Source organism: Anoxybacteroides voinovskiense, assembly GCF_014196205.1.
GTDB lineage: Bacteria > Bacillota > Bacilli > Bacillales > Anoxybacillaceae > Anoxybacteroides > Anoxybacteroides voinovskiense.
Map to the genome: position 1 here is coordinate 1 of NZ_JACIDE010000025.1, position 44,916 is coordinate 44,916.

Annotated in this window: 56 protein-coding genes, 14 tRNA genes, 1 rRNA gene and 1 pseudogene; 24 read left to right on the forward strand and 48 right to left on the reverse strand. The window is 43.2% G+C overall.

What is annotated here, in order from left to right; all coding sequences use genetic code 11:
- Positions 1-207: 207 nt before the first annotated feature.
- Positions 208-423, reverse strand: coding sequence for a YqaI family protein (locus tag GGR02_RS14000; protein WP_183185620.1), 216 nt, complete (start codon positions 421-423; stop codon positions 208-210).
- A gap of 73 nt (positions 424-496) precedes the next feature.
- Between GGR02_RS14000 and GGR02_RS14005 the strand changes: the two genes are divergently transcribed.
- Complete coding sequence (locus GGR02_RS14005; protein WP_183185621.1) at positions 497-772, forward strand: hypothetical protein; 276 nt, start codon at positions 497-499, stop codon at positions 770-772.
- Here GGR02_RS14005 and GGR02_RS14010 read toward each other — a convergent pair.
- Positions 753-989, reverse strand: coding sequence for a hypothetical protein (locus tag GGR02_RS14010; RefSeq protein ID WP_183185667.1), 237 nt, complete (start codon positions 987-989; stop codon positions 753-755). The two genes, GGR02_RS14005 and GGR02_RS14010, sit on opposite strands and share 20 nt — an antisense overlap.
- Positions 990-1,061: 72 nt before the next feature.
- Here GGR02_RS14010 and GGR02_RS14015 point away from each other — a divergent pair, with 72 nt between their 5' ends.
- Complete coding sequence (locus tag GGR02_RS14015) at positions 1,062-1,298, forward strand: hypothetical protein (RefSeq protein WP_183185622.1); 237 nt, start codon at positions 1,062-1,064, stop codon at positions 1,296-1,298.
- A gap of 2 nt (positions 1,299-1,300) precedes the next feature.
- Here GGR02_RS14015 and GGR02_RS14020 read toward each other — a convergent pair whose 3' ends face one another.
- The 5 genes from GGR02_RS14020 to GGR02_RS14040 form a co-directional block, all read right to left on the reverse strand.
- Complete coding sequence (locus tag GGR02_RS14020; RefSeq protein WP_183185623.1) at positions 1,301-1,507, reverse strand: hypothetical protein; 207 nt, start codon at positions 1,505-1,507, stop codon at positions 1,301-1,303.
- A 157-nt stretch (positions 1,508-1,664) separates the two neighbouring features.
- Positions 1,665-1,829, reverse strand: a complete 165-nt coding sequence (locus GGR02_RS14025; RefSeq protein ID WP_180271054.1) for a hypothetical protein — start codon at positions 1,827-1,829, stop codon at positions 1,665-1,667.
- Positions 1,829-2,092, reverse strand: coding sequence for a hypothetical protein (locus GGR02_RS14030; protein ID WP_183185624.1), 264 nt, complete (start codon positions 2,090-2,092; stop codon positions 1,829-1,831). Before GGR02_RS14030 ends, GGR02_RS14025 begins: the two co-directional genes overlap by 1 nt.
- The gene (locus GGR02_RS14035; RefSeq protein WP_033018278.1) at positions 2,089-2,385 is read right to left on the reverse strand and encodes a hypothetical protein; all 297 of its coding nucleotides are present in this window, start codon (positions 2,383-2,385) and stop codon (positions 2,089-2,091) included. Before GGR02_RS14035 ends, GGR02_RS14030 begins: the two co-directional genes overlap by 4 nt.
- Positions 2,375-2,629 (reverse strand): hypothetical protein, encoded by a 255-nt coding sequence (locus GGR02_RS14040; protein ID WP_229706228.1) that lies wholly within the window; start codon positions 2,627-2,629, stop codon positions 2,375-2,377. Before GGR02_RS14040 ends, GGR02_RS14035 begins: the two co-directional genes overlap by 11 nt.
- 77 nt (positions 2,630-2,706) lie before the next feature.
- Between GGR02_RS14040 and GGR02_RS14045 the strand changes: the two genes are divergently transcribed.
- Entirely contained in the window at positions 2,707-2,922 is a 216-nt protein-coding gene (locus GGR02_RS14045; RefSeq protein WP_183185625.1) for a hypothetical protein, read from the forward strand.
- Positions 2,923-3,108: 186 nt separating this feature from the next.
- Here the strand turns inward: GGR02_RS14045 and GGR02_RS17650 are convergent, their stop codons facing one another.
- A complete protein-coding gene (locus GGR02_RS17650) occupies positions 3,109-3,243 on the reverse strand; it encodes a hypothetical protein (RefSeq protein ID WP_260175148.1) in 135 nt (44 codons plus the stop codon).
- Between the two features lie 71 nt (positions 3,244-3,314).
- Here GGR02_RS17650 and GGR02_RS14050 point away from each other — a divergent pair, with 71 nt between their 5' ends.
- A complete protein-coding gene (locus GGR02_RS14050) occupies positions 3,315-3,533 on the forward strand; it encodes a hypothetical protein (RefSeq protein ID WP_183185626.1) in 219 nt (72 codons plus the stop codon).
- Positions 3,534-3,801: 268 nt separating this feature from the next.
- On the opposite strand, the gene GGR02_RS14055 is transcribed toward GGR02_RS14050, so the two are convergent.
- Positions 3,802-3,957, reverse strand: coding sequence for a hypothetical protein (locus GGR02_RS14055; RefSeq protein WP_183185627.1), 156 nt, complete (start codon positions 3,955-3,957; stop codon positions 3,802-3,804).
- A 72-nt stretch (positions 3,958-4,029) separates the two neighbouring features.
- Between GGR02_RS14055 and GGR02_RS14060 the strand changes: the two genes are divergently transcribed.
- Positions 4,030-4,500, forward strand: a complete 471-nt coding sequence (locus GGR02_RS14060; protein ID WP_183185628.1) for a hypothetical protein — start codon at positions 4,030-4,032, stop codon at positions 4,498-4,500.
- A gap of 164 nt (positions 4,501-4,664) precedes the next feature.
- Positions 4,665-4,892 carry a hypothetical protein gene (locus tag GGR02_RS14065; RefSeq protein ID WP_183185629.1) on the forward strand — a complete coding sequence of 76 codons (228 nt, stop codon included), beginning with the start codon at positions 4,665-4,667 and terminating at the stop codon, positions 4,890-4,892.
- Here the strand turns inward: GGR02_RS14065 and GGR02_RS17655 are convergent.
- From GGR02_RS17655 to GGR02_RS14080, 4 genes are all read right to left on the reverse strand, one after another.
- A complete protein-coding gene (locus tag GGR02_RS17655; RefSeq protein ID WP_260175149.1) occupies positions 4,885-5,013 on the reverse strand; it encodes a hypothetical protein in 129 nt (42 codons plus the stop codon). The genes GGR02_RS14065 and GGR02_RS17655 overlap by 8 nt on opposite strands.
- Before the next feature lie 311 nt (positions 5,014-5,324).
- Entirely contained in the window at positions 5,325-5,531 is a 207-nt protein-coding gene (locus GGR02_RS14070) for a hypothetical protein (protein WP_183185630.1), read from the reverse strand.
- 15 nt (positions 5,532-5,546) lie between these two features.
- The gene (locus GGR02_RS14075; protein WP_183185631.1) at positions 5,547-6,332 is read right to left on the reverse strand and encodes a Rha family transcriptional regulator; all 786 of its coding nucleotides are present in this window, start codon (positions 6,330-6,332) and stop codon (positions 5,547-5,549) included.
- Between the two features lie 12 nt (positions 6,333-6,344).
- Positions 6,345-6,563 (reverse strand): helix-turn-helix transcriptional regulator, encoded by a 219-nt coding sequence (locus GGR02_RS14080; RefSeq protein WP_171699985.1) that lies wholly within the window; start codon positions 6,561-6,563, stop codon positions 6,345-6,347.
- 142 nt (positions 6,564-6,705) lie between these two features.
- On the opposite strand from GGR02_RS14080, the gene lexA reads away from it, so the two are divergent.
- The 8 genes and pseudogenes from lexA to GGR02_RS14120 all read left to right on the forward strand — a co-directional run bounded on the left by lexA (position 6,706) and on the right by GGR02_RS14120 (position 12,105).
- Complete coding sequence (lexA, locus tag GGR02_RS14085) at positions 6,706-7,326, forward strand: transcriptional repressor LexA (RefSeq protein WP_229706226.1); 621 nt, start codon at positions 6,706-6,708, stop codon at positions 7,324-7,326.
- A gap of 126 nt (positions 7,327-7,452) precedes the next feature.
- Positions 7,453-7,737 (forward strand): DUF3467 domain-containing protein, encoded by a 285-nt coding sequence (locus GGR02_RS14090; protein WP_035047892.1) that lies wholly within the window; start codon positions 7,453-7,455, stop codon positions 7,735-7,737.
- A complete protein-coding gene (locus GGR02_RS14095; protein WP_183185632.1) occupies positions 7,737-8,123 on the forward strand; it encodes a hypothetical protein in 387 nt (128 codons plus the stop codon). The genes GGR02_RS14090 and GGR02_RS14095 overlap by 1 nt, the downstream gene beginning before the upstream one ends.
- Entirely contained in the window at positions 8,092-8,334 is a 243-nt protein-coding gene (locus GGR02_RS14100) for a DUF2283 domain-containing protein (protein WP_183185633.1), read from the forward strand. The genes GGR02_RS14095 and GGR02_RS14100 overlap by 32 nt, the downstream gene beginning before the upstream one ends.
- Before the next feature lie 90 nt (positions 8,335-8,424).
- Entirely contained in the window at positions 8,425-9,816 is a 1,392-nt protein-coding gene (locus tag GGR02_RS14105; protein WP_183185634.1) for a recombinase family protein, read from the forward strand.
- A 17-nt stretch (positions 9,817-9,833) separates the two neighbouring features.
- A pseudogene (locus GGR02_RS14110) lies at positions 9,834-10,520 on the forward strand (ABC transporter substrate-binding protein); the annotation flags it as partial.
- An 18-nt stretch (positions 10,521-10,538) separates the two neighbouring features.
- The gene (locus GGR02_RS14115; RefSeq protein WP_183185635.1) at positions 10,539-11,312 is read left to right on the forward strand and encodes an ABC transporter ATP-binding protein; all 774 of its coding nucleotides are present in this window, start codon (positions 10,539-10,541) and stop codon (positions 11,310-11,312) included.
- Entirely contained in the window at positions 11,305-12,105 is an 801-nt protein-coding gene (locus GGR02_RS14120) for an ABC transporter permease (protein WP_373286636.1), read from the forward strand. Before GGR02_RS14115 ends, GGR02_RS14120 begins: the two co-directional genes overlap by 8 nt.
- On the opposite strand, the gene ytkD is transcribed toward GGR02_RS14120, so the two are convergent.
- The 5 genes from ytkD to GGR02_RS14145 all read right to left on the reverse strand — a co-directional run bounded on the left by ytkD (position 12,089) and on the right by GGR02_RS14145 (position 15,193).
- A complete protein-coding gene (ytkD, locus tag GGR02_RS14125) occupies positions 12,089-12,577 on the reverse strand; it encodes an RNA deprotection pyrophosphohydrolase (protein WP_183185637.1) in 489 nt (162 codons plus the stop codon). The two genes, GGR02_RS14120 and ytkD, sit on opposite strands and share 17 nt — an antisense overlap.
- 91 nt (positions 12,578-12,668) lie before the next feature.
- On the reverse strand, positions 12,669-13,664 hold the full coding sequence (locus GGR02_RS14130) for a sodium-dependent bicarbonate transport family permease (RefSeq protein ID WP_183185638.1): 996 nt from the start codon (positions 13,662-13,664) through the stop codon (positions 12,669-12,671).
- Between the two features lie 134 nt (positions 13,665-13,798).
- Positions 13,799-14,164 carry a Na-translocating system protein MpsC family protein gene (locus tag GGR02_RS14135; RefSeq protein ID WP_183185639.1) on the reverse strand — a complete coding sequence of 122 codons (366 nt, stop codon included), beginning with the start codon at positions 14,162-14,164 and terminating at the stop codon, positions 13,799-13,801.
- Positions 14,165-14,425: 261 nt separating this feature from the next.
- Entirely contained in the window at positions 14,426-14,710 is a 285-nt protein-coding gene (locus tag GGR02_RS14140) for a hydrolase (RefSeq protein WP_183185664.1), read from the reverse strand.
- Positions 14,711-14,797: 87 nt separating this feature from the next.
- Positions 14,798-15,193, reverse strand: coding sequence for a phage holin family protein (locus GGR02_RS14145; protein ID WP_183185640.1), 396 nt, complete (start codon positions 15,191-15,193; stop codon positions 14,798-14,800).
- 131 nt (positions 15,194-15,324) lie between these two features.
- Between GGR02_RS14145 and ytzI the strand changes: the two genes are divergently transcribed.
- Complete coding sequence (gene ytzI / locus GGR02_RS14150; RefSeq protein WP_183185641.1) at positions 15,325-15,480, forward strand: YtzI protein; 156 nt, start codon at positions 15,325-15,327, stop codon at positions 15,478-15,480.
- Positions 15,481-15,635: 155 nt separating this feature from the next.
- Here ytzI and GGR02_RS14155 read toward each other — a convergent pair whose 3' ends face one another.
- A complete protein-coding gene (locus GGR02_RS14155; RefSeq protein WP_183185642.1) occupies positions 15,636-16,109 on the reverse strand; it encodes an S-ribosylhomocysteine lyase in 474 nt (157 codons plus the stop codon).
- A gap of 226 nt (positions 16,110-16,335) precedes the next feature.
- On the opposite strand from GGR02_RS14155, the gene GGR02_RS17660 reads away from it, so the two are divergent.
- The 3 genes from GGR02_RS17660 to GGR02_RS14165 all read left to right on the forward strand — a co-directional run bounded on the left by GGR02_RS17660 (position 16,336) and on the right by GGR02_RS14165 (position 17,844).
- Complete coding sequence (locus tag GGR02_RS17660) at positions 16,336-16,470, forward strand: hypothetical protein (protein WP_260175150.1); 135 nt, start codon at positions 16,336-16,338, stop codon at positions 16,468-16,470.
- 61 nt (positions 16,471-16,531) lie between these two features.
- Positions 16,532-16,741: a membrane protein insertion efficiency factor YidD gene (gene yidD, locus GGR02_RS14160; RefSeq protein ID WP_221210874.1), complete on the forward strand. Its 210-nt coding sequence runs from the start codon at positions 16,532-16,534 to the stop codon at positions 16,739-16,741.
- A 176-nt stretch (positions 16,742-16,917) separates the two neighbouring features.
- Complete coding sequence (locus tag GGR02_RS14165) at positions 16,918-17,844, forward strand: metal ABC transporter substrate-binding protein (RefSeq protein ID WP_183185644.1); 927 nt, start codon at positions 16,918-16,920, stop codon at positions 17,842-17,844.
- Positions 17,845-17,971: 127 nt separating this feature from the next.
- Here the strand turns inward: GGR02_RS14165 and GGR02_RS14170 are convergent, their stop codons facing one another.
- The 4 genes from GGR02_RS14170 to GGR02_RS14185 all read right to left on the reverse strand — a co-directional run bounded on the left by GGR02_RS14170 (position 17,972) and on the right by GGR02_RS14185 (position 22,943).
- Positions 17,972-19,927: a beta-propeller fold lactonase family protein gene (locus GGR02_RS14170; RefSeq protein WP_183185645.1), complete on the reverse strand. Its 1,956-nt coding sequence runs from the start codon at positions 19,925-19,927 to the stop codon at positions 17,972-17,974.
- Between the two features lie 82 nt (positions 19,928-20,009).
- The gene (locus GGR02_RS14175; protein WP_183185646.1) at positions 20,010-22,070 is read right to left on the reverse strand and encodes a hypothetical protein; all 2,061 of its coding nucleotides are present in this window, start codon (positions 22,068-22,070) and stop codon (positions 20,010-20,012) included.
- A gap of 43 nt (positions 22,071-22,113) precedes the next feature.
- Positions 22,114-22,626: a hypothetical protein gene (locus GGR02_RS14180; protein ID WP_183185647.1), complete on the reverse strand. Its 513-nt coding sequence runs from the start codon at positions 22,624-22,626 to the stop codon at positions 22,114-22,116.
- A 20-nt stretch (positions 22,627-22,646) separates the two neighbouring features.
- Entirely contained in the window at positions 22,647-22,943 is a 297-nt protein-coding gene (locus tag GGR02_RS14185; RefSeq protein WP_183185648.1) for a DUF2325 domain-containing protein, read from the reverse strand.
- A gap of 175 nt (positions 22,944-23,118) precedes the next feature.
- Here GGR02_RS14185 and GGR02_RS14190 point away from each other — a divergent pair, with 175 nt between their 5' ends.
- Together GGR02_RS14190 and GGR02_RS14195 are read left to right on the forward strand one after the other, a co-directional pair.
- Positions 23,119-23,280 (forward strand): DUF1540 domain-containing protein, encoded by a 162-nt coding sequence (locus GGR02_RS14190; protein ID WP_183185649.1) that lies wholly within the window; start codon positions 23,119-23,121, stop codon positions 23,278-23,280.
- 227 nt (positions 23,281-23,507) lie between these two features.
- On the forward strand, positions 23,508-23,699 hold the full coding sequence (locus tag GGR02_RS14195) for a hypothetical protein (protein WP_183185650.1): 192 nt from the start codon (positions 23,508-23,510) through the stop codon (positions 23,697-23,699).
- 130 nt (positions 23,700-23,829) lie between these two features.
- Here the strand turns inward: GGR02_RS14195 and GGR02_RS14200 are convergent, their stop codons facing one another.
- The 5 genes from GGR02_RS14200 to GGR02_RS14220 are packed head-to-tail and all read right to left on the reverse strand — an operon-like array spanning position 23,830 to position 30,099.
- Entirely contained in the window at positions 23,830-25,293 is a 1,464-nt protein-coding gene (locus GGR02_RS14200) for an o-succinylbenzoate--CoA ligase (RefSeq protein WP_183185651.1), read from the reverse strand.
- 56 nt (positions 25,294-25,349) lie between these two features.
- Positions 25,350-26,168: a 1,4-dihydroxy-2-naphthoyl-CoA synthase gene (gene menB, locus GGR02_RS14205; protein WP_183185652.1), complete on the reverse strand. Its 819-nt coding sequence runs from the start codon at positions 26,166-26,168 to the stop codon at positions 25,350-25,352.
- Positions 26,158-26,982, reverse strand: coding sequence for a 2-succinyl-6-hydroxy-2,4-cyclohexadiene-1-carboxylate synthase (gene menH / locus GGR02_RS14210; RefSeq protein WP_183185653.1), 825 nt, complete (start codon positions 26,980-26,982; stop codon positions 26,158-26,160). Before menH ends, menB begins: the two co-directional genes overlap by 11 nt.
- Positions 26,982-28,730, reverse strand: a complete 1,749-nt coding sequence (menD, locus tag GGR02_RS14215) for a 2-succinyl-5-enolpyruvyl-6-hydroxy-3-cyclohexene-1-carboxylic-acid synthase (protein WP_183185654.1) — start codon at positions 28,728-28,730, stop codon at positions 26,982-26,984. Before menD ends, menH begins: the two co-directional genes overlap by 1 nt.
- Positions 28,720-30,099 carry an isochorismate synthase gene (locus GGR02_RS14220; RefSeq protein ID WP_183185655.1) on the reverse strand — a complete coding sequence of 460 codons (1,380 nt, stop codon included), beginning with the start codon at positions 30,097-30,099 and terminating at the stop codon, positions 28,720-28,722. Before GGR02_RS14220 ends, menD begins: the two co-directional genes overlap by 11 nt.
- A 178-nt stretch (positions 30,100-30,277) precedes the next feature.
- On the opposite strand from GGR02_RS14220, the gene GGR02_RS14225 reads away from it, so the two are divergent.
- The 3 genes from GGR02_RS14225 to GGR02_RS14235 all read left to right on the forward strand — a co-directional run bounded on the left by GGR02_RS14225 (position 30,278) and on the right by GGR02_RS14235 (position 32,929).
- Positions 30,278-31,207, forward strand: a complete 930-nt coding sequence (locus GGR02_RS14225) for a 1,4-dihydroxy-2-naphthoate polyprenyltransferase (protein ID WP_183185656.1) — start codon at positions 30,278-30,280, stop codon at positions 31,205-31,207.
- A gap of 73 nt (positions 31,208-31,280) precedes the next feature.
- Positions 31,281-32,051, forward strand: a complete 771-nt coding sequence (locus GGR02_RS14230) for a yteA family sporulation protein (RefSeq protein WP_183185657.1) — start codon at positions 31,281-31,283, stop codon at positions 32,049-32,051.
- 83 nt (positions 32,052-32,134) lie between these two features.
- Positions 32,135-32,929 carry a TIGR00266 family protein gene (locus GGR02_RS14235; RefSeq protein ID WP_183185658.1) on the forward strand — a complete coding sequence of 265 codons (795 nt, stop codon included), beginning with the start codon at positions 32,135-32,137 and terminating at the stop codon, positions 32,927-32,929.
- 36 nt (positions 32,930-32,965) lie between these two features.
- On the opposite strand, the gene GGR02_RS14240 is transcribed toward GGR02_RS14235, so the two are convergent.
- The 5 genes from GGR02_RS14240 to glgB are packed head-to-tail and all read right to left on the reverse strand — an operon-like array spanning position 32,966 to position 40,877.
- Positions 32,966-35,365 (reverse strand): glycogen/starch/alpha-glucan phosphorylase, encoded by a 2,400-nt coding sequence (locus GGR02_RS14240; RefSeq protein ID WP_183185659.1) that lies wholly within the window; start codon positions 35,363-35,365, stop codon positions 32,966-32,968.
- A complete protein-coding gene (gene glgA / locus GGR02_RS14245) occupies positions 35,355-36,806 on the reverse strand; it encodes a glycogen synthase GlgA (protein WP_183185660.1) in 1,452 nt (483 codons plus the stop codon). Before glgA ends, GGR02_RS14240 begins: the two co-directional genes overlap by 11 nt.
- The gene (locus GGR02_RS14250) at positions 36,803-37,831 is read right to left on the reverse strand and encodes a GlgC family sugar phosphate nucleotidyltransferase (protein WP_183185665.1); all 1,029 of its coding nucleotides are present in this window, start codon (positions 37,829-37,831) and stop codon (positions 36,803-36,805) included. Before GGR02_RS14250 ends, glgA begins: the two co-directional genes overlap by 4 nt.
- A 3-nt stretch (positions 37,832-37,834) precedes the next feature.
- Positions 37,835-38,995, reverse strand: a complete 1,161-nt coding sequence (locus GGR02_RS14255; protein WP_183185661.1) for a glucose-1-phosphate adenylyltransferase — start codon at positions 38,993-38,995, stop codon at positions 37,835-37,837.
- Positions 38,946-40,877 (reverse strand): 1,4-alpha-glucan branching enzyme, encoded by a 1,932-nt coding sequence (gene glgB, locus GGR02_RS14260; RefSeq protein ID WP_183185662.1) that lies wholly within the window; start codon positions 40,875-40,877, stop codon positions 38,946-38,948. The genes GGR02_RS14255 and glgB overlap by 50 nt, the downstream gene beginning before the upstream one ends.
- A gap of 271 nt (positions 40,878-41,148) precedes the next feature.
- Between glgB and GGR02_RS14265 the strand changes: the two genes are divergently transcribed.
- The gene (locus GGR02_RS14265; protein WP_183185666.1) at positions 41,149-42,099 is read left to right on the forward strand and encodes a cation diffusion facilitator family transporter; all 951 of its coding nucleotides are present in this window, start codon (positions 41,149-41,151) and stop codon (positions 42,097-42,099) included.
- A 68-nt stretch (positions 42,100-42,167) separates the two neighbouring features.
- On the opposite strand, the gene GGR02_RS14270 is transcribed toward GGR02_RS14265, so the two are convergent.
- From GGR02_RS14270 to rrf, 15 genes are all read right to left on the reverse strand, one after another.
- Positions 42,168-42,239, reverse strand: a tRNA-Glu gene (locus tag GGR02_RS14270).
- A gap of 13 nt (positions 42,240-42,252) precedes the next feature.
- Positions 42,253-42,345, reverse strand: a tRNA-Ser gene (locus tag GGR02_RS14275).
- Positions 42,346-42,348: 3 nt separating this feature from the next.
- Positions 42,349-42,423 (reverse strand) — tRNA-Asn (locus GGR02_RS14280).
- Positions 42,424-42,571: 148 nt separating this feature from the next.
- Positions 42,572-42,645 (reverse strand) — tRNA-Ile (locus GGR02_RS14285).
- 6 nt (positions 42,646-42,651) lie between these two features.
- Positions 42,652-42,722, reverse strand: a tRNA-Gly gene (locus GGR02_RS14290).
- A gap of 168 nt (positions 42,723-42,890) precedes the next feature.
- Positions 42,891-42,966, reverse strand: a tRNA-His gene (locus GGR02_RS14295).
- 8 nt (positions 42,967-42,974) lie between these two features.
- Positions 42,975-43,050: transfer RNA gene (locus GGR02_RS14300), tRNA-Thr, on the reverse strand.
- A 466-nt stretch (positions 43,051-43,516) separates the two neighbouring features.
- Positions 43,517-43,592: transfer RNA gene (locus tag GGR02_RS14305), tRNA-Phe, on the reverse strand.
- A gap of 168 nt (positions 43,593-43,760) precedes the next feature.
- Positions 43,761-43,836: transfer RNA gene (locus GGR02_RS14310), tRNA-Asp, on the reverse strand.
- Positions 43,837-43,841: 5 nt separating this feature from the next.
- A tRNA-Met gene (locus GGR02_RS14315) sits at positions 43,842-43,918 on the reverse strand.
- Between the two features lie 435 nt (positions 43,919-44,353).
- Positions 44,354-44,429, reverse strand: a tRNA-Val gene (locus GGR02_RS14320).
- A gap of 7 nt (positions 44,430-44,436) precedes the next feature.
- A tRNA-Glu gene (locus tag GGR02_RS14325) sits at positions 44,437-44,508 on the reverse strand.
- A 13-nt stretch (positions 44,509-44,521) separates the two neighbouring features.
- Positions 44,522-44,612 (reverse strand) — tRNA-Ser (locus tag GGR02_RS14330).
- 4 nt (positions 44,613-44,616) lie between these two features.
- Positions 44,617-44,691 (reverse strand) — tRNA-Asn (locus GGR02_RS14335).
- Between the two features lie 130 nt (positions 44,692-44,821).
- Positions 44,822-44,916: ribosomal RNA gene (rrf, locus tag GGR02_RS14340) — 5S ribosomal RNA — on the reverse strand; the annotation flags it as partial.

The window sequence follows — 44,916 nt, forward strand, 5'->3', positions numbered from 1 at the left end:
AGAAAACGCTTACAAACACTGGGTTATTTAAACCAAATATATCCAGAGAATCGAAATATCAAAAAAAATCTCCCACAAACTCTTGACTCAATCATTTTCATCCCTCCATTTGATTTTTCGCGGCGACTCCTGTACTATGTAAGTAACTGCTCGAAGTAAGGAATCACCTTTTTCTGAAACGTCTCACTCCGTCAAGTGAGGCGTTTTTCATTCCGCAATTTTTCGTACTACACCAAGATTTTCAATAAGATACTGCCAAATGTTTTCTTCAAGAACGACTTCCCCGTCTGGAAACTCGTAGATTGTATCGCCATACAAAATTTCATCTCCGCACGCATCTACTCCCCAATGTTCTGATTCAATCTGATATGGGTAGCCTGTCCGCAACATTCTCGTGATTGCTGGATGCTCTAAGTCTTGCACGTCTTTTCACCTCCTTTTTTGTAGGAATTCCCTCCCTTCGTGTCTAATAGTGGCGGAGAAGGGAGGTGAAAGCATGAAAGAAAAGTTTCAGAAAATCGAAGAAATATTCAAAATTCTTGATGAATCTTTAATCAAAGAGATTATTGAACCTAAGATAAGCAATCGTATTCGAAACCATTACGATACCCTTATTCAACTCGGACTCAAAGATGATGAATTGATATCTGCGCTAGTTTCCGTTAGTGTCGCTGAATCCATTAGACTAAGCGCGTTCATTACGGTTTTATTAACAAACCTTGATCCAAACGAGCCATTCGACCCTCGCGATTTTATTCATGTCGTGAAATGAATGGTTTTGCTAGTTCTTGAATACGCTCTTTGCTTAATGGCTCTGGAAGCTTTATTACCGCATCGCTGGGTTTCAAACGTTCTGTATACACTTCACATTTCGGTTCAAACTCATTGATCCGCTGAAGGGTTTCCTGTAGTTGCTCTACAAGAGTTTCGGCTCTCTCAAGCAAATGCTGGAATTCTTCAGCATTCTTGAATTGAATGGATGCTTTCATATTTCCTCACCTCCTTTTGCAGGATTCCCCTTTCTTTTGTCGAATGGTGACAATGAAAGGGGGTGAGTAGCCTTGAAGAAGATATACGCCAATCTTCTTGGTGAATGGGTCGATCTCTCATCCGATGATACATGCTTAATGGGACCACGTATGGTCAAACCTTCCGTTTGGTGGGAAGAAAACGCTGAGATTTGGAGTCCCAATAAAAAAGATGAACATACCATGTATCAATTGGACTATGTGAATATTCACTACAAAGGGAAAGACTATCGAATCAGCCCTATTTTTATCCAAGTTGTTAGCGAATAACGTCACTCAGTTTTGGCAATGACATCCGAATAACGTCGAAGGTTAAACTCAACTTCAAGGTTTCTTTTCAATTCTTCAGAGTCGTCAAGCTCCAGCTTGGCGGCTTTTAACGCGAAATATAGATTGACTTGTTGCGCAATTCTTTCCCACTCGTATTTTTTAAGACCTTGGAGTTGCTCAACTAAAGACGCGATTTGCTCTTTTGTCATTCCCTTCACCTCCTTTGCGTGTAGTCAATGCGCCAGTGCGCATCGTCATGACCAGGAACAAACGTGACGGGCGGGGGAGAACCCGATAGTTCCTAGCCATGACGACAGGCACTAGACCTGTCGGGTATGCGTGTAGTACAATGGTGGTGTGTGGGGGCTAGCGTTGCCGCGCTGGCCGTTTTTCTTGTTGTAGCTCACGCAACCTTTGTTTCATTCGGTACTCAAACACCATGATGTGGAACGGATTGTTCCGCATCACCTCACAAACTCTCCGAATCTCTGAAACTTTCATTAAACGAGTAGTGAAGAAACGTACACTCATCACTCATTCCCCTTTCTTGCTACAACTGCAATATCAATCCCTTTCTCACGCAGCGTTTCCACGATTTTCACCAACTCATCGTGCCGTTCTTTCCGCCTAATAAGCTCGTCCAAATCTCGCTTGCAGCGAAGGAATTCCTCCGCCCATTTCTCTGCTTCGTCAAAGTGATCGTGTATTAATTCCAGGCGCGCTTGGAGTAAGCATAACGCCCCGAAGTTGACCAGCTTCTCCGCCAAGTGACGGTCTTTTTCTAATACGTTCATTGCTTCATCTCCTCTCGGAGTCGAAGCCCGAACCGTTCAGGATACTTCTTGATTGCTTCAAGCACCGTTCCTAACGTCACAACGTTTTCGTGCAGTAACCCTTTATCGTCATCGAATGTTACTTCCGTAATAATGTTGCGATCCAAATCCAACACACTCACAACGTATAGTGGTGGTACAGCGTCAAATTCCAAAATGGACGATTGAATGATTTGCGGTTGTTTATAGAGCGCATTTACATGGTTACGTACAAACACCGGAAGCTCATCGAACGAGATACGTTTAATTTTCATTGTTATCCCCCTTCATTTCTTGCTCTTTCTGCTTTCTGCGCTTTTCATTTTCCTTGACCATCCGAATATAAATTTCGATAAAGTTATCTAGCGCTTCTTTTGACGGTTCTTTCCGTTCACCTACGCACCGAACGACTACTTCTGGCGGCTTCATCGTTCTTTTTCGTTTTTTCACGTTCACCATCTCCTTTTTAGGAGATGTATGCGACGAATCATCGTGTACAACATTCTGAATTTCCGACATTTTATTTCCCTCCTGTCAGTTTGTAGGAATTTCCTCCCTTCGTGTCGAATAGTGGCGGAGAAGGGAGGTGATAAAAAATGGCAAAGTTTTATTACTACAACAAACATGTTGATAATAAAGGAAACCACGAAGTTCACAGCGAAGATTGTTCTTATTTGCCTAACTATGACAACCGCATAATGATCGGGTACGAAAACGACTGTAAATCTGCAATCGAGCGAGCAAAACGAGAAACCGGAAAAACGAACTTCGATGGCTGTTGGTATTGTAGTTTTGAGTGCCACACCGGATAAGAGGGGCTAGTCCCTCTTATCTCTATAAGGAATCGCATTATCGTAATAAAACTTTCTGACAAGTGACGGTATTTTTTCGAGTTCCCTTAATGTAAAACCGTGTTCCTGACACTGTTTGCAAATGTACGTCACCAAGTCGTTGAACGCTTGTTCTCTTTGGTTGTTCATGTATATCCCCCTCTCTCATTATTCGTAATGGGCGAGGATGATCTTTGCGATAACGTAAAGGTCTTCTTCGTCCCATCCTTTTTCGTAGGCGAATTGCAAAAGTTCTTTTGCTTTTGTGAGCGTTTCGTTCGGTAGTTTAATCATGTCTTTCATTCCCTCTCACCTCCTTTTGCAGGATTTTCCTCCTCCTTGTCGAATGGTGACAATGAAAGGAGGTGGTTTCAATGATTCGGATTGTTTATGGTTCGTGCCCAGAACAAGATTGCGAATATGACATCGCGGTTTACTATGCGCGTGTACCAACAATAAATAGTCATCGAATCGGATACAAGAAAAATGGGTTTAATTGCGATTATGGCTCACTACATGGTTGTTCTTATGAAGATCGGCAACAATGCCCTATTTACAACAATCTTCCTGAGATCTCTTACGATTTGGTCTGATGAGCGCACTATATCGAATGTCTGTTGTTAGCTCTTCGAGAAGCCAAAATCGACTAAGATGATTCCAATTGCATGCGTTAACGTATTTGCACGTTGCGCAGACCATCCCGAGGTCTGCCAACTGCTCCACTTTTGAATCTTCCCAAAAGTGGTACAAGTGCCAGCTGATACAATGAAATGCGTGTTTCATCTTCTCGTCTCTTTCAACCAGAGCCACTAACGCTTGCACATTCTTCTCATCTGTGCAATAATTTTTTTCCATCTCCCCTCACCTCACCGATATGAGTTGCATTGCCGCAATCACAAAAGCTAATTCACTTCGATCAGACCGTTCGATGAAGTTTTCTGCTTCATCAACGGTCCATCCTAAATGTTCAACAAACTGATTGATAAGCTTCTTTCGCAATGGAGCGCTAACGCTCATTAACTCCCACCCCTCTTGCAGGATTCTCCTTCCTTTCGTCGAATTAAAGCGACGGAAGGAGGTGATAACACGATGGATAAAAAATCAGATAACGAAATTCCTACCCTCTTAAAAGAACGTATAGATTTAAAAGCGTTAACAGCTAAAACTTTTGCAAATGTTATCGAAAATATAAGAAACGGAAAGACTGAAGAAATAAGTATGGATCTGAATACTGAAATTTGGTTCTTTACACACTTTGGAATAGTATCAGGAAGTCTATATATTCCATCAGAAGAAAACGATGCATTTGATCCGACTTATTTTCTTCATACACTCATTTTTAAGACTCGTGACTCGCTGCTTTCATCCTACATAGAAAAAGGTGTTGCGAGATTAACAAACGATTCTAGTTTCGTATTGCTTAAAAATGTAACAGTCAAGCCTTATGCTAGTCCTAGTACTCCGTACAAGCTCGGTTACTTTCTTTTATACGGTGATGCAATTCTCGGCATATCTTTTGGAGATCAGCCGAAGGATCAATACGTACATGTGGTTGAATAGACACTGACTTCGGAGCTGTCGCCTTATCGGCGGCTTCTTTTTCCAATTTAGCGATACGTGCTTCTAATTCAGCTAGACGTTGCTCGATGTCCATTTCCCTCACCTCCTTTTGCAGGATTCTCCTTCCCTTTGTCGAATGTTGACACTGGAAAGGAGGTGTCCAAATGAGCTGGAATGCAGAAATTGTTTTAAAATCTGGAAAAGTTGTTGCTGTTGCTGATTTAGTATCAATCAATCGCGTAAGTCAATCTGACAGCTCTGTGTCTAAAAACACTGACTTTGAAAACTTTACACTTCCATCTAAAGGGATACTGTCGTTTGTCGGTAAAAACCATATCGTATGGCTCGAATCGTCCGATATTGAATACTTATCGTTATTCCGAGTTAACTGATTTCAATTTCCACGACAAGAGTGCAGCGTGCGCTGTGCTCTTTTTCAATTTCGAGTAGTTGCTCGACAATCCGTTTTGCTTCTTCCACGTTTGAGCAAGATAGTTTTACTTTTACTTCCATTCCCCTCACCCCCTTTATGCGGTTTGTTATTGCAGGATTTTCCTTCCCTTTGTCGAATGTTGACACTGGAAAGGAGGTGAATAAGTTGATAACTTTTGCCGAAGTAAAATGCTACAATTGTGAAAATTCTTTTCCTGTTTACTGGAACAACTGGGAAAAGAACTTGCCTATCCGTTGTCCTTTTTGTATTGCTAGTTTTAATGAAAAATTTACAGAAATGCTTAAACATTCGTTAGGTACAGTAAACGAATTAAACAAAGAGCTTAGAAGTCGTCACAGCGACGGGTCTCACGACTTGTTCCAAGTCGATTTCAAACATGTATACGTTCCAATCGATAAATATCGCTTAGATGATTAAACAACTCATACGCTTGATATTCATTGAGATCGTTACGCAATAACACTTCTTTGATTTCCTCTACGACTTTTTCGTAACGGTCTCTCCCCAACGCAATTTGTAATTCTTGTTTAGCATGCTTGATTGAACAAAGTGCTTGCTCAAGCTGTTCCATTGTCATTGTCCTCACCCCCTTTCACGCGGTTTGCTCGTCCCTCTCGATAAGAGGAAGGATGCCGAGTTTGTTTTTCAACATTTCATAGATGAATAAGCGTCCTTTTTGCGTCCAATACGTGTGCATTTTGCTCGTTTCTGAATCAATCGTGTGCGTTTTACTTTGCGTGTACCCTTTGTCTTGGTACTTGGAGTAAAGCAACCAGCAATCACCTTGTTTGTATTGAATGCCGAGCTGATGCAACAGTTGGTTCATTTTCATCGCGCTCATGCCGTAGTCTTTCGCAATTTTACTAATCGAAATGAGCGATTTGTTTTGCAGGATTAAATCGTAATAAGTCGCTTTCGGCTGTAATTCTTTGATGATTTGGTCTTTCTGTGCGTTTTGCAGTTGCAATTGCTCGTTTCGCTCCACTTGCTCAACTAACTGCAACAGCGCCTCTTTGTACGTCGTCGGCAACTTGAACGGCTGTTTCTGCTTCTCCAGCTCCGCACGCATGCGCTTAAACTCCTCAATGAACCGCACCTTCATTTTCATTGCCTCTGGCGTCGTGTACGACATGGCTACCAACGTGAACGCTTCTTCGGTGAGAAGGTATTTTTTGTACCACTGCTTGTTTTGTGGGTGTTGGTAGTGGGTCTGCTCAAAGTTGAGCACCCCCCATTCTCTTTCGCCAGCTTCATTCAATTTTTCGATCTGTACTTCAATATCACGTACAACGTTTCGATGATCTTTCTCAAACACTTCCGCTACCGTTAAGCTGTCTGTTACAACACGGTTGCTTTCGATGAAAACTAACTGATTCATCGCGTTCCTCCTTTATGCGGTTTTGTCACCATTTTGGTTACTACGGGGTAAAAAAATATCTTCTATTCTTTTACCGAAAAAATCTCGTAGTTTAAACATTTCTTCTAAAGTGAATTGAAATTCACCGCGTTCTTTCAAACCATATGTTTTTTCGGTGATTCCTAGATATTCAGCGAGTTGTTTTTGGGTCACTCCTCGCTTTTTACGAAGGATAATCAGTTTTTCCTGCATCCTATCACCTCCTTCTGATTGTTATCCTATCACCAAAACGGTTACTTGTAAAGAGTTTTTTGTTATTTTTTTTATATTTTTGTTCCGAAACGGTTACTTTTGTGCTAATATTCTATTAGATTATTAGAAAGGAGGTGTTGATTTGAGTTTACAAAGATATGTAGGAGAGAAAATAAAAGAATTTCGTTTAAAACGCGGTATGAGTCAAGAAGAATTGGCTGACTTATTAGGCACGACTAAACAAACAGTAAGTAGATATGAAATCGGAGAAAGAAAAGCTAATCAAGACGTTCTTTTTAAATTGTCAGAAATATTTAAAGTTAGTATTGACGATTTTTTCCCTTCCAAGAAAGAAAATGAAGTAAAATCGATTGTTTTCACCAAACTCCCGGTGGTCGGGGCGGTCAGCTGCGGAAATGGCGTGTTGGCATACCAAGAGATTGAGGGGTATGAAGAAGTGCCGACAAGTTGGTTGAACGGCGGCGAATACTTTTTCGTGCGTGCCAAAGGTGACAGCATGATAAACGCTCGCATTATGGACGGCGACCTGTTACTCATCCGCAGGCAAGAGGATGTGGAAAGTGGAGAGATTGCCGCTGTCCTTATCGACGACGAAATCGTTTTGAAACGAGTGTACAAAACAAACGGCACGATTATTTTGCAAAGTGAAAACCCGAAGTATCAGCCAATTGTTGTGCAAAAGAGCGACATGAAAAATGTGCGCATCATAGGGAAATTGAAGAAAGTGGTTTTAAATTTTTGACGTCAGAAATTTAAAAGAGCAACGCAAATGGTTGCTCTTTTTCACTTTTAAGTTAAAATTTTTGAAGGAAATCACCTTTTTTTATAGAAAAACCTATAATAAGTAATACTAACAGGGGGAATAATGATGGAAAAGAAAACTTACTATGCAAATAATGTACAAATGGCTCTGCAATTATACGATATGGTCATGGAGTTTTCTATTTTAAACCCTGATAACACCAAAGAGGACACCGTCAGAATCTTTATGAGTCCACAACATGCCAAAGTTTTTGCACATCTTTTATTGGATCATGTTCGTATTTATGAAGAGACATTTGGTTCTATCCCTAATCCACCTTCTCCAGAACAATTGCAAGAACTCCAAGAAAGAGGGATAATTAATCTTAGAGAAGGGGATGCAAAAAATTAATGCAGGAAAAGCATTCATCTTCAACAGCGAGTATTTATATATTTGATACTAAGGATCCATACGGTAAACGAGTGTTTTTGGAGAAGGCTCGTTTCGAAGAGCATATATTGGATCATCACCCAGAGATGAAGGGGAACGAGCATGCCATGAAAGAAACGGTTGAAAATCCTCATCTCATCATCCAAAGCAAACAGAACCCTAATCGCTGGTTGTATGTTGGGAAAAGCGATATGGCTACCTACCCACTTTTAAATATAAAAACAGTGGTTGACCATACTTCAACGGAATATGGATATGTAGTCACGGGACTATTCCAAAAGAAAATTAACGCGGAAAAGGAGGGAACGGTCATTTATGAAAGAACAAGTGAAAATTCACTACGATGAAGAATGCGACGTTTTATATATTTCATTTGGGGAACCGCGCCCTTCCTACGCAGAAGATTTTGAAGATGGGGTATACATTCGGTATGACATGGAAACAGATGCGCTAACAGGCGTAACTATTTTAGATTTCTCGAAAAGAAAAAATGAACTTAAAAATATGCCTTGGCCGTTTACATTCCCAACCGAAAGTGTAAACGAAGTGGTTCATTAATCATTCTCCTCTTATAAAGCGCTCAATACGGGCGCTCTATTTTTGTTAGCATAGTTCTGTAATTTGTTTTTCCAAGGAGGCTCAACCAAAATGAAAGTCGCCATTTACGTTCGAGTCAGTACAGACGAACAAGCGAAAGAGGGGTTTTCCATCCCAGCGCAACGGGAACGACTGCGGGCATTTTGTGCAAGCCAAGGCTGGGAGATTGTGCAGGAGTATATCGAAGAAGGATGGTCTGCCAAAGACTTAGAGCGACCGCAAATGCGGCAATTGCTTAAAGATATCAAGAAAGGGAACATCGACATCATATTAGTTTATCGGTTAGACCGCTTAACACGGTCGGTGTTGGACTTATATTTGTTGCTCCAGACGTTTGAAAAATACAACGTGGCGTTTCGTTCAGCAACCGAGGTATATGACACTTCCACGGCAATGGGAAGGCTATTTATTACGCTTGTGGCTGCGCTTGCGCAATGGGAGCGCGAAAACCTTGCCGAGCGCGTGAAATTTGGTATCGAACAAATGATTGATGAGGGGAAAAAGCCTGGCGGACATTCCCCATATGGTTACAAATTCGATAAAGATTTTAATTGCACGGTTGTCGAAGAGGAAGCGAAGACGGTTCAAATGATATATCGATTGTATTGCGATGGGTATGGATATCGGAGCATCGCCGATCGACTAAATGAATTAGGAATCAAGCCGCGCATCGCCAAAGAGTGGAATCATATTTCTATCCGCGATATTTTAACAAATGATATTTACATCGGCACATATCGATGGGGGAATAAAGTCGTTCCGAACAATCATCCAGCGATTATTAGTGAGCCGTTATTCAAAAAAGTGCAGAAAGAAAGGGAAAAAAGAGAAGTAGATCGGTCAAGAGTTGGGAAATTTCTTTTTACTGGTCTCTTATATTGTGGCAATTGCAATGAACATAAAATGCAAGGCTCTTTTGATAAACGTGAACAAAAAACGTATTATCGATGTTTAAAGTGTAACCGAATTACACACGAGAAGAATATTTTAGAGTCATTGCTCGCGGAAGTTCAATTGCTCATCACATCGAAAGAATATTTTATGTCCAAGTTCTCTCACCAGTTCGATGAACCGAAGACAATCGACGTTTCTGCCCTAACAAAAGAGCTGGAAAAGATAAAACGACAAAAAGAAAAATGGTATGATTTATACATGGACGATAACAATCCCATTCCGAAAGAGGAGCTATTCGCAAAAATTAATGAATTAAACGAGAAAGAAAAAGAAATTTACGAAACATTAAGCGAATGTGAATTAGAGGAGAAAGAGTCCATTGAGGAGAAATATAATCGAATAAGCAAGATGACCGATTTTAAACAGCAATTCGAACAAGCAGACGATTTCACGAAAAAAGAACTTCTCTTTAGCATTTTCGAAAGAATTGTAATGTATCGGGAGAAAGGGAAAGGGAAAAAGCTAACGCTCGATTACACATTGAAGTAAACCGAACCTGTTTAAAAGTTAGCGTTGGGCAACTCACCCAAACGGACGGAACGTTTCTCGTGTCGCGGAAAAAAATCGATCACTTCTCGTGGGAAATGTTAAAAGGAAGCACGTTCCTCGGGCAACGGAAAGGCGGCATGCCACAAATGGTTGGTGAATTTGTCTTAAAGAAACACGGAATTGACCCGCACAAAGACTTAAACCTCATTCAAAACATCGATTTTGCCAATCTTGCCAATGCTTTTGCGAGCGGTACTGGCGACTTCGTTCAATTATTCGAGCCAACCGCGAGCGTTTTTGAACAACAAGGAAAAGGATATATCGTCGCTTCGTTTGGAACAGAGTCCGGTCACGTCCCATATACAACATTTATGGCAAAACAAAGCTTTATGAAAAACAATCAAGAGACAATCGAAAAATTCACCCGTGCCCTCTACAAAGCGCAGCAATGGGTCGATGCACATAGCGCAGCAGAAATCGCCAAAGTCATTCATCCGTATTTTAAAGACACGGACGTCAAACTAATCGAAACGGTCATTGACCGCTACAAGCAACAAAGTTCTTATGCAACAAACCCAATTTTAGATGAAAAAGAATGGGAGAACTTGCAAAACATTATGAAAGAAGCTGGAGAACTGCCGAAACACATTGATCATGACATCCTTGTGAATACCTCTTTTGCGAAAAAAGCAATGGCAAAATAATCGTGGCAGGTGAACATGATGAGCTTCTTAGTCGTCCATCGCGTCAGCCATACGTACTTTACGGAAAAAACAGCAATCCCCGCATTAGACAATGTGTCGCTTTCCATTGAGAAAGGAGAATTTGTCTCCTTTCTCGGCCCAAGCGGCTGCGGAAAAACGACGTTGCTTTCGATTATCGCTTCCCTCCTACGGCCAACCGAAGGGACGGTTACATTGGAAGGGGAAAAAATTCAGTCAATGCATCCATCTGTCGGCTACATGCTGCAACAAGATTATTTATTCCCGTGGAAAACGATTGAAGAAAACATTTTACTTGGACTAACTATTATGGGCATCGACACACAAGAAACACGGCAACAAGCACTCGAGCTACTGAATCGAATCGGTCTAAAAGGAACAGAGCAGCATTATCCGAACCAGTTATCGGGTGGGATGCGCCAACGGGCAGCGTTAGTGCGAACAATGGCAACAAACCCGAAAATCTTGCTCCTTGATGAACCATTTTCGGCACTAGATTACCAAACAAAACTAAAGCTAGAAGAACTCGTTTGGCAAACGTTAAAAGACTTTGGAAAAACCGCCTTGCTCGTCACACACGATATCGGCGAAGCAATCGCGATGAGCGATCGTATTTTCTTGTTCTCAGCAAAACCTGGACGGCTCGTTCGCACCTTTCTCGTTCCGAGCGAATTGCGGCAGCTATCACCATTTCATGCGCGGCAGCATCCCGCATTTTCCGATTTGTTTCAGTTTCTTTGGAAGGAGCTTGATTCCCTTGAACCTAATCAATAACCGCCTTCAAGCCCTTCATGCCCAATATGTCGCATCGCTTCGGAAAGAAAAACGGCTAGTCCGATCGTATCAGCTTCTCATTTGCATCGCATTTTTCACGCTTTGGGAAACGGCGAGCCGAAACCAATGGATCGATCCGCTCTTATTTAGTTCTCCATCCGCCATCGCTACATTATTGGTGCAAAAAGTGAAAGACGGTTCGCTTTTTCTCCATACAAGCGTTACGCTATTTGAAACGGTGCTTGGATTTTTGTTCGGTACTTTGCTTGGCACATGCTTTGCCGCACTTCTTTGGTGGTTTCCACGCCTATCGAAAATCACCGACCCATATTTAGTCGTTTTAAACGCTATGCCAAAAGTAGCGCTCGGACCGATTCTTATTGTCGCATTAGGACCGAATTTTTCTTCGATTATCGCCATGGGGACACTCATCTCCGTCATCATTACGACGATTGTCGTCTACACCTCATTTCGCGAAGTCGATCCTAATTACTTGAAAGTATTAAAAACGTTTGGCGCAAACCGGTGGCAATGTTTCAAAGAAGCTGTACTACCGGCGTCGTTTCCGACCATTATTTCGACATTAAAAGTCAACGTCGGGCTATCGTGGGTCGGGGTCATGGTTGGCGAATTTCTCGTGTCAAAACAAGGGCTTGGCTATATGATTATTTACGGATTCCAAGTGTTCCATTTTACCCTAGTGTTATTGAGCCTCCTCATCATTGCTTGCTTAGCCACCGTAATGTACCAAGCGGTGGCATGGTTCGAAAAAAAACTCATGAAAAACCGCTAAAGGCGTTCGAACATAACGAACGTCTTTTTATTTCGGCAAGCGTGTAAACAAGCACTTCGTCTTTCATAATAAAACTGAATCGGCTGTCTTCTCGTACGTTTGTTGGCAGTTCCGTCAATAAGACAGGCCCGTTTGTTTCCAAATAGTTTTGACGCGGCTTCAGTGCTTTTATGTTGGCAAAATAAATATTTTTCACTAACGCTTCGCCGACTTTGTACTGTCCGATATATGTAAGCTCATCCACCACTCCACCCGTTTCCTCCAACACCTCGCGAACAGCTGCCTGTGTCGGACTTTCCCTTGCTTCTATCTTCCCACCAGGAAACTCAAGCCCGCGCTCCCGATGGTCAGTCAACAGCCACTTTTCTTGAAAACGGCACACGATCCATACATGGTCTGGTGCTTTCGCAAATGGATGATCGGCAAAGGACAATCGCACTTGATTGCCATAATAGTCCTCAAAAACAAACATATTTACCAACCCTATCACTGTAATGTTCTTCTTTCATTATAGCACTTTCCTTCTCACCGAAAACAAAAACGCCTTTCAAAGAAAGGCGTCTTCACGAATGTAACCATTGCGCTAACTGGTAATATAAAGGCAAGCCAACGGTTAGATTGAACGGGAACGTCAATCCTAGCGACATCCCTAAATAAATCGATGGATTCGCTTCTGGAACGGACGCACGCATTGCGGCAGGTGCTGCAATATAAGAAGCGCTCGCTGCTAACACCCCCATAAGAACTGTTCCACCTAAAGAAAGATGTGCATAGGTTCCGACAGACACGCCAATCAACCCGTACAACAGCGGAAATCCAATGCCTAACATGACTAACTTTATGCCATATTTTCGAATGGCGGCAAGTTGACTCCCTGCCGTTAATCCCATTCCTAACAAGAAAAGAATGAGCACACTTGGATATAAATCAACAAATAATGGCTTTACAACAGAAAGAGCATTTTTCCCCCCAAGCAATCCGATCAATAAACTACCTAGCATGAGAAGAACGCTTTTCCCAAATAAGCTTTCTTTTAAAACTGGGGCGTATGCTGCATATGCAGAAAAATAATGGTTCATTCGATTAAGCGTATATGTCTCTTTTTCTAAAAGCTGCAAAAGAAGCAACGACACAATAATAGCTGGGCTTTCCAATAATACAACGAAAGCGTTCATGTAAGGTTCATAAGACGTATGGGTCAGATCAAGAAATGAAATCGCTGCACCAAATGTAACAATGCTTACCGAGCCATATGTTGCGGCAATGGCAGTAGCATTTTTCCGATCAATTCCTATACGACGGCAAATAACAAAGGTAACAATAGGGATAAATATGCCAAGAAATAATGTTCCTACTAATGGACGAACAAATTCAGCAAACGAATGTTGTGATAATTCAATTCCCCCTTTTAATCCAATGGCAATTAATAAATAAATGCTTAACGTTTCACTTAATCCTTTTGGAAATTTCAAATCTGACTTCACAAGTGCCGCGATTAGTCCAAGTAAGAAAAATAAAATGGCTGGGGATGAAAGGTTATGAATAATAATATCCGTCATCTAAATCCTCTCCTTTTCCATATAGTTTTCCATAAAAAAACCGGAAACACTCTTCGACTGTTGAAACAATCGAAAAACGTTTCCGGTTTATCTTTTACCGACCGACACTCGGCCTTTAAAAGATCGACCAATGTTCATTTTTGAAATTCTTCCTCTAAATTTTCCGATAACAAAAAGACGATGATTCGTTCCCCAGTATGAGTACTAATATCCGTATGAATGCTAGTAACGTTTTTTCCCGTCATGCTCCAAATCATTTCTTTTAGCTGGTCACTGCCTGATTCAATTAATTCCGAACGGACTCGCTTAATGGATAGCATCCCTTCTTTTGTTTCCGCTAATTTTTGTTCCGCCGGCGTCAAAATTCCTCGCAATTGAACAATAATCATATTGCGAACAATATCGGTTTTAACCGATAGCGGTCCCCTTCCTAAATACTCCTTCTCCCATTGTGTCAACGCTCGACTAATTTGATCTTCCATCTCTCCTTTAGACTTCACACATAATCCCCCTTTGAAACAAAAACGGCATGCCTCACCATTCTTCCGAAGTGAAACATACCGATCTATCTTTAGCTTAAATCATAAAACAGCCGACAAAGCCCTTTCGTTCTTGTAGCGTTTCCGCCCCAAGAACGCTAAAGCCGTCCATCGCTATGATTTAGCTTTCAGTCTCTCGGTTCAATTTATTTTTATTATAACGAACTACGGTCTTCTGTCAAGAAAAATAATAAACGAAAAGCCACCTGCTCTGGTGGCTCATTATTCGCTTATAACTCCCATCGAGCGAATATGTTGTTTTGCCTCTTCGTTACCGAGTTGATAAATAAGCTGATAAATTTTTTTCAACGTTTCATCGTACGCATCATTTTCACGATCATAATGGTATTGAATATACGGCACGTGCGCGCGAAAAAAGTTTTGAATATCGGTCGAATAATTTTGATCAAAGTACTCTCGCAGTTGAATAATTTCTTCATCGGTCGCTTCAATTTGAAAATCCCATGGCGACGCTGTTTTTACTTGCGAAATTTCACCATGGGCCATCGAAACGTAATATGTTTTCTTTTTCTCCGCCACACTATCCCTCCTTTTCGTTTAGTTGTAGTGTGGATGAAAGTGAAAAAATTATGCTTATTTCGATTGGTCTTTCAGCAATTCAATCGCCTTTTTCAAAAAATCTGGAACAGGCAGCCCCGCCCTCCCAACATTTTCAACAATCGAAATTGCCTCATTCATCATATAGAAAAACACCGTCGCATCGCGAATAAAGTGATTTTCCCAACCGATAGCAAGATCAAGAAGATGAGACACTCCTACTAAAACAAAAATGAGCAGTTTGCGAACGATGCCGCGAAAACCTGCTTCGCTCGATAATTTCCCTTCGAAAGCACTCGCAATAATCCCTGTGATATAATCAATAACAACGAAGCAAATTAAAATAATGACTAATAAATCCATGCTCCCGAACATCGTGGAAAGGAACGAACCGATCAACGAAGCCCCAAGAAAAAATGTATATTTGTTCACATTCCCCCTCCTCCCGTTTTCCTTGCCATCATTTTATGCAAATAGGAAAAAAGGGGTATGGACATTTTGACAAAACATGCTGTCTTTTTAAAGATATGCTACAATGAAATTAAAAAGAAAGTTGGGGAGTTATGTTTACGATTTTGGTGATTTCGCTTGTCATTATTGCGGTGGTGCTCGTGCTCGCTGTTGCGACGACATCCAAAGCATACCAATATAAGCATACGATCGACCCAGTGGACAATAACCCGCATTTGTCAAAAGAAGAGCAACTGAAAAAAGAATGAGGCGACTGTCAACACAGTCGCCTCCGCTTTTCTTGTCTAGCTACGGCTCCTAGCTCTCTTATGCCAAACAACCTTCCTCCGTCGAAGCAAAAAGCGCTTCTCGTCGGAAGAACGTTTGGCTTCGAGAGCTAACCAGTCGCCTCCGCTTTTCTTGTTTATCCAAACACTTTCTTTAGCTCTTCTTTATCTTGCGCAAGCCAAAAACGCATGAGCTTTTTGGCTCCTTCTAAATCATGCAGTTTCGCCTGTCCGCATTGCTGCTCAGTTGCCGCTGGAATTTCGGTTGCATTTAATGCATCGTTCATCGTTTCTTCTAACAAATCAATAATTTCTTCAACCGTTGGTGAGCCGCTTACGACTAAATAATACCCTGTTTGGCACCCCATCGGCGAAATATCAATAATATCAAAATGAGCATACTTCTCCGCATGTTTACGGATAGTAAACGCCAATAAATGTTCTAGCGTATGAATCGCTGCTGGCTCCATCGCCTCTTTGTTCGGCTGGCAAAAACGAATATCAAATTTATTCACCACGCCATCACTACCGACTTTATGAACACCGCAATGTCTCACATACGGCGCTTTTACGGCGCAATGATCGAGTTCAAAGCTTTCTACTGAAGGCATCGTATCACCCCTATTTTTTTTTCATTACTTATCATACACATTTATCCGATGTTTTTCATCTGTTTTGTTGTGATAAAGCAACAAACGTGAGAACTTGTCCATGTTATGATACATTATAATTATACATGGCTGTTGATTATCCATTATTTTACTAAAAAACAAAGAATCATTTGACTGAACATAAGCTTTTCTGCCTCTTCCCTCGAACAAGAACGCCGGCGGGCAAATGTCATTTGCCCGCAAAGCGTTCATTGTTCGAGGAGGGCATGCGTACAGCATGCCCAGTCGGCAAGCGAACCGCTTGCCGACTACGGCAGAAAAGCTAGGAATAGAGCGAGGTCAACTGGTTTTTAATGGTTAATCAATACGCCTGATAATTATACTTTCGTTCAATAGGGGCGATATATGTGAAACAACTATTGATGGCGCTTATTCGCTTTTACCAACTTGCTATTTCCCCATTAAAACCGCCGACATGCCGATTTTATCCAACATGTTCACATTATGGGTTAGAAGCGATTCGGCGGTTCGGTGCGATAAAAGGCGGATGGCTGACGATAAAACGCATTGTCAAATGCCACCCGTTTCATCCTGGCGGCTTCGACCCCGTTCCAGACAAAATAAAGAAATAAGCAGATGGGCACGCCGTATGCATGCCCATCCATTTTTTCTGAAAATATAAATGGTCATTTCCCTTTAAGAATAGTTGTATTTTTCCCTTTTTTCCTGTATGATTAATATTGTTAAATCGTAATCATTTCGATTTATTTCGCAGTTACGATGACACTACATAGAAAGGAGAAGAACGATGGAAAAAAGATGGCTTTTATTGGTCTTTTTTGCCACCATGCTTGCATTGGTTGGCTGTAATAAACAAGAAGCTACGAAACCGAAAAACGGTTTAACGATTTATACAACCGTCTATCCGCTCGCTGATTTTGCGAAAAAAATTGGCGGTGAATACGTTGCAGTCGAAAGTATTTATCCTCCTGGAGTGGAAGCACATACGTTTGAACCGACGACACAAACGATGAAAGAACTAGCGAATGCCGATGCGTTTATTTATGTCGGGGCAGGGATGGAAGAATTTATAAATAAAACGATGCAAACGCTACAAAACGAACATGTAACGTTTATCGAAGGCACAAAAGGCATTCCGTTATTAGACTCAACTAGCGAACACGAAACTAGTGAAGAACATCACGACCATGGCGACAAAGACCCACACGTCTGGCTCGATCCGATTCTTTCTATTCAGATCGCAGAAAACATTAAAAATGCACTCATTGAACTGAAACCAGAAGCGAAAGACACGTTTGAAAAAAACTTCGCTTCCTTAAAGCAGCAGCTACAACAGCTCGATCAACAGTTTCAAGCAGTCGTAAACACCGCACCGAAAAAAGAAATTCTCGTTTCTCATGCTGCTTACGGCTATTGGGAAAAACGATACGGCATCCATGAAATAAGCATTGCTGGTCTTTCTCCAAGCAACGAGCCGTCGCAAAAAGAATTAGCACAAATCATCGATACTGCTAAAAAGCATCATATTCACTATGTCATTTTCGAGCAAAACGTTACACCAAAAGTCGCAGATATTGTAAAAAACGAAATCGGAGCCGAGCCACTTCGTCTCCATAACTTAGAAACTCTGACAGAAGACGATATCCAAAAAAGGAAAGACTATTTTACTATTATGAAAGAAAATATAGAAGTGCTGAAAAAAGCATTGCAATAAGTAAAAGAGGGTGTCCCAAAAGTAACGGGGCACCCTTTGTTATAACCATATATACGTATGAAACATTTTTGTGAAACTATTTATTGTATCTTCCTTGGAGAAAGGCGACCTTTTGGGTCAGCTCCTTTCACTCTAGCGACCGAACATATTCGGCAATCGCCGCGATTTCGCCTTGCGTAAGTGATGGTATTTCTTTTGTTTTGTGGCGTTCAATCGCTTCCTCAATTGTTTTTGCACTTCCGTCATGTAGATAAGGTGCTGTCGCCCATATCCCACGTAATGTTGGCGTATCCCATTGCTTCGGTGTGCGCGGATTCGTAAAATGCGCTCGCGCATCTCCGTTAGAGACTTTATCTTTTCGATTATTCGTTCCGACATCGTGCAAATACGACGTATTCGCAGTCGTCAGTTTTCCGTGTGTATCCACCGCTTTCACACTGTCAGTAAAATATTCCCCGCCATGACAACTCAAGCAATTGCCTTTTCCGTTAAACAGCGCTTCTCCTTCTTCCGCTTTTGCTGTTAAACTACCATCTTTATTCCGGTACGGACTTTTCGGAACTGGGAAAGAATCGGGCGCATCTAAATACGCAAACAACGCATCATACATATGCTGGACGTCTTTTGGCAGCGGTTTGCTTGGATCAACCGTTGTCATGCCGCCCATTTCATTTTGCACCGTATGAATATAGTCGCTAAACTCATCGCGTGAACCGTCCCACATAAACAAGCCTGTTTTCGTCGTCAGTACATTGCTCGGAACGTTGCGCGGCCCTTTTGGCGTGAGCAATGTCAATCCATTAATTTCCCCATCGCTATGGCACGAAGCGCAACTCATCCAATTGTTCCCTGTAATTGCTGCTGCAAATTCGTCGCTGTTGGCACTGTAAAAAATCGTTTTCCCTTCCCGAACAAGCGGCGAGAGCGAATCGTTGGCAATAAGCGGAATCGTTCCTTTTACTTCCTTAGCCCTTGCATATGGACTTTTTCCTCCCGTTTGAATCACAGCTAAATCATGGCTCATCGCATTGTGAACAAACAACGTTTTTCCGTCCGGCGAGATAACAACCCCACGTGGATTATTGCCTTCAATGCGCCGCAAAATTTGCGTCGCATTGCCGCCACGCGCTAAATCAAACACAACTAAATCTTCACTGCCAGACATCACAGCATACATTTTGCTTCCATCGGGCTGAAACGTAACATCATACGGATTCGACACAATGATCGTTTCGTTTTTCACATCTTTCACATTAATCGCTGCAAACAGTTCTTTCCGCTCCCCAAGCAGTTCCTCATCTTTTTCTAAATCAATGACCGAAATAGCTGGAAACACTGTTTCTTCAAACTGAATGGGAGTATCAATGTTCGTCAACAAATGTGGAATATACGCTTTTTTCCCATCCGGCGCAATGACAAACTGCTCGAGCGTATTCGGAACGCCTTGGCTTTTTTTTCGATCCACTTGGTCAGGTGAAGGGGCAAGGGTAATCTCTTTGATAACACGATTTTTTCCTGTGTCAATGACACTAATTTTCGCATCTAAATAATGTGGGACATATAATTTTTTCCCATCTGCTGTAATGGCAACCGTACGCGGTCGATCGCCTACACGTATTTCTTTTCTCACCTTTCTTTTCTCTAAGTCAACGACCGATACCGTACCCGAACGGTAATTCGCTACATATAGCGTTTTTCCGTCCTGACTTGTGACTAAGCCAAACGGTTCAATGCCCGTTTTTATATGATCGACTACTTTTTTCTCTTTTAAAGAAATAATATCCACGCGGTCAGCGTGCATACACGACACGTACAAAAACTGCTCATCTGGGCTTAACGTTAACTGCCGCGGCTCTTTTCCGACAGGAATCTCTGCTTTTTTCTTTCTCGTTTTCGCATCGATGATGGTGACAGTATTTACATCGATGTTTGCTGTATATAGCGTATCCCCTTTTCGATTAATGGTAATATTGTCGCTATGGACCGCATCCTGCCGAACGATTCGTTTTTCGGTTTCAAACACCGGATTCGCTTGGCACCCGATGAGCACGAACAACAAAAACAAGCCAATCCACTTTCTCATCCGTATTCCCCCATTTTTATTAAAGAAAATGAAAACCATTGTCATTTTACAAAAAAATGCGGCAATCCTCAATGGATGCCGCTTACTTTTTCTTCACTTCTACTGATAACAAAACAGGTGCAATTCCGTACTTGCCGTGTCCCGCTTGAATTTGTGGGACATGGTCGCCGTCGGTATTGCCGGAATCATTGCCTTCCATATACACATCCCCTGTATCCCAAAATTCACTCGCCTGCATCCCTTCATTGACGCTTGGTCCATCAATGATACGGTCATAAAAATCAACATAACGGGAAATAATCGTTTCTCTCTCTAACGCTTTTATTGGCTGATCGGAATCAGTGTTATTTAAGTTATTTAGCGCTACGCGGAACACACCGGACAATGCACCCGCAACAAACGGTGTATACTTCATCCCATCTTCCCCCGTTTTATACACACGCAACGTGCGGTCCCAAAAATGCTTATCCATCGCTTCGTAAATATGGCGAGCCGCTTCGCGATATTTTTCTTCTTTTGTCGCTAAAAACGCAGCGGTCAATCCGCGAATCGCTCCGAGCTGTGCAAGCAACGTTGGAGCTGTTTGTTCTGGTCCTTCCCCAATGATAAACCCGTTGGCAACAAGCCCGTCTTTCCGCATCAATTTCGTAAGGATGAACTCCGCTTGTGATGTCAACAGTTCTAATGCCCGCTTTCCTTCTTTAGTGCCAAGCCCTTTCGCCTGCTCTCCACTCGCATAGCCGACTGGGAGACCGTCGATCGCTCGCTCAAATATACGGAGCGCCTCCATCGTATACCCTGCTTGGAACGTATCGACGCGTTTTCCTTGCCCATTGTTATACTCTTCCACAAAAGCCCCTGCTTCTCGATTAAAATGCATCGCATCGATGTTTTTAAACACTTGCAGTAACACGTCGCGATTGACGGAATATGGATCGGTCGCGACAACATCGTTTGCTGGATTGGCATCTACATTTTCTTTCGGGGCACTCGGGAATGGTGCACCATCAAATACGGCTAAAAACGCTTGGTTTTGATTAGAATTGGCAGGTCGTTGATCGGTTATCCCGTAAAACTCAGATGCTGGCCAAAGCATTAGCCATTGATCTTGCAATAAGCTTCTTGCATCTTTCACGATTAACTGCTTCGCCTTTGGCGCCAGCTTATTTCCATCTTCAACTACTTCAATGGCATGCGGCAAATATACAAGCCCTTTACTTGGATCATACTTATTTCCTACGCCTTTCGCTAATGCCTGCCGCTTTGCATCATAAAACAAATAATCGCGCACAAAGTTCAATTTATTCCATATTTCTTCTGTTAGAATCATGCCTTGCATCCCGTCTGCCGAGCTGACACCGAGCGCAATGTTTTTATCTTGGTCATCGTGTGACGTTTTCGCCTCTAGTTCTTCATCTTTATCAACCGTATGGAAACCGCCTAAAAAATCACCGGCCCAGAGCGCTTGTTTTAAAAAGACAGCTCCATACGCCGACGGTGTCAGCAGTTTTTGCATGTTATCGCGATTCCAACGCAACGACTGAAAATCGACTTGATATACTGGGACATATGTTTTGTCCTTATTTTCCGCATATACGCTCGTATCGACTTTTTGTGCATAGTGCGGATCTCCGCCGGCATATTCAATCAACGTCGGGAACATATTACGGAAAATTTCTTCATGCGGATACCCGACACTATCCGCCAGCGCATAAAAACGAGCGGCTAATGCTTCATCTGCTGCTTTCTTTTCTTTTTCCGCCCATTGCCCCGTCACCGGACCATGAATTAAATGCAAACCTACCCCTGATTTTTCCGTCACTTCATACATTGCTTCTTCTGAATACTCATAGGACTCAATACCAGCTGTGTAATCAAATTTTGTCGGTTTGTTTATTTTTCGCGCATCTAATACGTCCAAATTAAGCCCAAGCCCTTCCGCTAACGGCTCTCCTGACAGCTCAAATTCGGAATAAGCAAACATATTTCCTGCTGTATCAAACGAATAGTCGATCACCGGCACCGCAATTTCTTGTTCATTTTTCTTTTTTTCATTCGTTTCTTGTATTGGCGTACAGGCTGAAGCGAGCAGAAGCGAAGAGGCAAGCGCTGCTGCTACGCCTTTTGAGCCATTTTTCTTCATATAGCAATCCCCCTAAAAACAATGATTTTCATTATCATTCATTTTAACGGAAACGATGCGAAACGTCTACATAGACATCTTTTCGTTCCCCAGTAAGCAACGAATAAAATTCGACTTTGCTCAGAGCAATTCCTAAATCACGGCAAGCCGCAACGACACAAGCAAAATAACGGGAGCAACCCGCTTCATCTGCCTCCAATAAAAACTTGCGAATCACGCATTTTCCTTTGTCGTTATACGCCATATCAATTTCTATCCTTTTTTTCATCCACTTTGCCCCGTACTCTATTCGTTCAAACAACAAAAAGCAGTCAACACTAGGTTGCAAAAACTGAAGAAGATGGTCAATCGTTTTTACTAATACCGTATAATAATGCACCGGAGAATCAAACAAACGTTCATCAAGTGTTTTCCAATAGCGGTCAGTTAGCCGCAAAATAAACGAAGCAGACCGTACAGACGGAGAGGCTTGATAGTAATGAAAAATAATTTGCTTTACTACCCCTTCCACCGCTTGCTTCCAGTTTTGGTCCATAGACAAGCTGATGGCACTCATCGTATGTATCCCTCCATCGGTTAGTTCGCTTGTTTCGTTCCCATTTTTTGCAACACTGGATGAATCGAACTCCACGAACGTTTCACAAAATAAATCGGCTTTTCTTGGCTTTTCGCTTTTTGCTTAATCACTTTCGCTAAATTATGGTTTACATAATCGGTCATGACGAGCACAAGGTCGATATGTTCTGGGATGCCGCGCTTCACCATATTCACTTTTCGTCCGTCGAGATGAATAATTTCCTTAAACCCAGAGCTCACTAATTTATCAGTAATATTTCCTAAATGGTCCGCACCTACGACTAATAACGATGACATCTCGTTTCCCTCCATAAAGTTTATCTTTATCTTTATTCTAATTGAGAATGATTCTCTATGTCAATATTTAATGATAAATCTTCTCATCTAATTTTCTGCTTTTTTCCGTTATAACTTTTTTCACAGTGAACAAACTAACTGTGTAGTCACTTTTACGAAAATGGAGGGAAACGACATGGCAAAAGACGTGCTTTGCGAAGTAAAAAACTGTAGTTACTGGGCAAGCGGTAACCGCTGCAACGCAGAAGCAATTTACGTCGTCAGCAACGCTGGCACAATGGCTTCGAGCGCAGCAGAAACCGACTGTAAAACGTTTACCCCAAACCACCAAATGTAATGATTTAAGAAAAGCGCAAAGCGCACGCCTATCGGCGAAGATCGCACAAGCCCCACCGAGGAGGCTCGCCGCCGCAGCGTGGGGCGAGGCGACTCGAGCCGATGGCGCTTGAAGCTAGACAGCGCTCCACCTAATCGTAAAATTTTATACTTTCTTACCTTTTGAAAAAAGATGTCCTTTTTGGACATCTTTCTACTTACATTATCCACGAAAAGAGGGGCGTTCCGGTGAATAAAAAAGAAAGTTTGATTCGTTCCTTCCAACAAGAAGTAAAACGAGCTAATCAGCAAACGTTTCCTATGTATGTCGATTCTTTCACGAATTTATGGCAATACGAATTTGGAACGCTTGACGAACTGCCAAAAGACATTGAGCAACTCGTTGCTAATCGAGCGTTAGAGTTAGAATTAATGGAATAGAAAAAGAAAATTAGCTTTATCACGCCCACCTATCGGCGAAGATCGCCAAAGCCCCACCGAGAAGGCTTTGGCAATAGCGCTTAAAGCTAGATTGAAAAAGGGTGTCCGTCGACAATCGACTTAGACACCCCTATATTTTTGGCAAAAGGCGAACAAGTTCACGGCGTACTAATTTTTGCGAAGCGGTTCGCGGGAGGTGATCGACGATATAAATTCGTTTCGGCAGCTTATAGTTAGCAAGCTGTTGTTTGCAAAAGGCAAGCAACTGCTCTTCTGTCACATGACTCCCTTCTTTTATTTTGACAAACGCGCACGGCACTTGTCCCCAACGGCTATCTTCTATTCCCGTCACTCCTGCCTCTTCTACCGCTTCATGGGCAAGGAGCACTGCCTCAATTTCCGCAGGATAAATATTTTCCCCGCCAGAAATAATTAAATCAGAGCGGCGGTCTAGCACATACAAAAACCCTTCGTCATCCACATAGCCAATGTCACCTGTATACAACCAGCCGTCACGAATCGCTCGTTTTGTCGCTTCTGGTCGGTGCAAATATCCTTTTGTGACGTTCGGACCTTTCACAACAATTTCGCCCGCTTCATACGCACGTGCTTCTCTTCCCTCCAATTCAATCCGAAGCTGTGCAGGAAACAATGGCTTCCCAGCGGAGCCAAGCTTCGATAAACTATATTCAGGTGCCAATGTCACCATTTGCGAAGCCGTTTCCGTCATTCCATACGTTTGGTACACTGGAATACGTTTCGCACGGCACGCCTCTAGGAGCGGTTTTGGAGCTGGTCCGCCTCCGAGCAACATGCAGCGAAACGTGTTCGGATACACTCGGTCGCCTAACTCGTCGACCATTTGCTGCAACATCGCACTAACAACGGACATCATTGTTACGTTTCCACTCATAATGATGTCGTTTGCGTGTTTCGCGTTAAACGTGTTCAACAAATAAACGCTCATTCCGTAAATGACGCTTCGCATTAAAATCGATAACCCGCTAACGTGAAAAAACGGCACCGCCGCTAGCCAACAGTCATCTTCTCTAAGCCCTAAATTGAGTACAGAACCAATAGCGCTCCACCAATGGTTGCCGTATGTTTGCAATACTCCTTTCGGTTTCCCTGTCGTTCCAGACGTATACATAATGGTCGCTATATCATCGAGCGCATACTCTTGTTGTAGCGATGTTTCTTTTTGTGGCAATTTCGTTAATTCATTCGCTGTCACCGTCGGAACGGAAGTAGCTTCACCATATTGTGCCCACTCATCATCAACAATCCACCATCTCGCTTGGCTATCTTGCAGCTGCCAATCCAATTCACGGACGGTCAAGCGCACGTTTTGCAACAACACGACCGCTCCAAGATAATGAAGCGCATGAATCCATTCGACCATTTCGATGCGATTGCGCATCAGCAATGCAACGATCTCGCCTTTTCGCACGCCGAGAGAGGTCAATTTTTCTGCTTTTTTTACCACTTCCTCATGAAGTTCCGCAAACGTTTTTTGAACCACTCCATCTGAAGTAGCGATGCGATTGGGCGTTAAAAAAGCGCGCTGCATAAGCCAATTTGGCGTTTTATCCATCCTCATCCCTCCAATACAAAGAAACAGCTTGATATTCATCAAGCTGCTCGATTCGTTTACGGAAAACGTGGGAATTGTTTGAAGTCCGGTTTGCGTTTTTCTTTAAATGCATCGCGGCCTTCCTTTGCCTCTTCTGTTGTGTAGAACAGCAACGTTGCATCACCTGCGAGCTGCTGAATGCCAGCAAGGCCGTCAGAGTCGGCATTGAACGCTGCCTTTAAGAAGCGAATCGCCGTTGGGCTTTTTTCTAAAATTTCTTCTGCCCATTTGACCGTTTCTTCTTCTAGTTGCTCTAACGGCACGACTTTGTTCACAAGCCCCATTTCTAACGCTTCTTGCGCGTTGTATTGGCGGCATAAATACCAAATTTCCCGCGCTTTTTTATGACCGACGATGCGCGCTAAATAGCCAGCGCCATAACCGCCATCAAAGCTGCCGACTTTCGGGCCTGTTTGGCCAAAAATCGCGTTGTCTGCTGCGATCGTTAAGTCGCACACGACGTGCAACACATGCCCACCGCCAATCGCATACCCTGCCACCATCGCAATAACCGGCTTTGGAATGACACGAATTAATCGCTGCAAATCTAATACGTTTAGGCGTGGAATTTCATCGTCTCCGACATATCCGCCATGGCCGCGCACCTTTTGGTCTCCGCCAGAACAGAACGCTTTACCGCCCGCACCTGTTAAAATGATAACCCCGATGTTGGAATCGTCACGCGCATATGAAAAAGCATCGATTAATTCTTGAACCGTTTTCGGACGAAACGCATTATGTACTTCCGGACGGTTGATTGTAATTTTGGCAATTCCGTTATACGTTTCGTACAAAATATCTTCGTACTGACGCTCGGCAACCCATTCAATCGCCATTCTCTTTTCCTCCTTTTTCAATAAACTCATTTACTATTTTAGCAAAAATCTTCGGCTGTTCCACATGAATTGCATGCCCCGCGCAAGAAATTTTCACGAGTTGCGCATTTGACATCCGTTCCTGCATTTCTGCTGCAAGCTGACAAAATTTTTCATCCCATTCACCACAAAGGAGCAATGTCGGAATAGAAAGACTCTTTAAGTGCTCCCACCAAGACGGCTGGTTTCCTGTTCCCATGCCGCGCAAACTGTTTGCTAGCCCTTTGGCAGATTGGCTTAGCCGTTCGCGACGAATGTTTTCTTGTTGTTCGAGCGGAAGCTGTTTTTGTGTCGCAAAAAGGGGAAGTTGTTCCCATTTTTCCACAAAAGCAGCAACCCCATGTTGCTCAATCATTGTTGCCAATGCTTCATCGCTCTGTCTGCGTGCAGTTCGTTCTTCTTCTGTTTTTAATCCTGGTGAACTGCTTTCCAATATAAGCGTCTTTACGCACTGAGGATACCGAATCGCAAACGTTAGCGCCAACCGTCCGCCCATCGAATAGCCAAGGACGTGCACTTTCGCTATTCCTAATTGTTTTAGTAGTTCATAAAGGTCGATAGCGACGCTTTCGATCGTATATCGTTCGATATCGTCGGGGCAATCTGTTTTTCCATGCCCTATAATGTCTACCATCACCAATTTTCGCTCTTTCCATTCTGAAACAAACGGATACCATGTTTTCACACTTCCAGTAAACCCATGCAACAGTAAAAGCGGCTCACCTTCGCCCACCACTTCTACATAATATGACACACCGCGAAGCAACACGTTCATCATTTCCCTCTTTTCGCAAGAAACTGGGCGATTTCCTGGGAAACAATATTCCACAAAAAGCGATGTTTCCCGACATTTTCTTCTCTCGATGTGCATAATTCGATGACATGTAATCCTTTGTTATGAACAGATTGTTGAACATACTCGCGAAACTCATTCCATGTCGTTGCTTCGTAGTATTGTCCATCGTACATGCGAACGACATGTTCAAAACGCAAATTTGTCGGCGTCCCGAACAATGTTTCAAAATGGGTGCGATAATTTGCTTGCGGCAAAAACGAAAAGATACCGCCACCATTATTATTCATCACAATAATTGTCGCATTTAACTGGTGCAACTTAGCCGCAAGTAGCCCGTTCAAATCATGGTAAAAGGAAAGATCACCAATTACTAAGACGAGCGGTTCAGCCACTGCACTTGCGCCTAATGCGCTGGAAACGACCCCATCAATACCGTTAGCTCCACGATTCGCGAGGACACGAATTTGTTTGTCGTTTACCATAAAAAACGTATCGGCATCACGAATTGGCATGCTGTTTCCAACAAATAATAGCGACTGCTCTGGCAATAGTTCGGCTAATTCAATAAATACTTTTCCTTCAAATAACGAATCCTCGTGCTTCGCACGAAGAAGCACCTTTCTTGCCAGTTCGTTTACATCACGCCATAGCTTTGCCCATTCACTCACTCCTCGTTCGCTCCCGTATTGCACAAGCCGTTTGCAAAACTCCATTTCTTCACAATATACCATTCGTGATGCCATATAGGTCGGCTCACGCCATCCATCTCCCCCATCAACGACAATTTGCATAATCGACGGATCGCGCTTGAGTGTTAACGAAAGCGGCTTCGATACAGGCATCGCCCCAAATCGAATCACCACTTCTGGCAATAGGTGCTGAGCGATTGTTTCATCTTTCAAAATCGCATCATAACACTCGATAATCCAATCTTTCGCATGTATTCCGCTGCGCAATTGAGAAAGTGGGTCGGCTAAAATCGGATAACCAAACGTTTCAGCAAGCCCGGTTACCGCTTCAGCAAATCCAGGCTTGTCTAAATCGCCGCAAACAATCCAACCTTTTTCTATATGAGAAAGCTGCTCATACAGTTGCCGAAACTGTTCGTCTGCTAGCGTCTTTTGCCCAATCGTTACTTCTATACAGGAAGGAGCTTCCGCTTTGACTTGCTCCCACGTTTGCTCGGTAATAACAGGGACAAGCGGCTCGCGAAGCGGAAAATTCAAGTGAACAGGTCCTTGCGGCGCAAGCGTTGCTACTGCTGCGGCACGAGCAGCCATGACGCGCGCATAACGCAACATTTCATCGGAACTTTCTGGGAGCGCCATTTCTACAAACCATTTCGCATATTTCCCAAAAATATGAAATTGATCAATTGCCTGTGGCGCCCCGACATCGCGAAGCTCATGTGGACGGTCAGCCGTTAACACAATGAGCGGAACGCGCGAATAGTAAGCTTCTACTATTGCTGGAAAATAGTTGGCAACAGCTGTTCCTGACGTGCAAAGCAGAGCGACTGGCTTTCGCTCTGCTTTCGCCATCCCGAGCGCAAAAAAAGCAGCCGAACGTTCATCAATATGCAAATGAATGTTCATTTCTCGATGTTCTGCCATTCCAATCGCAAGCGGAGTCGAACGTGACCCTGGGCTAATGACCGCATGCCGCACTCCCGCTTTCACTAATTCATCGACAAACGCCGCGACATATAACGTTAACTCATCGTTCATCTTCGTTCACTCCTAAGGCGGATAACATTGGTTTTAATTTCACTTTCGTTTCCTCATATTCGCTTGCTGGGTCAGAATCGCCAACTACGCCGCAGCCGGCAAATAAAATGGCTTCGTTTCCTTGCAATAAGCCCGAACGAATCGCAACAGCAAACTCCCCATTTCCCAATCCATCCATCCATCCTATCGGCGCAGCATACCAGCCACGATCAAGCGGCTCAAGCACCCGAATCGTTTCTAGTGCCTTCTCACGCGGCGTCCCCCCTAATGCTGGAGTCGGATGAAGCCGTTCGACAAGTGAAACGAGCGAAACGTTGCGCCGGCTTTCTCCAATGACTGGCGTATAGAGGTGCTGAATATCTCGCATTTTCAATAACTGCGGACGCGGAGAAATATCGATAGTATCACAAATTTCCTCCATCGCTTCTTTTATCATTTCGACAACAAACTGGTGTTCTTTTAAGTTTTTTTCGTCTTGCAATAACCAATTTCCAAGTTCTTCGTCTTCCCGCATCGTTTTGCCACGGCGAATTGATCCGGCTAAACAGGTAGAATAGCAAACCGTCCCCTCTTTTTTGACAAGCTGTTCTGGAGAAGCTCCAATAAAACAGCGGCCATCTTGTTCAAAGGCAAATAAATAACTCATCGGCTGCTGCTCGCGCAATCGTTCCAATACTGCTACAACATCTAGCCTGTCGGCAAATGCAAACCGTTCTTCTCGCGCTAGCACGACTTTTGCAAATTCCCCTACCCGAATGCGGTCAATCACTTGTTCGACCGCTTTTACCCATTCTTCCTTTCCACGTTCTTCACAACGAACGAGTGGCGGAAGAGGAGAAGGGGAAAAATGGGCATCCAAATGAGTGAGTAGCTGCTGAATACGCGCTATTTCACCTTTTTCGGACTGCGAAGGCAAGGTAATCGTTACCGTTGCCTCACCATTTTTCACCGTTAATAGTATAGTCGGAACAACAAACGTTGCATCGGAAAAATGCTGCCACTGTTCGCTTTTTCGTTTCAATGGATCAAACGAAAACCCGCCGAAAAGAATGGGACACGCGCTTGTTTGGTTAGAATGAATTGTCGTTCGTTCGATAAAACGCTTCCACTCTGCTTCAACGGTCGCAAATCGTTCTTCATTTCCGTTGACAACGATTGTGTACGTGCAGCCAATTCCGACGTATGTCGCTTCATTGCTACGGTCGGACCAATAAAATCGGCTTTTAAAACCACTCTGTTCTCCTAAGTAAAAAAAGTGGAGAGGGTCGACCGACGGAATCGATTCGCTCCAGCTAACGAACGGCGTGCGCGCAGTTTTTATCATTGCATCCCATTGTTCTTTCGTTTTATGTTGAAATAAAGTCGTCACTGTAATCCCGCTTTCTTATCGTACTAAACTTTTTATAGCAAAAACCAATCACCTATTCCATTATATATAATAGGAAATAATTTATCTATGCCAAAAGGGTTGACACCTTCTTTCCGTTTACCTACACTTATTTTGAACGTTTTTTGAACAATTCTTTTATCCATAAGGGGTATGATGTATGCAATCACCATTACCGACACAACAATCATTTCAGTCGGAGCGGGATTGGCGCGTATGGTGGCGGCTAACGCGACCGCACACATTAACGGCTGCGTTCGTTCCTGTTTCGATCGGCACTGCATTAGCTTTTCATGAAACCGACATTCGCCTTTCTTTATTTGTAGCAATGCTTGTCGCTTCTTTGCTTATCCAAGCGGCAACGAATATGTTTAACGAATATTATGATTATAAACGGGGACTTGATTCAGCAGAATCGGTCGGCATCGGCGGCGCCATCGTTCGTGACGGCATTGCCCCAAAAACCGTGTTATCGCTTGCTGTTTCTTGCTTTATTGCTGCAATGTTCATCGGCATCTATATTTGCATCAATAGCAGTTGGTGGCTCGCTGCAATCGGTGTCGTGTGCATGGCGGCAGGCTACTTTTATACCGGTGGCCCACTTCCAATTGCCTATACTCCGTTTGGTGAGCTTGCTGCTGGTTTTTTCATGGGGGTCGTCATTATTTTAATTTCTTTCTTTATTCAAACGGGCAGCGTGACAATGGTGCCGATTGCCGTATCGGTTCCTATCGCTATTTTAGTCGGCGCTATTTTGTTAGCGAACAATATTCGCGACCTTGACGGCGACCGGAAACACGGAAGAAAAACAATGGCAATTTTAGTTGGTCGAACAAATGCCATTCGTATTTTAGCAGGCATGTTTATCGTTTCGTTCACATGGATCGTTGGGTTAGTTGCTTTTCATGTCGTTTCCCCATGGACGTTGCTTGTTTTCTTAAGCGTTCCGAAAGCAATCGCTGCAACGAAAGGATTCGTCGGCAAAACAAAACCGTTCGATATGATGCCTGCGATGAAAGCAACAGCACAAACGAATACACAGTTCGGATTTTTATTAGCAATCGGCCTTTTCATTAGCCATTGGCTGTAAACACGGTTTTATCGACCGTGTTTTTTTTCTGTTTTCGTCCATACTACATCGTAAAGAGAAAGGAGGACGTTGCATGTTATCCAAAGACGAACTAGCTTTTTTTCAACAACAGTTGCTGCAAGCAAAGCAAGAATTGGAAGAGCGGCTAAAAAATAATGACCATTTTGGCTTAGAACGAAGCCAGGCCCACGACTCCACTGGGGAATTAGCAAGCTACGACAACCATCCAGCGGACGAAGGGACGGAGCTGTATGAGCGGGAAAAAGATATCGCCCTTTATGACCATGCCGAACGAGAACTAGCAAATATTCATCGAGCCCTGCAAGCGATTAAAAATGGCACATACGGGCAATGTGAACGATGCGGGCAACCAATCCCGTACGAACGACTCAAAGCGCTGCCGACGACTACGTTTTGCAAAGAACATAGCCGCGATCAAGTCGTTTCCCAAAAGCGACCGCTCGAAGAAGGAGTGTTATTGCCTCCGTTCGGAAAATTCGACTTTGATGGGCGAGATGCCGTCATGTACGATGCAGAAGACACATGGCAAGAAGTCGCTCGTTACGGAACATCAGACACCCCGTCAGATGTATGGGAACACGTCGATCATTACAATGAAACATACGCAGAAGCCGATGAGCCGATTGGGTATGTTGAGGCGTTTGAAAATTTTGCTGCGGTTGATTTATACGGACAGCCGCTCCCTGTTTATCCAACAAAGAAACATGAACAATTAGAAGAACTATTAGACGATGAACAAATAATGTCAAACATCGGAGATTTTCCCGCCTATGAAAAAGAACCGTATACAGAAGCGAAAGCTCATAGCCAAGACCATCGGTAAAGATGGTCTTTTTTTGAAACAAAAAGGAAAGACTGATCGTAATACAGAATACATACGATAAAACTAATTTTTGAGGTGAAACAATGAACGCACATGACATTGATTACCAATTATATGGTGATGACATGCAGTTTGTAGAAATTGAACTAGACCCGCACGAAAGCGTCATCGCCGAGGCAGGCGGCATGATGATGATGGAAGACGGGATTGAAATGGAAACGATTTTCGGGGACGGATCTAGTGCCAACAAAGGTCTTTTTAACAAATTAGTCGGTGCTGGAAAACGGCTACTAACTGGAGAAAGCTTGTTTATGACCGTGTTTACTAATCGTGGAACGAGCAAGCGGCGCGTATCGTTCGCTGCCCCATATCCAGGAAAAATTATCCCTGTCGATTTGAGCGAACTTGGTGGCAAAATCATTTGCCAAAAAGATGCGTTTCTTTGTGCTGCGAAGGGAGTGTCTGTCGGCATCGATTTTCAACGAAAACTCGGCACTGGGTTTTTCGGCGGTGAAGGGTTTATTATGGAAAAATTAGAAGGGGACGGCCTTGCCTTTTTACATGCAGGAGGGACGATTTACAAACGGCAGCTGCAACCAGGAGAAAAATTGCGCATTGATACCGGCTGTCTCGTCGCCATGACAAAAGAAGTAAATTACGATATCGAGTTTGTCGGGAAAATTAAAACCGCCTTTTTCGGCGGCGAAGGATTGTTTTTTGCTACCCTCACCGGACCTGGAACCGTTTGGGTACAGTCATTGCCTTTCAGCCGCCTCGCCGATCGAATTATTGCATCCGCTCCTAATGCTGGCGGACGGTCTGTTGGCGAAGGGAGCATTTTCGGAGCGATTGGCGATTTGCTGAATGGGGATGATTAATTGCTCGCGGAGGGAGGCTACTCCCTCCGCTTTTCATTATATAAGCGGTTTTATTTTCCAAATATCACTTGCATACTCTTGAATTGTCCGGTCGCTGGAAAAATAACCGGAATGAGCGATGTTAATGGCACTCATTTGCAGCCAACAGTCACGGTTTCTATAGGCAGCTTCTACTCGCTCTTGCGCCTCTGCGTAAGCCGCAAAGTCACGCAACACAAAATATTCATCATTTTGCATTAATAAGGAATCGTAAATTGGTTCAAAATGGTCGTGTGCATCACGGAAAAAACCGTTGACAAGTTGGTCAACTACTTGCTTAATTCGTCGGTCGTGATGGTAGTACTCGTGCGCACGGTACCCACCATTTTGGTAATAATCTAACACTTCCTGTGCCGTTAAGCCGAAAATAAAAATATTTTCTTTCCCGACTGCCTCTAAAATTTCGATATTGGCACCATCTAACGTACCGAGCGTAATCGCCCCGTTCATCATAAATTTCATATTCCCAGTCCCTGACGCTTCCTTGCTAGCAGTCGAAATTTGCTCGCTCACATCCGCCGCTGGGAAAATTTCTTCCGCTAACGATACGCGATAGTTCTCTAAAAAAATTACTTTCAGTTGTTCGTTCGTTTGCGGATCTCGATTAACTTTATCCGCCAACGAATTAATGAGCTTAATAATTCGTTTCGCATAGTAATATCCAGGGGAAGCTTTTGCTCCAAAAATAAACGTACGTGGATAAATGGAAAAGCTCGCATCTTCTTTTAACCGGTTATACAAATACATAATGTGCAGCACATTAAGCAATTGACGCTTATAAGCATGAAGCCGTTTTACTTGCACGTCAAAAATAGATGATTCATCAACAACGATGCCCGTTTGTTCATATATCCGCTTTGCAAGCAACGATTTTCGTTTTTGTTTGACTTTTCCTAGTTCTTCACGAAAAGACGTATCAAACGCATACGGCTTTAAATTAAGCAACGTTTCTGGCTCTTTAATCCAACCATCGCCAATGGCCTGCGTCACTAATGAGGACAACTCTGGATTTGCTTTTAAGAGCCAGCGGCGGTGGGTAATGCCGTTCGTTTTATTGTTAAACTTTTGCGGAAATACTTCATAAAACAGCTTCATTTCCCGATGTTTCAAAATTTCTGAATGAAGCTTTGCCACACCATTAACGCTATAGCTTCCAACAATGGCTAAGTGCGCCATCTTCACTAACCCGTGCGCAATAATCGCCATCTCTTCGATTCGTTTCCATTGTCCAGGGTATCGGTTCCATAGCTCCCGACAAAACCGCTCATTAATTTCTTCAACAATCATGTAAATACGCGGCAGAAGCGGCTGAAAAATGCGAATCGGCCATTTTTCCAATGCTTCCGATAATGTTGTATGGTTTGTATACGAAATCGTACTCGTCGTAATGTGCCAAGCATCTTCCCAGCTCATACCTTCTTCGTCTAATAGTACGCGCATCAGTTCAGGAATGGCTAATACTGGATGCGTATCGTTTACATGGATCGCCACATGTTCGTGTAGCTGATACAAATGACCATGTTGGCGGCGATGAGCGCGGACGATGCTGCCGATGCTAGCCGCCACAAGAAAATATTGCTGCTTAAGCCGCAATATTTTCCCTTCATCGTGTGCATCATCAGGATATAAAAATTCCGAAATTGCCTCTGTTTCTCGCTTATATTGCATCACATTTTTGTTCGTCGGGAACGTTTTCGCCGGCTCTGCGTTCCAAAGCCGAAGCGTATTCACTGTTTTCGCTCCGTACCCAATGACAGGCATATCGTACGGAACGGCCATCACTTTTTCGCTGTCGACATGACGAAACGTTAGCCGCCCCCCTTCCGAAGAAACGTCCACCTTTCCCCAAAAATTCACTTCCACCGCTAAATCTTCTTTCCGTACTTCCCATACATTCCCATGCCTCAACCATTGCTCTGGGAGTTCTACTTGAAATCCATCGACAATTTTTTGGTCAAACAACCCGTGTTTATAGCGAATGCCATACCCATGCCCTGGCAAATTAAGCGACGCTAGCGAATCTAAAAAACAAGCAGCGAGGCGGCCAAGGCCGCCGTTCCCTAATCCTGCGTCTGCTTCACTTTCTTCAATATCCTGCAAATGAATCCCTAAATCGTGCAGTCCTTCTTCTACCACCTCGTGAATACCAAGATTTAACAAGTTACTCCCAAGAAGGCGCCCGAGTAAAAACTCAATCGATAAATAATACACTTTTTTATGGTTGTTCGCTCGACAGCGCTCATTCGTTTGAATCCAGTTTTGACTTATATACTCGCGAACCATATTCCCTAACGTCTGATATTGATCCCGTATAGTTGATTCTTCAAACCGCTTCCCATGCATCATCTCTAATTTTTTTAAAAACACCGCTTTAAACTCTTCTTTGTTAGAGAACACGACTCCCACTCCCAGCCATTAATTCGTCGTAAAGCCGATTGTACTTAAACGCCGATTGCGCCCAGCTATAGTCTCGGCTCATTGCTGCTACCACTAACTTTTCCCATACCTCTTTTTGATAATAAAACCCGATGGCGCGCCGAATCGTATAGAGCATGTCGTGCGCATTAAAGTTTTGAAAGCTAAAGCCATTTCCTTCTCCCGTGAATTCATTAAACGGCTGCACCGTATCATTAAGCCCGCCGGTTTCGCGCACGATCGGTATCACACCATACCTTAAAGCAATCAGCTGTCCAAGCCCGCACGGTTCAAATAGCGATGGCATTAAAAACAAATCCGCACCGGCATAAATTTGATGTGCCAATTCTTCATGAAAACCGATGTACACTTTCACTTTATCCGGATACGTAATCGCCATTTCATTAAAAAAATGTTCGAATTCCCAATCGCCAGTCCCTAAAACAACAAACTGCACGTTTTCCGCGATAATTTCGTGAAAAACGCATTTTACTAACTCTAACCCTTTTTGCTTTGTTAAGCGAGTGACCATTGCAATGATCGGAACGTCTTCTTCGTTTGGCAATCCAAATCGTTGCCGCAGTGCCTTCTTATTAATTTCTTTCCGCGCAATCGTCGTCTGATCATAAGGAACCGCAATGTATCGATCTTTTTTTGGATTGTATATTTCATCGTCAATCCCATTTAAAATTCCCACTAAATCGTGTTGACGTGCCCGTAATAGTCCATCCAATTTTTCTCCATAATACTCTGTTTGAATCTCTTCTTTATACGTCGGGCTAACGGTGGTTATTATATCACTCGCAACAAGCGCTGCTTTCATAAAACTAACATTCCCGTAAAACTCCACATGTTCCATCGTAAAATAGCGGTCGCTTAAATTAAGTAAGTCTCCTAAAATTTCTCGCGGAAAAATGCCTTGGAACTGGAGATTATGAATGGTAAACACGGAACGCATCTGTTGGTAAAACGAATTTTTTTTATACTCCTCCCGCAACAAAAACGGAATCATCCCTGTATGCCAATCATGGCAATGAATAATGTCCGGTTGGAACGAAATGGCAGGCAAAGCGTCTAGCGCAGCACGGCAAAAATACGAAAACCGTTCCCCATCATCGTAATGCCCGTATAAACCGTCACGTTTAAAATAATATTCGTTGTCGATAAAATAATACGTAATCCCTTGGTGCTCGAGCATTTCGACGCCACAATATTGCCGTCTCCACCCCACACGGACAATGAGTGTTGCTATTTTTTTCATTTTCGCACGATACATTTCAGGAATCGTACCGTACTTCGGCAACATGACACGAATATCGGTTCCGAGCCGTTTTAGTTCTTTTGGCAACGCCCCTGCGACGTCTGCTAGCCCTCCTGATTTCACAAATGGCACACATTCTGATACAACAAACAATACTTTCACTGGCTCATCAACACTCCTTGTACAGTACCTTTTCGAATAATAAACGGGCGATGTTCTGCTCCTGTTATTTTCACATCATTCTCGACTTTTGCATCTTTATCGATGATGACATGCTCCAATTCACATCGTTCACCAATTTGCGTTTTTTGCATAATGACACTATTTTTCACGACTGCTCCTTTCCCGATTTTCACACCACGAAACACGATGCAGTTTTCTACATGTCCTTCAATGACACAACCGTTGGCAATCATCGAATTTTTGACAACGGCATCTGCCGTATATTGTGTTGGCGGCTCATCTTTCACTTTCGTATAAATCGGACGTGACTGGATAAATAATTGTTTCCATACATCTGGTTGAAGCAACTGCAAACTATGGTGAAAATAGCTCTCGACAGAATCAATCACTGCGACATAGCCGTCGTGCTCATAGTGACAAACATTCAAGGAGTGAAATGGGTTATGAACAACATCACCAATGCTGTTATAACCTGTTTGCACTCGATTAGCAATTAAATCAAGCAACAATGACGTTTCTAAAACAAACATTTCAAGGGAACGACCTTGGTAGCGTACTTCTGTAATATCGCATTGACTCGCAATATGCTGCTCTAACACGAGCCGATAATCGATATTGCAAACGGTATAGCTATTGCAAATAAGCGCATACTTTTGTTTGCTACGCAAGAAATAATCAATATGTTGTTCGAAATGCTGAAACGCTCCAATTTGTGACGATGGAAGCGGCAAATCTGGCGATGGGAAGAAAAAAAGCCCGTCTCTCTTTCGATTCAAATCCCAATTTTTCCCTGAGCCTAAATGATCCATCAGTGACCGGTATTGATACTTCGGAAAAATCGCGACACTTTCTATTCCAGAATTAACCATATTCGATAACACAAAATCAATCAAACGATACCTTCCTGCAAACGGAACAGCCGCCACCGAACGATGAGCAGCAAGGTTCTGGAGCGGCTCCATATATGTCGTAGCATCAATCACACCTAACATCATTTTCACTATTGCTCATCCTTTCTCGATCGTTTCCGACCTCTGTTGTTCCAACCATTCTTTTGTAACCAAGACAATTTCTTCAGGCATCGACGGGCGAATGACCGTACCTGCTGGAATTTCTAACGCTGACGGGACAATCGCTTTTTCCATATATACATTTTCGCCAATCGTTGCATCCGGCATAACAACACAATCTTTTACTACCGCTCCTTTTTGAATATGTACACCTTGAAACACAACGGAATGCTCCACCTCTCCTTCGATGACGCATCCTTCGTTCACTAACGAACTTACGACAGACGCGTAGGCAGCGATATACTGCGGCGGCTGATTTGGATTAACCGAATAAATGCGCCACATATGGTCAAACAAATTTAACTCACATTCTGGATTTAATAAATCCATGTTCGCTTCCCACAGGCTTTTTACCGTTCCGACATCTTTCCAATACCCTTTAAACGGATAGGCAACAAGCCGCTTTCCTTCATGTAATAACAACGGAATCACATCTTTGCCAAAATCGTGGCTAGAATGCGGGTTGTTATTGTCTATTTGTAAATATTCTCTTAACAACGGCCAGCTAAAAATATAAATCCCCATCGATGCTAAATTATTTTTTGGATGTACTGGTTTTTCTTCAAATTCAATAATTTCCATCTGTTCGTTCGTATTCATAATGCCAAAGCGGCTCGCTTCCGACCAAGGCACTTCAATGACCGAAATCGTCACATCCGCCCCTTTTTCGATATGATAATCCAACATTTTCGCATAGTTCATTTTATAAATATGATCTCCGGAAAGGATGAGCACATAGTCAGGGTCGTATTGCTCGATATAATTGATGTTTTGATAAATCGCATGTGCCGTTCCTTCGTACCACTTCACTCCGGACGATTCAGAGTAAGGTGGCAATACTGTGACGCCACCATCTCTTCGATCCAAATCCCATGCGCTTCCAATCCCAATATATGAATGCAATAAAAGCGGCTGATACTGTGTCAATACCCCAACAGTATCAATACCTGAATTTGTACAATTACTTAACGTAAAATCAATAATGCGGTATTTTCCTCCAAACGGAACAGCAGGCTTGGCAAGTTGTTTCGTTAAAGAGTTTAAGCGGCTACCTTGACCGCCGGCCAATAACATGGCGATGCACTTTTTCTTTCCCATCGTCAGTTCGCTCCTCTCGTTTTCGCATTGGGCGCAATACAGAAATTCCAAACGGTGGAATTGTCATTTGCACATGATAAGGCTTTCCGTGAAACGGCTCTTCTTTCGCCGCCAGCGCCTTTTTATTTATATGTCCCGACCCACCAAATGCAACGGCATCGCTATTAAACGCTTCTTTATAAGTTGTCTGCAATGGCACCCCAATTTTATAATCATGATAAACGACCGGCGTAAAATTGCATACGACGATTAATAAGTCATTCTCTTTCGTTCCTTTTCGGATGAATGAAAAAATGCTTTGCTCTGCATTATGGACGTCAATCCATTCAAATCCTTCCGGCGAATGATCCAATTCATAAAGCGCCTTATACCGTTTATAAAACTTCATTAACTCTTTCACATACTCATCCATTTTTCGATGCATCTCAAAATCAAACAGCATCCAATCTAACTGCTCTAAATCTTTCCATTCATCAAACTGGCCGAACTCCCCACCCATAAACAATAATTTTTTCCCTGGATGTGTTACTAAATACCCGTAAAGCAAGCGCAGTTGCGCAAATTTTTGTTCATAAGATCCCGGCATTTTGTTCAACAACGATTTTTTTCCATGCACTACTTCATCGTGGGAGAATGGCAAAATAAAGTTTTCTGAATAAGCATATAGAAGCGAAAATGTCACTTTATGATGCAGCGATTTCCTTTGCTCCGGCGTAGCTTCCATGTACGTTAATATATCGTTCATCCAGCCCATATTCCACTTATAATTAAAACCTAATCCTCCTTCGTACGTCGGAGAAGTAACGCGCGGCCAGTCTGTCGAATCCTCGGCAATCATCAAGACAGAAGGGTCATAAGCAAAAACAACTTCGTTTAACTTTTGCAAAAACTCGACAGCATATGGATTGGGGTGACGTACATCGCTATTTGGCCAGTACAGCATGTTGGCAACTGCATCTACCCGAAACCCATCAATATGAAAATACTCCATCCAAAATAGCGCATTCGAAATAAGAAAGCTACGTACTTCTCGTCTTCCTAAATCAAAATTCGCTGTACCCCATACAAAATTTTCACGATCTTGAAAATTGACATACTCATATGTTGGTTCCCCGTCAAATAAGTAAAGGCCGTGAGCATCTTTGCAAAAATGGCCAGGAACCCAGTCTAAAATAACGCCAATTCCCGCTTGATGACAGCGATCGACGAATGCCATAAAATCACGCGGAGTGCCGTAACGACTTGTCACTGAATAGTAGCCAGTTCCTTGGTAGCCCCACGACCGATCGAGCGGATGCTCAACAAGCGGAAGCAGCTCTATATGCGTAAACCCGTGTTCTACAATATAAGGAATCAATTCATCAGCTAATTCTTGATACGTATAAAAACTTCCATCGCTCTTTTTTTTCCAAGTCCCGAAATGAAGTTCATAAATAAACATCGGCTGGTGATAAATAGGCTTTCTTAGTTTTTTCCGTTGCCACGCTTTATCATTCCATTCGTATCCTTCCAGTGAGTAGACAATAGAAGCAGTTTGCGGACGGAGCTCAGAATAAAAGGCATACGGATCTGCTTTTAATAACACATCACCGTTTTTCGTAACAATTTCATATTTGTATAAATGTCCTTCTAAATTTTCTGGAACAAAAATCGTCCATACCCCTTGTTCACTTACCTTCACAAGCGAATAATTGTTCCCATTCCAATGATTAAAACTCCCTACAAGCCGAACTTCACGTGCATGAGGAGCCCATACACAAAACCTTGTCCCTGTTATCCCATTTTCGTTTATAATATGTGCACCAAACAACTTGTAGCTTTTATATAGACTTCCCTCATGAAACAAATGAATTTCAAAATCTGTTAAGGTTGTAGCGAGCAAACATCATCGCGTCCTTTCCTTTATAAGTTTTACAGTTATTCTATATATTCCACACGTTCCGATAAATTCCTTGAACAAAATGTTTATATTTTTTGACAACTTTCAACATCAGTTTTGCCTACATATTTCCCAAATTATCATTTGCATTTTTTCAGTTAGTTGCATATAATTAAATTAAATACTTAATTATAATAATTATTATTAAAATAATTATTATATTTTAATAATTATAATTATTTTATTGTAATAAATATAAAATGAGGGGTGTATGATGTACGACTATCACCATCTTCCACACATGAAACAACAAAGCAAGTCGAAAAAAGCGCTTTGGACTACGCTTATACTAACAGTATTTTTCACATTGGTCGAAGTCATTGGTGGGATTTTTTCCAATTCGCTCGCTTTGCTGTCTGATTCGGCGCATATGGCTTCGGACGTGCTAGCACTTGGCTTAAGTATGGTGGCACTTTATTTAGCGTCACGACCGCCAAACAAAACATTTACTTTTGGCTATTTACGGTTTGAAATTATTGCTTCGTTTTTGAACGGGTTAGCACTCGTCATCATCGCATTTGGCATTTTTGTAGAAGGCATTCGGCGATTCATCCATCCAGAACCGATCGATTTTTCCCTAATGTTAACGATTGCTTCGATCGGATTAATCGTCAATATCGTATTAACGATTGTTTTAAGCCGCAGCACAAAAGAAGAAGAAAATTTAAACGTGAAAAGTGCACTTTGGCACTTTATTGGTGATCTTCTCAGTTCCATCGGGGTAATTATTTCTGCGGTTATTATCTACTTTACCGATTTTTATGTAGTCGACCCGCTTATTAGTATGGTAATTGGGGCAATTATTTTTACAGGCGGAGCAAAAATTACACGCGAGTCATATTTGATTCTCATGGACTCTGTTCCCTCCCAGTTCGACCTAGAACTTGTTCGTGCCGATATTCGCAGTATAGAAGGGGTAGAAGACGTCCACGACACGCACATATGGTCCATTTCTTCCGATCACTACTCGCTTACCGCCCACGTATTTATTAATGAGAAAGTTCAGCCATTTTGTGTGATTCTAGCGATTAATGAGATGTTGGAAAAAAAATACGGGATTAAGCACGCGACAATTCAAGTAGAACATGCGTCGTTTCACAACCATGGGGAATATGGAGAACAATTTCTTCATAAGAAAAACGAAGGGACTTCGCTTTCTATATAAAGCAGAAGTCCCTTTGTCCATTACAATTAAATAAAAAATCACTATGCTGCATGCATAGTGATTAATGATGACCCGTACGGGATTCGAACCCGTGTTACCGCCGTGAAAGGGCGGTGTCTTAACCACTTGACCAACGGGCCGCACATAAGAAACTGGCGGAGAAGGCGGGATTTGAACCCGCGCGCCGCAAAGACGCGACCTAACGGTTTAGCAAACCGTCCCCTTCAGCCACTTGGGTACTTCTCCTCATGGCTCCGCAAGTAGGATTCGAACCTACGACCTACCGGTTAACAGCCGGTTGCTCTACCGCTGAGCTATTGCGGAATATACTCTCCTAAAAATATATCCAAAAACAACCTACTGCCTCTTCCTCTACTAGCTTACTCGAAGAAGCTGGATGCGTCGAGGCAACTCGTAGCAAACTCACTGATGCTTCGCTCGTGGCTGAGCTATTGCGAAATGTTTAGGAAAGTGGGCCTAAGTGGACTTGAACCACCGACCTCACGCTTATCAGGCGTGCGCTCTAACCAGCTGAGCTATAGGCCCATGGAAAGCGGGTGATGGGAATCGAACCCACGACATCAGCTTGGAAGGCTGAGGTTTTACCACTAAACTACACCCGCATATTGCATACTACTATTATTTTTATTTCTGCGACGCATTGTCCATGCCTCTTCCTCTGCTAGCTAATTCGAGGATGCTGGATGCGTCGAGGCAACTCGTAGCAGACTCATTGATGCATCGCTCGTGGCTGAGGTTTTACCACTAAACTACACCCGCGCAATTTTGGATGGGGCGACTAGTGGGAATCGAACCCACGAATGCCAGAGCCACAATCTGGTGCGTTAACCACTTCGCCATAGCCGCCACATTTCTGGTGCCGGCTGCAGGACTTGAACCCGCAACCTACTGATTACAAGTCAGTTGCTCTACCAATTGAGCTAAGCCGGCATACTATGTTAAACTCTCCGTACCAATTACATGCTTTATGTGCCTCTTCCTCTACCAGCTAATTCGAGGAAGCTAGATGCGTCGAGGCAACTCGTAGCAGATTCACTGATGCGTCGCTCGTCTCTACCAATTGAGCTAAGCCGGCATACTAAGTTAGACTCCTCGTACCAATTATATGCTTTATGTGCCTCTTCCTCTACCAGCTAATTCGAGGAAGCTGGATGCGTCGAGGCAACTCGTAGCAGATTCACTGATGCGTCGCTCGTCTCTACCAATTGAGCTAAGCCGGCATACTATGTTAAACTCTCCGTACCAATTACATGCTTTATGTGCCTCTTCCTCTACCAGCTAATTCGAGGAAGCTAGATGCGTCGAGGCAACTCGTAGCAGATTCACTGATGCGTCGCTCGTCTCTACCAATTGAGCTAAGCCGGCATACTAAAATTCAAAATACTCTTTATGAAAATGGTGGCTCGGGACGGAATCGAACCGCCGACACAAGGATTTTCAGTCCTTTGCTCTACCGACTGAGCTACCGAGCCATAATATAATATTCACTGTTTATTTGGTTTCTGCATGGCACTTGTTTTTGTCGCTTCCCGACTGTGCCTCTTCCTCTACTAGCCGTTTCAAGGAAGTTCGATGCGTCGAGGCAACTCGTAGCTTATTCGACGATGTATCGCTCGTGGCTACCGAGCCATAATATATAGTGGCGGTCCCGACGGGACTCGAACCCGCGATCTCCTGCGTGACAGGCAGGCATGTTAACCACTACACTACGGGACCATTTTTGGTTGCGGGGGCAGGATTTGAACCTGCGACCTTCGGGTTATGAGCCCGACGAGCTACCGGGCTGCTCCACCCCGCGATGATAAAAAATAAATAAGATTTTTGCTATGCTCTATGTCTCTTGGGCTGCCTCTTCCTCTGCCAGCTAATTCAAAGAAGCTGGATGCGTCGAGGCAACTCGCAGCGAATTCACAGATGTGTTGCTCGTTGCTCCACCCCGCGATGATAAAAGATAAATAAGATTTTTGCTATGCTCTATGCTTCTAGCCGCCCCACTCTCAGAAAGCTTGCTCAAGTAGCAGTTCGAGTGGTGCGCTGTAGCTTTTTCACAGAAGCTTATTCGGGCGTGCTCCACCCCGCGATGATAAATAAGAAAATAATTGGTTTCTATGCTCCATGCTCTTTTGGCCGTCCCGCTCTCAGCATGCCTATTCAAGCTGTGGCTCGAGCGGTACGCTGTAGATTTTTCACGGAAGCTTATTCGATCGTGCTCCACCCGCGATGATACGAGTTATGGTGGAGGATGACGGGATCGAACCGCCGACCCCTTGCTTGTAAGGCAAGTGCTCTCCCAGCTGAGCTAATCCTCCAGAAAAATGACCCGTACGGGATTCGAACCCGTGTTACCGCCGTGAAAGGGCGGTGTCTTAACCACTTGACCAACGGGCCATATTATTAATAGTGGCGGAGAGCAAGGGATTCGAACCCTTGAGGCGCTGTTAACGCCTACACGATTTCCAATCGTGCTCCTTCGACCACTCGGACAGCTCTCCAAAATGGCTCCGCAAGTAGGATTCGAACCTACGACCTACCGGTTAACAGCCGGTTGCTCTACCGCTGAGCTATTGCGGAATGCTCTTTTAAAAATATATTTCAAAACAATCTACTGCCTCTTCCTCTGCTAGCTAATTCAAAGAAGCTGGATGCGTCGAGGCAACTCGCAGCAAATTCACCGATGTGCCGCCATAATCATTTATATTCCGCCTAGCAACGTCCTACTCTTGCAGGGGCGCTAGCCCCAACTACCATCGGCGCTGGAGAGCTTAACTTCCGTGTTCGGGATGGGAACGGGTGTGT

Bases quoted from the DNA above. Each gene is read 5' to 3' on its own strand.
- GGR02_RS14165 (WP_183185644.1), top strand. From the start codon at position 16,918: ATGGAAAAAAGATGGCTTTTATTGGTCTTTTTTGCCACCATGCTTGCA.
- GGR02_RS14045 (WP_183185625.1), top strand. From the start codon at position 2,707: ATGGCAAAGTTTTATTACTACAACAAACATGTTGATAATAAAGGAAAC.
- GGR02_RS14035 (WP_033018278.1), bottom strand. From the start codon at position 2,385: ATGAAAATTAAACGTATCTCGTTCGATGAGCTTCCGGTGTTTGTACGT.
- GGR02_RS14030 (WP_183185624.1), bottom strand. From the start codon at position 2,092: ATGAACGTATTAGAAAAAGACCGTCACTTGGCGGAGAAGCTGGTCAAC.
- yidD (WP_221210874.1), top strand. From the start codon at position 16,532: ATGGCGCTTATTCGCTTTTACCAACTTGCTATTTCCCCATTAAAACCG.
- GGR02_RS17655 (WP_260175149.1), bottom strand. From the start codon at position 5,013: ATGGAAGTAAAAGTAAAACTATCTTGCTCAAACGTGGAAGAAGCAAAA.
- GGR02_RS14090 (WP_035047892.1), top strand. From the start codon at position 7,453: ATGGAAAAGAAAACTTACTATGCAAATAATGTACAAATGGCTCTGCAA.
- GGR02_RS14055 (WP_183185627.1), bottom strand. From the start codon at position 3,957: ATGAGCGTTAGCGCTCCATTGCGAAAGAAGCTTATCAATCAGTTTGTT.
- GGR02_RS14175 (WP_183185646.1), bottom strand. From the start codon at position 22,070: ATGAAGAAAAATGGCTCAAAAGGCGTAGCAGCAGCGCTTGCCTCTTCG.
- GGR02_RS17650 (WP_260175148.1), bottom strand. From the start codon at position 3,243: ATGAAAGACATGATTAAACTACCGAACGAAACGCTCACAAAAGCAAAA.
- GGR02_RS14040 (WP_229706228.1), bottom strand. From the start codon at position 2,629: ATGTCGGAAATTCAGAATGTTGTACACGATGATTCGTCGCATACATCT.
- GGR02_RS14050 (WP_183185626.1), top strand. From the start codon at position 3,315: ATGATTCGGATTGTTTATGGTTCGTGCCCAGAACAAGATTGCGAATAT.
- GGR02_RS14100 (WP_183185633.1), top strand. From the start codon at position 8,092: ATGAAAGAACAAGTGAAAATTCACTACGATGAAGAATGCGACGTTTTA.
- menB (WP_183185652.1), bottom strand. From the start codon at position 26,168: ATGGCGATTGAATGGGTTGCCGAGCGTCAGTACGAAGATATTTTGTAC.
- GGR02_RS14225 (WP_183185656.1), top strand. From the start codon at position 30,278: ATGCAATCACCATTACCGACACAACAATCATTTCAGTCGGAGCGGGAT.
- GGR02_RS14180 (WP_183185647.1), bottom strand. From the start codon at position 22,626: ATGAGTGCCATCAGCTTGTCTATGGACCAAAACTGGAAGCAAGCGGTG.
- GGR02_RS17660 (WP_260175150.1), top strand. From the start codon at position 16,336: ATGTCATTTGCCCGCAAAGCGTTCATTGTTCGAGGAGGGCATGCGTAC.
- GGR02_RS14200 (WP_183185651.1), bottom strand. From the start codon at position 25,293: ATGGATAAAACGCCAAATTGGCTTATGCAGCGCGCTTTTTTAACGCCC.
- GGR02_RS14005 (WP_183185621.1), top strand. From the start codon at position 497: ATGAAAGAAAAGTTTCAGAAAATCGAAGAAATATTCAAAATTCTTGAT.
- GGR02_RS14130 (WP_183185638.1), bottom strand. From the start codon at position 13,664: ATGACGGATATTATTATTCATAACCTTTCATCCCCAGCCATTTTATTT.
- GGR02_RS14115 (WP_183185635.1), top strand. From the start codon at position 10,539: ATGAGCTTCTTAGTCGTCCATCGCGTCAGCCATACGTACTTTACGGAA.
- GGR02_RS14235 (WP_183185658.1), top strand. From the start codon at position 32,135: ATGAACGCACATGACATTGATTACCAATTATATGGTGATGACATGCAG.
- GGR02_RS14010 (WP_183185667.1), bottom strand. From the start codon at position 989: ATGAAAGCATCCATTCAATTCAAGAATGCTGAAGAATTCCAGCATTTG.
- GGR02_RS14265 (WP_183185666.1), top strand. From the start codon at position 41,149: ATGTACGACTATCACCATCTTCCACACATGAAACAACAAAGCAAGTCG.
- GGR02_RS14095 (WP_183185632.1), top strand. From the start codon at position 7,737: ATGCAGGAAAAGCATTCATCTTCAACAGCGAGTATTTATATATTTGAT.
- GGR02_RS14230 (WP_183185657.1), top strand. From the start codon at position 31,281: ATGTTATCCAAAGACGAACTAGCTTTTTTTCAACAACAGTTGCTGCAA.
- ytzI (WP_183185641.1), top strand. From the start codon at position 15,325: ATGTTTACGATTTTGGTGATTTCGCTTGTCATTATTGCGGTGGTGCTC.
- GGR02_RS14155 (WP_183185642.1), bottom strand. From the start codon at position 16,109: ATGCCTTCAGTAGAAAGCTTTGAACTCGATCATTGCGCCGTAAAAGCG.
- GGR02_RS14065 (WP_183185629.1), top strand. From the start codon at position 4,665: ATGAGCTGGAATGCAGAAATTGTTTTAAAATCTGGAAAAGTTGTTGCT.
- GGR02_RS14025 (WP_180271054.1), bottom strand. From the start codon at position 1,829: ATGAGTGTACGTTTCTTCACTACTCGTTTAATGAAAGTTTCAGAGATT.
- GGR02_RS14070 (WP_183185630.1), bottom strand. From the start codon at position 5,531: ATGACAATGGAACAGCTTGAGCAAGCACTTTGTTCAATCAAGCATGCT.
- GGR02_RS14170 (WP_183185645.1), bottom strand. From the start codon at position 19,927: ATGAGAAAGTGGATTGGCTTGTTTTTGTTGTTCGTGCTCATCGGGTGC.
- menD (WP_183185654.1), bottom strand. From the start codon at position 28,730: ATGAACGATGAGTTAACGTTATATGTCGCGGCGTTTGTCGATGAATTA.
- GGR02_RS14060 (WP_183185628.1), top strand. From the start codon at position 4,030: ATGGATAAAAAATCAGATAACGAAATTCCTACCCTCTTAAAAGAACGT.
- GGR02_RS14075 (WP_183185631.1), bottom strand. From the start codon at position 6,332: ATGAATCAGTTAGTTTTCATCGAAAGCAACCGTGTTGTAACAGACAGC.
- GGR02_RS14140 (WP_183185664.1), bottom strand. From the start codon at position 14,710: ATGGCCCATGGTGAAATTTCGCAAGTAAAAACAGCGTCGCCATGGGAT.
- GGR02_RS14185 (WP_183185648.1), bottom strand. From the start codon at position 22,943: ATGTCATCGTTATTAGTCGTAGGTGCGGACCATTTAGGAAATATTACT.
- ytkD (WP_183185637.1), bottom strand. From the start codon at position 12,577: ATGTTTGTTTTTGAGGACTATTATGGCAATCAAGTGCGATTGTCCTTT.
- GGR02_RS14255 (WP_183185661.1), bottom strand. From the start codon at position 38,995: ATGGGAAAGAAAAAGTGCATCGCCATGTTATTGGCCGGCGGTCAAGGT.
- GGR02_RS14190 (WP_183185649.1), top strand. From the start codon at position 23,119: ATGGCAAAAGACGTGCTTTGCGAAGTAAAAAACTGTAGTTACTGGGCA.
- GGR02_RS14080 (WP_171699985.1), bottom strand. From the start codon at position 6,563: ATGCAGGAAAAACTGATTATCCTTCGTAAAAAGCGAGGAGTGACCCAA.
- GGR02_RS14105 (WP_183185634.1), top strand. From the start codon at position 8,425: ATGAAAGTCGCCATTTACGTTCGAGTCAGTACAGACGAACAAGCGAAA.
- GGR02_RS14020 (WP_183185623.1), bottom strand. From the start codon at position 1,507: ATGACAAAAGAGCAAATCGCGTCTTTAGTTGAGCAACTCCAAGGTCTT.
- menH (WP_183185653.1), bottom strand. From the start codon at position 26,982: ATGAACGTGTTGCTTCGCGGTGTGTCATATTATGTAGAAGTGGTGGGC.